This window comes from Curtobacterium sp. MCLR17_034 (genome assembly GCF_003234485.1).
Taxonomy (GTDB): domain Bacteria; phylum Actinomycetota; class Actinomycetes; order Actinomycetales; family Microbacteriaceae; genus Curtobacterium; species Curtobacterium flaccumfaciens.
This window is the reverse complement of the sequence record NZ_QKTH01000012.1, coordinates 54934-107228: the sequence shown is the minus strand read 5'-3', so window position 1 is coordinate 107228 and position 52295 is coordinate 54934. Positions and strand designations below refer to the sequence as shown.

General features: G+C 68.0%; 45 protein-coding genes and 1 rRNA gene (1 of these 46 running past the window's edge). 16 read left to right on the top strand and 30 right to left on the bottom strand.

Annotation, left to right across the window (positions count from 1 at the left end):
* From rrf to DEI98_RS12915, 4 genes are all read left to right on the top strand, one after another.
* Nucleotides 1-105: ribosomal RNA gene (gene rrf / locus DEI98_RS12930) — 5S ribosomal RNA — on the top strand; the annotation flags it as partial.
* A 127-nt stretch (nt 106-232) separates the two neighbouring features.
* Nucleotides 233-1363: an ROK family transcriptional regulator gene (locus tag DEI98_RS12925; protein WP_111100956.1), complete on the top strand. Its 1131-nt coding sequence runs from the start codon at nt 233-235 to the stop codon at nt 1361-1363.
* 104 nt (nt 1364-1467) lie between these two features.
* Complete coding sequence (locus tag DEI98_RS12920; RefSeq protein WP_111100955.1) at nt 1468-3483, top strand: beta-galactosidase; 2016 nt, start codon at nt 1468-1470, stop codon at nt 3481-3483.
* On the top strand, nt 3480-5639 hold the full coding sequence (locus DEI98_RS12915) for an alpha-galactosidase (protein ID WP_258370856.1): 2160 nt from the start codon (nt 3480-3482) through the stop codon (nt 5637-5639). Before DEI98_RS12920 ends, DEI98_RS12915 begins: the two co-directional genes overlap by 4 nt.
* Nucleotides 5640-5964: 325 nt before the next feature.
* On the opposite strand, the gene DEI98_RS12910 is transcribed toward DEI98_RS12915, so the two are convergent.
* Entirely contained in the window at nt 5965-8520 is a 2556-nt protein-coding gene (locus DEI98_RS12910; protein ID WP_111100954.1) for a glycoside hydrolase family 2 protein, read from the bottom strand.
* Between the two features lie 116 nt (nt 8521-8636).
* Between DEI98_RS12910 and DEI98_RS12905 the strand changes: the two genes are divergently transcribed.
* From DEI98_RS12905 to DEI98_RS12875, 8 genes are all read left to right on the top strand, one after another.
* Nucleotides 8637-10322 (top strand): ABC transporter substrate-binding protein, encoded by a 1686-nt coding sequence (locus DEI98_RS12905; RefSeq protein WP_111100953.1) that lies wholly within the window; start codon nt 8637-8639, stop codon nt 10320-10322.
* A 34-nt stretch (nt 10323-10356) separates the two neighbouring features.
* Nucleotides 10357-11346: an ABC transporter permease gene (locus DEI98_RS12900; protein WP_071247140.1), complete on the top strand. Its 990-nt coding sequence runs from the start codon at nt 10357-10359 to the stop codon at nt 11344-11346.
* 14 nt (nt 11347-11360) lie between these two features.
* Nucleotides 11361-12401: an ABC transporter permease gene (locus tag DEI98_RS18720; protein ID WP_111023919.1), complete on the top strand. Its 1041-nt coding sequence runs from the start codon at nt 11361-11363 to the stop codon at nt 12399-12401.
* Nucleotides 12398-13354 (top strand): ABC transporter ATP-binding protein, encoded by a 957-nt coding sequence (locus DEI98_RS18715; protein WP_051596654.1) that lies wholly within the window; start codon nt 12398-12400, stop codon nt 13352-13354. The genes DEI98_RS18720 and DEI98_RS18715 overlap by 4 nt, the downstream gene beginning before the upstream one ends.
* Nucleotides 13351-14244, top strand: coding sequence for an ABC transporter ATP-binding protein (locus tag DEI98_RS12890; protein WP_111100952.1), 894 nt, complete (start codon nt 13351-13353; stop codon nt 14242-14244). The genes DEI98_RS18715 and DEI98_RS12890 overlap by 4 nt, the downstream gene beginning before the upstream one ends.
* On the top strand, nt 14241-16379 hold the full coding sequence (locus DEI98_RS12885; RefSeq protein ID WP_111100951.1) for a glycoside hydrolase family 36 protein: 2139 nt from the start codon (nt 14241-14243) through the stop codon (nt 16377-16379). Before DEI98_RS12890 ends, DEI98_RS12885 begins: the two co-directional genes overlap by 4 nt.
* A gap of 264 nt (nt 16380-16643) precedes the next feature.
* Entirely contained in the window at nt 16644-16949 is a 306-nt protein-coding gene (locus tag DEI98_RS12880; protein WP_111100950.1) for a hypothetical protein, read from the top strand.
* Nucleotides 16907-18094 carry a hypothetical protein gene (locus tag DEI98_RS12875; RefSeq protein WP_111100949.1) on the top strand — a complete coding sequence of 396 codons (1188 nt, stop codon included), beginning with the start codon at nt 16907-16909 and terminating at the stop codon, nt 18092-18094. Before DEI98_RS12880 ends, DEI98_RS12875 begins: the two co-directional genes overlap by 43 nt.
* A 12-nt stretch (nt 18095-18106) precedes the next feature.
* Here the strand turns inward: DEI98_RS12875 and DEI98_RS12870 are convergent, their stop codons facing one another.
* The 5 genes from DEI98_RS12870 to DEI98_RS12850 form a co-directional block, all read right to left on the bottom strand.
* Nucleotides 18107-18739, bottom strand: coding sequence for a response regulator transcription factor (locus tag DEI98_RS12870; protein WP_111100948.1), 633 nt, complete (start codon nt 18737-18739; stop codon nt 18107-18109).
* A complete protein-coding gene (locus DEI98_RS12865) occupies nt 18736-19938 on the bottom strand; it encodes a sensor histidine kinase (protein WP_181438037.1) in 1203 nt (400 codons plus the stop codon). The genes DEI98_RS12870 and DEI98_RS12865 overlap by 4 nt, the downstream gene beginning before the upstream one ends.
* 29 nt (nt 19939-19967) lie before the next feature.
* On the bottom strand, nt 19968-20777 hold the full coding sequence (locus DEI98_RS12860) for an ABC transporter permease (RefSeq protein ID WP_111100946.1): 810 nt from the start codon (nt 20775-20777) through the stop codon (nt 19968-19970).
* Nucleotides 20774-21613 (bottom strand): ABC transporter ATP-binding protein, encoded by an 840-nt coding sequence (locus tag DEI98_RS12855; RefSeq protein ID WP_181438036.1) that lies wholly within the window; start codon nt 21611-21613, stop codon nt 20774-20776. Before DEI98_RS12855 ends, DEI98_RS12860 begins: the two co-directional genes overlap by 4 nt.
* 164 nt (nt 21614-21777) lie before the next feature.
* Complete coding sequence (locus tag DEI98_RS12850) at nt 21778-22350, bottom strand: hypothetical protein (protein ID WP_111100944.1); 573 nt, start codon at nt 22348-22350, stop codon at nt 21778-21780.
* A 138-nt stretch (nt 22351-22488) separates the two neighbouring features.
* Here DEI98_RS12850 and DEI98_RS12845 point away from each other — a divergent pair, with 138 nt between their 5' ends.
* Complete coding sequence (locus DEI98_RS12845) at nt 22489-23421, top strand: NADP-dependent oxidoreductase (protein ID WP_111100943.1); 933 nt, start codon at nt 22489-22491, stop codon at nt 23419-23421.
* Between the two features lie 1768 nt (nt 23422-25189).
* On the opposite strand, the gene DEI98_RS18415 is transcribed toward DEI98_RS12845, so the two are convergent.
* The 4 genes from DEI98_RS18415 to DEI98_RS12830 all read right to left on the bottom strand — a co-directional run bounded on the left by DEI98_RS18415 (nt 25190) and on the right by DEI98_RS12830 (nt 31355).
* Nucleotides 25190-26062 (bottom strand): hypothetical protein, encoded by an 873-nt coding sequence (locus DEI98_RS18415; RefSeq protein WP_146243522.1) that lies wholly within the window; start codon nt 26060-26062, stop codon nt 25190-25192.
* Nucleotides 26055-27416 carry a hypothetical protein gene (locus DEI98_RS18410; RefSeq protein ID WP_146243521.1) on the bottom strand — a complete coding sequence of 454 codons (1362 nt, stop codon included), beginning with the start codon at nt 27414-27416 and terminating at the stop codon, nt 26055-26057. Before DEI98_RS18410 ends, DEI98_RS18415 begins: the two co-directional genes overlap by 8 nt.
* Nucleotides 27417-27856: 440 nt before the next feature.
* Nucleotides 27857-28813, bottom strand: coding sequence for a PD-(D/E)XK motif protein (locus DEI98_RS12835; protein WP_181438035.1), 957 nt, complete (start codon nt 28811-28813; stop codon nt 27857-27859).
* Nucleotides 28794-31355 (bottom strand): Z1 domain-containing protein, encoded by a 2562-nt coding sequence (locus DEI98_RS12830; protein ID WP_111100940.1) that lies wholly within the window; start codon nt 31353-31355, stop codon nt 28794-28796. Before DEI98_RS12830 ends, DEI98_RS12835 begins: the two co-directional genes overlap by 20 nt.
* Nucleotides 31356-31796: 441 nt before the next feature.
* Here DEI98_RS12830 and DEI98_RS12825 point away from each other — a divergent pair, with 441 nt between their 5' ends.
* Nucleotides 31797-32882 carry a DNA cytosine methyltransferase gene (locus DEI98_RS12825; protein WP_258370855.1) on the top strand — a complete coding sequence of 362 codons (1086 nt, stop codon included), beginning with the start codon at nt 31797-31799 and terminating at the stop codon, nt 32880-32882.
* A gap of 38 nt (nt 32883-32920) precedes the next feature.
* Here the strand turns inward: DEI98_RS12825 and DEI98_RS12820 are convergent, their stop codons facing one another.
* The 15 genes from DEI98_RS12820 to DEI98_RS12755 all read right to left on the bottom strand — a co-directional run bounded on the left by DEI98_RS12820 (nt 32921) and on the right by DEI98_RS12755 (nt 45889).
* Nucleotides 32921-33763 (bottom strand): PTS transporter subunit EIIC, encoded by an 843-nt coding sequence (locus DEI98_RS12820; RefSeq protein WP_258370854.1) that lies wholly within the window; start codon nt 33761-33763, stop codon nt 32921-32923.
* Between the two features lie 76 nt (nt 33764-33839).
* A complete protein-coding gene (locus DEI98_RS12815) occupies nt 33840-34952 on the bottom strand; it encodes a hypothetical protein (protein ID WP_111100937.1) in 1113 nt (370 codons plus the stop codon).
* An 82-nt stretch (nt 34953-35034) separates the two neighbouring features.
* Nucleotides 35035-35523 (bottom strand): DNA mismatch endonuclease Vsr, encoded by a 489-nt coding sequence (gene vsr / locus DEI98_RS12810; protein ID WP_111100936.1) that lies wholly within the window; start codon nt 35521-35523, stop codon nt 35035-35037.
* Nucleotides 35524-35587: 64 nt separating this feature from the next.
* Nucleotides 35588-36613, bottom strand: coding sequence for a MupG family TIM beta-alpha barrel fold protein (locus tag DEI98_RS12805; protein WP_111100935.1), 1026 nt, complete (start codon nt 36611-36613; stop codon nt 35588-35590).
* A complete protein-coding gene (locus tag DEI98_RS12800; RefSeq protein ID WP_111100934.1) occupies nt 36613-38121 on the bottom strand; it encodes a PTS transporter subunit EIIC in 1509 nt (502 codons plus the stop codon). The genes DEI98_RS12805 and DEI98_RS12800 overlap by 1 nt, the downstream gene beginning before the upstream one ends.
* A 44-nt stretch (nt 38122-38165) precedes the next feature.
* Complete coding sequence (gene murQ / locus DEI98_RS12795) at nt 38166-39104, bottom strand: N-acetylmuramic acid 6-phosphate etherase (RefSeq protein ID WP_111100933.1); 939 nt, start codon at nt 39102-39104, stop codon at nt 38166-38168.
* A gap of 8 nt (nt 39105-39112) precedes the next feature.
* Nucleotides 39113-40009 (bottom strand): MurR/RpiR family transcriptional regulator, encoded by an 897-nt coding sequence (locus DEI98_RS12790; protein ID WP_181438034.1) that lies wholly within the window; start codon nt 40007-40009, stop codon nt 39113-39115.
* A 56-nt stretch (nt 40010-40065) separates the two neighbouring features.
* A complete protein-coding gene (locus tag DEI98_RS18405) occupies nt 40066-40653 on the bottom strand; it encodes a hypothetical protein (protein WP_146243520.1) in 588 nt (195 codons plus the stop codon).
* Nucleotides 40650-41942 carry a hypothetical protein gene (locus DEI98_RS12785; RefSeq protein ID WP_111100931.1) on the bottom strand — a complete coding sequence of 431 codons (1293 nt, stop codon included), beginning with the start codon at nt 41940-41942 and terminating at the stop codon, nt 40650-40652. Before DEI98_RS12785 ends, DEI98_RS18405 begins: the two co-directional genes overlap by 4 nt.
* Entirely contained in the window at nt 41942-42685 is a 744-nt protein-coding gene (locus tag DEI98_RS12780; protein WP_111100930.1) for an ATP-binding cassette domain-containing protein, read from the bottom strand. Before DEI98_RS12780 ends, DEI98_RS12785 begins: the two co-directional genes overlap by 1 nt.
* Before the next feature lie 87 nt (nt 42686-42772).
* A complete protein-coding gene (locus DEI98_RS12775) occupies nt 42773-43387 on the bottom strand; it encodes a hypothetical protein (protein WP_111100929.1) in 615 nt (204 codons plus the stop codon).
* On the bottom strand, nt 43384-43986 hold the full coding sequence (locus tag DEI98_RS12770) for a hypothetical protein (RefSeq protein ID WP_111100928.1): 603 nt from the start codon (nt 43984-43986) through the stop codon (nt 43384-43386). Before DEI98_RS12770 ends, DEI98_RS12775 begins: the two co-directional genes overlap by 4 nt.
* Nucleotides 43987-44089: 103 nt before the next feature.
* Nucleotides 44090-44569, bottom strand: coding sequence for a DUF4395 domain-containing protein (locus tag DEI98_RS12765; RefSeq protein WP_111100927.1), 480 nt, complete (start codon nt 44567-44569; stop codon nt 44090-44092).
* Nucleotides 44566-45045: a thioredoxin family protein gene (locus tag DEI98_RS12760; RefSeq protein WP_111100926.1), complete on the bottom strand. Its 480-nt coding sequence runs from the start codon at nt 45043-45045 to the stop codon at nt 44566-44568. The genes DEI98_RS12765 and DEI98_RS12760 overlap by 4 nt, the downstream gene beginning before the upstream one ends.
* A 91-nt stretch (nt 45046-45136) precedes the next feature.
* Nucleotides 45137-45889, bottom strand: a complete 753-nt coding sequence (locus DEI98_RS12755) for a hypothetical protein (RefSeq protein WP_111100925.1) — start codon at nt 45887-45889, stop codon at nt 45137-45139.
* 91 nt (nt 45890-45980) lie between these two features.
* Between DEI98_RS12755 and DEI98_RS12750 the strand changes: the two genes are divergently transcribed.
* On the top strand, nt 45981-46199 hold the full coding sequence (locus tag DEI98_RS12750) for a DUF1653 domain-containing protein (protein WP_258370832.1): 219 nt from the start codon (nt 45981-45983) through the stop codon (nt 46197-46199).
* Nucleotides 46200-46262: 63 nt separating this feature from the next.
* Here DEI98_RS12750 and DEI98_RS12745 read toward each other — a convergent pair whose 3' ends face one another.
* The 5 genes from DEI98_RS12745 to DEI98_RS18400 form a co-directional block, all read right to left on the bottom strand.
* Nucleotides 46263-46703, bottom strand: coding sequence for a hypothetical protein (locus tag DEI98_RS12745; RefSeq protein ID WP_146243519.1), 441 nt, complete (start codon nt 46701-46703; stop codon nt 46263-46265).
* A 257-nt stretch (nt 46704-46960) separates the two neighbouring features.
* Nucleotides 46961-48418: a hypothetical protein gene (locus DEI98_RS12740; RefSeq protein ID WP_146243518.1), complete on the bottom strand. Its 1458-nt coding sequence runs from the start codon at nt 48416-48418 to the stop codon at nt 46961-46963.
* The gene (locus DEI98_RS12735; RefSeq protein WP_146237741.1) at nt 48415-48675 is read right to left on the bottom strand and encodes a hypothetical protein; all 261 of its coding nucleotides are present in this window, start codon (nt 48673-48675) and stop codon (nt 48415-48417) included. Before DEI98_RS12735 ends, DEI98_RS12740 begins: the two co-directional genes overlap by 4 nt.
* Nucleotides 48662-49459, bottom strand: coding sequence for an ABC transporter ATP-binding protein (locus DEI98_RS12730; protein ID WP_258370838.1), 798 nt, complete (start codon nt 49457-49459; stop codon nt 48662-48664). Before DEI98_RS12730 ends, DEI98_RS12735 begins: the two co-directional genes overlap by 14 nt.
* A 2-nt stretch (nt 49460-49461) precedes the next feature.
* The gene (locus DEI98_RS18400; RefSeq protein WP_111233936.1) at nt 49462-49716 is read right to left on the bottom strand and encodes a hypothetical protein; all 255 of its coding nucleotides are present in this window, start codon (nt 49714-49716) and stop codon (nt 49462-49464) included.
* Between the two features lie 136 nt (nt 49717-49852).
* Here DEI98_RS18400 and DEI98_RS12725 point away from each other — a divergent pair, with 136 nt between their 5' ends.
* Nucleotides 49853-52295, top strand: the 5' portion of a protein-coding gene (locus DEI98_RS12725) for a TM0106 family RecB-like putative nuclease (protein ID WP_111100922.1). 1067 nt of this gene lie beyond the right edge of the window; only the first 2443 of its 3510 coding nucleotides appear in the window; it begins with the start codon at nt 49853-49855; its stop codon lies off the right edge, out of view.

Genomic DNA, 52295 nt, shown 5'->3' with positions numbered 1-52295 from the left:
AGCGAGAGGGAAACGCCCGGTCACATTCCGAACCCGGAAGCTAAGCCTCTCAGCGCCGATGGTACTGCAAGGGGGACCTTGTGGGAGAGTAGGACGCCGCCGGACTTAACGTAGAAGAACCAGGGAACCCCTGACCATTCGTGGTCAGGGGTTTTCTGCGTTCACGGCCCGTTCGGGGTCCTTGTCGACGGGGACCGGTCAGGCCGTAGGATCAGCCGACGACGGAGGAACGATGACCGAAGCCTGGCCGGCCCTGCCCGACGGCTCCCGACTGGCGCTGCGGGAGATCCTCATCCACGGGGTGCTCTCCCGCGCCGAGATCGCCCGGTCACTCGGGCTCTCGCGGGCGAGCCTCACCCGGGCCATGCGCATCCTCGTGTCACAGCGGCTCGTGGTCGAGGTCGGCACTGATGTGCGCGGCGCCACCGGTCGCCCGTCGGAGCTCCTGCAGGTGAGCAGTGGGCAGTGGGAGTTCCTCGGCGTCAAGCTCACGAAGGACCGCCTGTACGCCGCGGTCACGGACCTGGGCGGACGGGTCCTCGCCCTGCACGAAGAAGGTATCGACGACACAGCCGCCGAGTCGCTCGCCGAGCAGATCACGCTGGTACTCGACCGGCTCCGGGATGCACACCCGGCGGTCTGCGCGATCGGCGTCTCGCTGCCCGGTGACGTCATGGTGCGCGCGGGGGAGTCCGTCGTCGCGGCGTCGGTGTTCCTCGGGTGGCACGAGGTGCCGTTCGCCCGGATGCTCGAGGAGCGGACGGGCATCGCCACGTTCACCGCGAACGACGTCCATGCGCTCACTGCGAAGGAGCACTGGTTCGGTGCGGGTGCCGGTCGCGGGTCGATGGTGCTCGTGACGGTCGGTGAGGGCCTGGGCCTCGGGCTCATCGCGAACGGGCAGGTCTCCACCGGGGAGCACGGGCGACTGGGGCGCATCGGGCACCTTCCAGTCCTCGGGGGCGGTCCGGACTGTGGCCTCGGTCACGCCGGGTGCGCCTCGAGCTACCTGCCGAGTCCGGTCATCGTGCGGAACGCCGGCCACGCGGGGAAGACCTACGACCAGGTGGTCGAGCTCGCCCGGGACGGCGACGAGGGCGCCCTCGCAGCGTTCGAGGATGCCGGCCGCGCCCTCGGGGTCCTGCTCGCCACCGCGGTGCACATCGCGGACCCCTCGGCGATCGTGCTGACGGGCGACGGGCTGCCCGTGTACGACCTGGCGCGGGCGACCGTGGACGAGTCGATGCGGGCCGCCCTGGCGCCGTACACCGAGCCGGTCACGGTGGAGGTGCAGCCGTTCGAGTTCTCGGAGTGGGCACGTGCCGGGGCGGTCCTCGCCATCCGTCGGCTGCTGGGGGAGTAGTCGGCCACGGGTACTGCAGAGGTCTCGGCGCGTTAGTTACACACGTTGACAAACACGGACGCAGACGGGAGGCTTGCACGGTCCACACCATCGAAGGAGATGCCGTGACCGCAGCCCCCACCGTCCCGTGGCCGACCGACGGCCTGTCGTTCGGCGGCGACTACAGCCCCGAGCAGTGGCCCCGGGAGACCTGGCTCGAGGACGTTCGCCTGATGCGCGAGGCCGGGGTGAACCTGGTCACCGTCGGGGTGTTCTCGTGGGCACTGCTCGAGCGGTCGCCGGGGGACTTCACGTGGGAGTGGCTCGACGACGTCCTCGCTCTGCTGCACGAGCACGGCATCGCGGTGGACCTCGCGACGCCGACCGCTGCACCACCGAACTGGCTGCTGAGCGCACACCCGGAGATCCTCCCGGTGGACGCCACCGAGCGGCGGGAACGACCGGGTGGGCGACTCGGGTGGTGCCCGGCCTCCCAGCTGTTCCGGGAGCACGCGCTCCGCATCGTCGACGCGCTGGCCGAGCGGTACGGCCGACACCCGGCGGTGCGGCTCTGGCACGTGAGCAACGAGCTCGGCGGCGGCAACGGCCGGTGCTACTGCGAGGACTCGGCAGCGGACTTCCGGCACTGGCTCGTGGCGAAGTACGGCGACGTCGAGGCCGCGAACGACGCGTGGGGCACGGCCTTCTGGGGGCACACGTACACCTCGTTCGACGAGGTCTCGCCGCCACGGGGTGTGGGCGGGGCACCGAACCCCGGGCTCGCGCTGGACTTCGAGCGGTACTCCTCCGACGCGCTGCTCCGCCAGTACGACGCCGAGAAGGCCGTCATCGAGCAGCACTCGGACGTGCCGGTGACGACGAACTTCATGGTGGGCGCCGGGTCGCAGGTCGTCGACTACGCCGGGTGGGCCAAGCACGTGGCGATCGTCGCGAACGACCACTACACGCTCGTCGACGACGCCCGCCGCGAGCAGGACCTCGCGCTGGCCGGTGACCGGATGCGCGGGATGTCGGCTGACCGCCGCCCCTGGCTGCTGATGGAGCACTCGACGGGTGGCCCGAGCTGGCAGCAGCGCAACCGCGCCAAGGAACCGGCCGAGCTCGTCCGGAACGCCCTGGCGCACGTCGCGCACGGGTCCGACGGGGCGCTGTTCTTCCAGTGGCGGGCCTCCACCGCGGGCGCGGAGCAGTTCCACTCGGCGATGCTCCCGCACGCCGGCACCCGCACTCGCATCTGGCGCGAGGTCCTCGCCCTCGGCCGGGCGCTGCAGGACCTCGCACCTGTGCAGGGCACCCGCGTCGAGCCGGCCCGGGTCGCGATCGTCGTGGACGAGGCCTCCGGGTGGGCCGTGCAGTCGGGGCTCAAGCCGCATCGGGGCCTGCGCTACGGACGGGAGCTCCGCGCCTGGCACCGCGCGTTCCACGACCGGCAGGTGCTGACGGACGTGGTCCCCGCCGACGCCGACCTGGACGGCTACGACGTGGTCGTCGTGCCGACGATGCTCATCGTCGACGATGCGACCGCCGAGCGGCTGTCCGCCGTGGTGGACCGCGGGGCCACCCTGATCGTGACGTACCTGTCCGGCGTCGCCGACGAGACCGCGCGCATCCGCACCGGCGGGTACCCGGGCGCGTTCCGCCAGGTGCTGGGCGCCTGGAGCGAGGAGTTCACCCCGCTGCAGCGCGACGAACGCTGGACCCTCGACGACGGCGAGGTCGTCACCGACTGGGCCGAGGCGGTCGTGCTCGATGACGCCGAGTCCGTGCTCCGGTACACCGACGGCCCGCTCGCGGGCCGGGCCGCCGTCACGCGCCGCGCCGTCGGCGGCGGCGCCTGGTACGTGTCCGCGATGCTCGCGGACGACAGCATCCAACGGCTCGTGGACGGGGTGATCGCGGAGCGGGGGATCCTGCGGACGGTCACCGGGCCTCCCGGCCTGGAGGCGGTGCGTCGCGTCGGCGACGACGGTTCCGCCTTCCTGTTCCTCGTCAACCACCGCGCTGACGACGTCACGGTCGTCGCGTCCGGCACGGACCTGCTCGACGGGTCCGGCCATGGGCCGGACACCGTCGTGCCGGCCGGACGCGTCCGCGTGCTGCGCGAGGAGCGGGCCTCGTGACCGTCGTGGAGCGCGAGTCGACAGCCGTCGGTGCACGCGATCGACGTGTGTACGTGCTGCGATCAGCCGGGGTGTCGCTGGTGCTGGCGTCCGCGGCGGACGGGCTGCCCGAGGTGCTGCACTGGGGTCGGGACGTCGGGCCCGTCGCGCCGGACGACGCCGCCGACCTGCTGCTCGCACTCGGACGGCCGCTCGGACCGAGTGCGCTCGACGCGCGGTGGCCCCTCACGGTGCTGCCGACCGAGCGCGACGGGTGGGAGGGGCGACCGGGGATCGCGGGGCACGTGGACGGGATGCCGCTCGTGCCGCGTTGGCTCGACGTTGTGGTGATCGGTGACGACGAGCGGATCGTCGTGACCGCCGAGTCGGACTCGGTGGCGCTCCGGAGCGAGTTCGCGCTCGACTCCGCGGGGGTGCTGCGGGTGCGGCACACGGTGACGAACACCCACGCCGAGCCCGTGCACGTGCAGGCGCTCGAGGCGACGCTGCCCGTGGGGGAGCGGATCGCCGAGGTGCTCGACCTGGGCGGACGGTGGACCCGTGAGCGCACCCCGCAGCGCCGGGCGGCGACGGCCGGGAGCCACTCGCGGGAGAGTCGTCGCGGGCGGACGGGCCACGACTCGCCGACGCTGCTCGTGCTCGGGACGCCCGGGTTCTCGGACGCCGAGGGCGAGCTGTGGGCGGTGCACCTGGCCTGGAGCGCCGACTCCGTGTACCGGTACGACCAGCTCGCCGAGGCGCGACCGCTGCTCGGTGCCGGAGAACTGCTGCGTGCCGGCGAGGTCGTGCTCGGCGAGGGGGACTCGTTCGCTTCCCCCGACGCCGTGTTCGTGTGGAGCGACACCGGGATCGACGGGCTGTCCGACCGCCTGCACGACTCGTTGCGCAGCCGCCCGGGGCATCCGCGACGCCCCCGGCCCGTGGTGCTCAACACGTGGGAGGCCGTCTACTTCCGGCAGGAGCTCGAGCCCCTGGTGGCGCTGGCCGAGACCGCGGCGGACATCGGGGTCGAGCGGTTCGTGCTCGACGACGGGTGGTTCCTCGGCCGGCGGTCGGACTCGACCTCCCTCGGGGACTGGCGCGTCGACCCGACGGTGTGGCCGGACGGGCTGGCGCCGCTCGTCGACCGGGTGCGTGCGCTCGGCATGGAGTTCGGGCTGTGGTTCGAGCCCGAGATGGTCAGCCCGGTGTCCGAGCTGGCGGAGGCACACCCCGAGTGGATGCTGCAGCGCCCCGAGGACGACGTCCGCACGTGGCGGAACCAGTACGTGCTCGACATGGCGAACCCACTGGCCCAGCACCACGTGCTCGAGAGCATGTCCCGCGTGATCGGCGAGCACCACGTCGACTTCGTGAAGTGGGACCAGAACCGGGACATCGTGCACGCGGTGCACGCGGGACGCGCCGGCATCGACGCGCACACCCGCGGCGTGTACGCGTTGATGGACGAGCTGCGTGCGCGGCACCCGTGGCTCGAGATCGAGGCGTGCGCGAGCGGCGGTGCCCGGATCGACCTCGGCGTGCTCGAGCGCACCGACCGGGTGTGGCCGTCGGACTCGAACGACGCCTTCGAGCGACTGCCGATCCAGCGCTGGACCGAGGCATTGCTCCCGCTCGAGCTGATCGGCTCGCACGTCGGGCCGGAGATCTCGCACACCACGGGCCGGCACCTCGACCTGGACTTCCGGATGGCGGTGTCGTTGTTCGGCTCGGCCGGCATCGAGACCGACATCACGAAGCTGTCGCCCGAGGAGCTCGACCGGCTCCGGGCCTGGACGGCGCTGTACCGACGGGAGCGCGGGCTGCTGCACTCCGGGCGGCTGCGGCACCTGGACCTCGGGGACCCGGGGACGGTGGCGACGTCGGTCGTGGCCACCGACCGTTCGCGGGCGCTCGTGCGGGTGGCGCGGACGGAGACGGGGCCGAGGTCGTTGCCGGTGCCGCTCCGGGTGCGCGGACTCGACCGGTCGCGGCGCTACCGGCTCGCTCCGGTGTCCGGCCTCGCTGTGCCGCGTGGGCTCGACATGGTGCCGCCGGAGTGGCTCGTGCGCGGACACCTGGAGCTGACCGGCGCCGTGCTCGAGGACGTCGGCGCACGGCTCCCGCTGCTCGCACCCGCGACCGCGATCGTGCTGGAGCTCCGCGCGATCGACTGAGCGCCGTCAGCCGCGCTCCTTCGGCGGGGGAAGCGTTCCCTGACCGGCGACGTGACGGTTCTGGTTCGCGATCCTCGGGGATCGTGAACCAGAACCGTCACGCGTCGAGAGGAAATGTCCGTCCCGGGGTGCTCGGTGTGGGGTGTCGCGCGGTGAACGAGGCGCGGTGCTGCGGGTTGCGGTGCTGCGGGCTGCGGTGGTGCGGGTTCGGCGGAGGTGCACGGGCGTGCTCGGGTGACGGTTCCGGTTCGCGAACCCGGGGGATCGTGAACCGGAACCGTCAGCGGCGCGAGGGAACGTCGCCGTCCCCCCTAGGGCGCCCGAGTCAGGGCAGCAGCGAACCCGCGTGGCGGAGGACGAGCGGGTGGACGAGCTCCTGTGCAGCGATGCCCGGCGCACCCGTCACCGTGAAGGTCACCGACTCGCCGGGGAGCAGGGACACCAACCCGTCGTCGACGCGGGCGGCCGAATCGACGCGGTCGGGGAACAGCGAGACGTCGCGCGCGTACGCCGTGGCCGTCACGGTGACCGTTGCGCCGACCTCCGTCGCCGACACCACCGTGGACAGGGGCGAGGGCTCGAGTGCCTGGTCGACGACCTCGGCGAAGTCGTGCACGGTGTGGGTGCCGGCTCCCGTGACGACGAGGACCTCGGAACCGGGGTCGCCCGGTGCCGCGAGCGACGACGGCAGCGGCACCCGGTCGGCATCGGCGGGAGCGGCCGCGAGCATGAACGACGACGACTCGAGCACGGTGCCGTCGAAGGCCACGCGGGAGACCGTGACCTCGTCGGCGACCGGCGCCCCGGACGCGTTGACGAGGACGACGTCCAGACCTCCTTCGCCGTCGCCGTCACCGCCCTGGGCACCGGACGACGGCTGCACGGTGAGCAGCACGGGCTGGTAGGCCTGCCGGACGGCGTACCAGACGGGCTTCCGGATGCCGGCGTGGTCGACGAGGGCCCACGACACCACGGGCCAGTCGTCGTTGAGCTGCCAGACGACCATGCCGGTGTTGTCGGGCGTGCGGGAGCGGAACCACTCCATGCCGAAGCGGATCGCGTGCGCCTGGTTGAGCTGCGCGGCGAAGTGCCAGTCCTCGATGGAGGTCGGCTCGGGCAGGTGCCCCCGTATGCCGTCGGCGAGCTTCCGGTTGCCCTGGTCGGCCTTCTGGTGCACGAGCATCTCGTGGCCGTCCGGGTCGAGGGGCTCGTCGTGCACCACCGCGGTCAGGGTCGACCACGCCGGCGGACCTTGGAACCCGAACTCGGCGACGAACCGCGGCTCCCAGTCGGCGTAGGCGCGGTAGTCGAGGCGGTTCCAGACGTCCCAGATGTGCACGCTGCCGTTCCGCTGGTCGTTCGGCGTCAGGTACTCGTCGAACGAGAACGGGCTGCCCGGCGTGTACGGCCGGGTCGGGTCCAGCTCGGCGACGACCGACGGCAGCAGGGAACGGTAGTAGCCGTTGCCCCAGGTCCGGCCGACGAGCGACGGCCGCCAGCCCCACTCGGCGTAGGCGACGAGGTTCTCGTTGTTGCCGTTCCACACCACGAGTGACGGGTGCGGGCTGAGGCGGGTGACGGCCTCGCGGACCTCGGGCTCGACCTCGTCGGCGAGCCAGGGCTCCTCGGCGTAGGCGGCACAGGCGAACAGGAAGTCCTGCCACACCAGGACGCCGAGCTCGTCGCACCGGTCGTAGAGGTCGTCGGACTCGTAGATGCCGCCGCCCCAGATGCGGAGCAGGTTCATGTTCGCGTCGATCGCGTCCTGGATCCGGTCCGCGTAGCGCTCGGGCGTCATCTCGGTCAGGTAGGCGTGGTCGGGGATCCAGTTCGCCCCGCGCAACATGACCGGACGGCCGTTGACGCGGAGCAGGAACGGCGCGCCGCCGGCGTCGGCGGCGGTGTCGAGGGTGACCGTGCGGAAGCCGACGCGGCCGGTCCACACGTCGTCGCCAACCTCGACCCGGACGTCGTACAGCGGCTGGTCGCCCTCGCCGCGGGGCCACCAGACGGCGACGTCGGGGACCTCGAGGCGGACGGTCGCCGCGCCGTTGACGACGGGACGTGCGCCGACCACCCGGCCGCCGGTGTCGGAACCGGTGTGTCCTGCGGACGCGGGGTGCGGGGCCAGGGTGATCCGTGCCTCCAGGCCGGTGCCCGCGGAACCGTCCGCGGACGCGACGGGCGCGCTGCCGATGGCCTGCGAGAAGGAGCCGGTGGAGCCGGCGTGCTCGACGTCGACGTGGGCCGTCAGCACCCCGGTGGTGCCGTCGAGGTCGACGAGCGGGCGGACGGCCGCGATGCGGACGCCGCTCCAGGACTCGATGCCGATCGACTTCCAGATGCCGCTCGTGGCGACGTCGACGCCCCAGTCCCACCCGAAGTTCGACGCGTTCTTGCGGAGTGCGTTGTAGGGGTGGTGGTTGACGTGCGGCAGCTCGCCGCCGTGCAGGGCGGACAGGCGCTCGGCTGCGGGGACGGGCGCGTCGAACGTGACGACGAGCTCGTTCGTGCCCGGTCGGAGCAGGTGCCCGACGGGGAACCGGTACGAGCGGTGCTGGTTGGCGGTGGTCGCGACGACGATGCCGTTGAGCTCGATCGTGGCGAGGGTGTCGAGGCCCTCGGCGACGAGGTCGTGGCGGGTCTCGTCCGGCGCGGTCCACTCGAACGTGCGGCGGTAGCGCCAGACGGTGTCGCCGATCCACTGCGTGGCGGCCTCGCCGTCACCGTCGAACGGGTCGGGGATCCGGCCGGCCCGCAGCAGGTCGGTGTGCACGCAGCCGGGGACCTGTGCCTCGACCGGTTCGCGGTGCTCCGCCGACTGCTCGGGCCCGGTCACCGCCTCGAGGGTCCACGTGCCGTCCAGGGTGGTCCGCTCCATTGCGTCTCCTCATCGTTACGGGGCCGTGACCCGACCCCTTGACCGCCTTAGTTTACGCGTGTAACAATCACGCTCACAACGTGGACCCTGCGACGACGCAGACCGAGAGGACAACGATGTTCAACCCAACCCGTTCACGGCTCGCCATCGGCGGCGCCGTTCTCCTCGCAGCCGGCCTCGCGCTCAGCGGCTGCAGCTCCAGCGGCACCGCCAGCACGAACGACGCCGCTGCCTCGACCCTGGTGGCGTACACCGGCCAGTCCGGCGACTACCAGATCAACTTCAACCCGTGGTCGCCGTCCAACATCGGCGGCGTCGGCACGATCTACGAGTCGCTCTTCTTCATCACCAACGTCAACACGAAGGACCCGAAGCCACTGCTCGGCAAGTCCTACGAGTGGAACGACGACGGCACGCAGCTCACCATCACGCTGCGCGACGGAGCCACCTGGAGCGACGGCGAGCCCTTCACCTCGAAGGACGTCGTGTTCACGCTGGACATGCTCAAGAAGCAGAAGGCCCTGAACTCGATCGGCTACGACGGCACCGCGAAGGCCGACGGCGACGACAAGGTGGTCGTCTCGTTCGACAAGCCGTCGTTCGTGCTCGGCCCGAACCTGCTCGGCAAGACCTGGATCGTGCCCGAGCACCTGTGGAAGGACATCGACCCGACCACCGACGTCGTGCGCGAGCCCGTCGGCACCGGCCCGTACACGCTCGGCACCTTCAAGGCGCAGGCGTTCACCCTCGAGGCGAACAAGAAGTACTGGGACGGCGCCCCGGCCGTGAAGACCATCCGCTACCTGTCGCTCTCCGGCAACACCGCCGGCGCCGACGCACTGAAGCAGGGGTCGATCGACTGGCAGACCGGCCCGGTGCCGAACATGGACGACATCCCCGCGAACTACAACGGCTACGACGGCATCACCGTCGGCCAGAACCAGATGGCCCTGCTGACCTGCGCGAACACCGACCTGGGCTGCGCCGGCCCGCAGACCGACCCGGCCGTCCGCCACGCGATCGCCGATGCCATCAACCGCAAGCAGCTCAACTCGCTGGCGTTCGAGAACACCGCGAGCGAGATCTCGCCGACCTTCGCGCTCACCACGACGCAGAAGGACACCATCTCGAAGGACATCGAGCCCGCCGTGATGCCGGAGACCGCCGACACCGATGCGGCCGCCTCGACCCTCGAGGACGCCGGGTGGAAGAAGGGCTCCGACGGCATCTACGCCAAGGACGGCAAGAAGCTGTCCCTGACGGTCGAGGTCGTCACCGGGTGGACCGACTACATCACCGCGATCGACACGATGACGCAGCAGCTCAAGGCCGCGGGCATCGAGCTCAAGGCGCAGCAGTCGTCGTGGAACGAGTGGACCGACAAGAAGACCAAGGGCAACTTCGAGCTCGCGATCGACTCGCTCGGCCAGGGCCCGACGGCGAACCCGTACTACCTGTACAACAACTACTTCACGACGGCCAACACCGCGAAGGTCGGTGCAGCGGCCCCGATGAACATCTCGCGGTACAGCAACCCCGACGTGGACAAGGCCATCGCGAAGCTCGCAACGATCAACCCGGAGGACACCGCGGCGACCCAGCCCGAGCTCGACACGATCCAGGAGCACATCGTCGAGGACCTGCCCTACATCCCCGTGATGACCGGCGGCACGACGAGCGAGTTCCACGCGGCGAAGTTCACCGGTTGGCCGACGGACGACGACCTGTACGCGTTCCCGGCGGTCTGGGCGAGCCCGGACAACGCCGAGATCTTCAAGGCGCTCAAGCCGGCGAAGGGCTGACACCGATGGGATCGCGACCGAGGGGCACTCGACGATGACCTACTTTCTGCGCAAGATCGGTTTCTACGTCGTCGCACTGTGGGCGGCCCTGACGCTGAACTTCATCATCCCCAGGCTCCTGCCCGGCAACCCGGTGGACATCCTGCTCGCCAAGCTCCAGCAGCGCGGCGGGCAGGTGACCCCGGCGACCCGGGAGGCGTACGAGCTGCTCCTCGGTGGCGATTCCTCGGAGCCGCTCATCTCCCAGTACGGCCACTACCTGGTCAACGTGTTCCGCGGTGACCTCGGCGTGTCCGTCAGTTACTTCCCGGCACCCGTCACCGAGGTGATCGGCAGTTCGCTGCCGTGGACCATCGCCCTGGTCGGGATCGCCACCATCGTGGCCGCGATCATCGGCGTCGGCCTCGGGGCCTTCGTCGGGTGGCGGCCCGGCACCTGGCTCGACTCGTTCGTGCCGGCCACCACCCTGCTCGCCGCGGTGCCGTACTTCTGGCTCGCGCTGATCCTGGTGTACTTCTTCGCCACCGGGCTCCACCTGTTCCCGGCGCAGGGCGGCTACGACGTCATCCTGACGCCCGGGTTCAACTGGGACTTCATCGTCTCCGCAGTGCAGTACGGGGTGCTGCCGGCGGTGACGATCGTGCTCGCATCGCTCGGCGGCTGGCTGCTCGGCATGCGCAACATGATGGTGTCGACGCTGTCCGAGGACTACATCACCACCGCGCAGGCGAAGGGCCTGTCCGACGGCAAGATCCTGCGGAACTACGCCGCCCGGAACGCCGTCCTGCCGTCCGTCGCCGGGTTCGCGATCTCCCTCGGGTTCATCGTGTCCGGCTCCGTCGTCACCGAGCAGGTGTTCTCGTACCCGGGCATCGGGTCGAAGCTGCTGTCCGCCGTGACGAACAACGACTACGCGCTCATGCAGGGCATCTTCCTGTTCATCACCCTGGCGGTCCTCGGCGCGAACCTCGTCGTCGACCTGCTGTACGGACTGATCGACCCGCGCACGCGGGCCCGGAGCTAGGGGAGGAGACGACCATGACCAACATCCAGCAGGAGACCGAGCCCACCATCGGCGCACTGACCGAGGAGGCCGACAGCACCACGTCGATCGCCACCCGGCGCGCGTCGAAGGGTGGCATCCGTCGGTTCCTCCCCACCCTCACCCCGTGGCTCGTCACGGGCATCGCGCTCGTCGCCGGCGTCACGCTGTTCGGGGTGATCGGACCGCTGCTCGTCGGCGACCCGACCACCATCCGCGACACCGGGCTGCAGGGACCGAGCGGCTCGAACGTCCTCGGCACCACCCAGACCGGTCAGGACGTCCTGGCGCAGCTCGCCTTCGCCACCCGGGGCAGCCTGCAGATCGGGCTCATCGTCGGCGTCCTCGCCACGGTGCTGTCCGCGTTCTTCGGCATCCTCGGCGCCTACCTGGGCGGGATCATGGACGAGGCGTTCTCGCTGTTCTCGAACGTGTTCCTCGTCATCCCCGGCCTGCCGCTCGTCATCGTCATCTCCGGCCTGGTGCCGCGCGAGGCCCGCGGGCTCTGGACGATCGCCGTCGTCCTGGCGATCACGTCGTGGGCCGGGTCCGCCCGGGTGCTGCGGGCGCAGACGATGTCGATCCGCAACCGCGACTACGTGTCCGCCGCCCGCGTCGCCGGCGAACGGCCCTGGCGGGTCATCGCCGTCGAGATCCTGCCGAACCTGCTGCCGGTGCTCGCGTCGCAGTTCGTGTTCGCGGTGATCGCGGCGATCCTCGGGGAAGCGGGACTGTCGTTCCTCGGGCTCGGGGCGTCGAACTCGTCGACGCTCGGCACGATGCTCTTCTACGCGCAGAACGGCTTCGCGCTGGCGAACGGCGCCTGGTGGTGGTTCGTGCCGCCGGGCCTGCTCATCGCCCTGCTCGGCATGGGCCTGTCGCTGGTGAACTTCTCGATCGACGAGGTCATCAACCCGCGACTCGCGAACGTGCGTGCGCAGCGACGGCGCGACCGTCGTGCGAAGCGTGCGGCCCGCTCGGGAGGCCCGGCGCGCGTCGCCACCGCCGGTCACGACACGAAGGGGGTCGCCCGATGAGCGCCACCGACACCGCACGACCGGTCACCTCCGACGCCACGGGCGACGGCCGCCGGCCGGCCGTGCTGACCATCGACCACCTCGACGTCGTCTACGAGACCGAGCACCCCGTGCACGCCGTCAAGGACGTCTCGCTCACCCTGGCGCCCGGCGAGATCCTCGGGCTCGCGGGGGAGTCGGGCTGCGGCAAGACGACCCTGGCGTACGCCATCACCCGGCTGCACCGGCCGCCGGCGAAGGTCACGTCGGGCAGCATCACGTTCCACGACCGCGACGGCACCGACGTCGACCTGCTCGGCCTGCCGCACGAGCAGCTCCGGGCCGTGCGGTGGTCGAAGCTGTCGATGGTGTTCCAGGGAGCCATGAACGCGCTCAACCCGGTCACCACGATCCGCGCCCAGCTCGACGACGCCCTGGTCGAACACCGCAAGGGCCTGCCCCGCAAGGAACGACGGGCCATCGCCGAGGACGCCCTGCGCCGCGTCGGCGTCGACCCGTCCCGCATCACCGCGTACCCGCACGAACTGTCGGGCGGCATGCGGCAGCGCGTGATGATCGCGATGGCGATGCTGCTCGAACCGCAGATCATGATCATGGACGAGCCGACCACCGCGCTCGACGTCGTGGTGCAGCGGGAGATCCTGCGCGAGATCGTCCGACTTCGCGACGAGCTCGGGTTCGCCGTCGTGTTCATCACGCACGACCTGCCACTGCTGCTCGAGATCAGCGACCGGATCGCGATCATGCTCCGCGGCGAGGTCGTCGAGTGCGACCGAGCCAGCGTGATCCAGCACGACCCGCAGCACCCGTACACGCGGAAGCTGCTGCAGTCGTTCCCGAGCCTGTCCGGAGCCCGTGGCGCGTTCATCCGCACCGGGGTCGAGGACGGCGCCGAACCCGAGACCGACACCCGGGCCGTCGTGGTCCAGGCAGCACAGGAGACGGACCGATGACCAGTGTGACCGTCAGCCACCTCGGCAAGGACTTCCACACCCGCAAGGGGCTGAAGCGCACCACCCTGCGGGCCGTCGACGACGTGTCGTTCGACCTGCTGCCCGGCCGGACCGTCGCACTGGTGGGGGAGTCCGGCTCGGGCAAGTCCACCATCGCGCGGATGCTCGCCAAGCTCGAGACCCGGACGCGCGGCTCGATCGACGTGCGGCTCGAGGACGGCACCCCCGTCGAGGGCAGCATGTACCGGCGGCACGTGCAGATGGTGTTCCAGGACCCGTTCGCCTCGCTCAACCCGTTCCACTCGATCGAGCACCACATCGCCCGACCGCTGCAGCTGCACCACCGGGCCCGCGGCGCCGACGAGACCGCCGACAAGGTGCGGGAACTGCTCGGCCGGGTGAACCTCGACGAGGACTTCGCGTCGCGGCGGCCGCACGAGCTCTCCGGCGGGCAGCGGCAGCGCGTCGCCATCGCCCGCGCACTCGCCCCGGGCGCGCAGGTGCTCATCGCCGACGAACCCGTGTCGATGCTCGACGTCTCGATCCGCCTGAGCGTGCTCAACCTGCTCGGCCGACTGCAGCGCGAGGACCACCTCGCCGTGCTCTACATCACGCACGACCTGGCGACCGCGCGGCACTTCTCCGACGAGATCCTGGTGCTCTACCGCGGCCGGGTCGTCGAGCGGGGCCCGTCGGACGCCGTCATCCTCGACCCGCACCACGACTACACCCGGCTGCTCGCCGAGGCCGCCCCCGACCCGGAGCGCACCGAGCGCCGGATCACCGCGGGGCCGCCGCTCGACCGGACGAAGATCGACAACACCACCTGCTACGACCACACGGTCGGGGACTGGGTGTCGAGCGAGCCCGCACCGGTCGGGGCGCGATGAGCGACGGGTCGACGTTCGTCGACTGGGTCACCGACGGGTTCGCGGCACGGTTCCGGGTCGGTGCGGACCAGCCCGCGGCGCTCGTGTCGTTCGTGCCGGCCGGCGGAGCGTCGGCCGGCGGAGCGCTCGCCGGTGGCACGCTCGCTGACGGGCCGGACGACCCGCAACCGCTCGTCGAGCTGACGACGATCGGGCACGGTCGGTTCCCGGGCGGATTTCGGCACGTGGACTCCACGATCGGTGCGCGACTGCGCCCCGTGTCGCACCACGTGCACGACGACGGGACCGACCTGTGGTTCCGGATCCTGCAGACGGACGCGGCCACGGGCCTCCAGGCCGAGTCGGTGTTCCGGGCACGCGCCGGCGTGCCCGCGTTCCAGACGTGGACCGAGGTGTCGACCGAGCACGGTGAGCACGTCGTGGACTTCGTGTCCTCGTTCGCGACCGGGGCGTTCCTGACCGACTCGGGTGCCTCCGTCGACGAGCTCGCGCTCGTGCACGCCGACAACGACTGGGCAGCGGAGAGCCGGTGGCGGACCGATCCGCTGCGGTCGATCGGGCTCGCGGCGATCGACCGGGAGGCCCAGCACCACCCGCCCCGCAGCCGCGCCGTCGTGCAGAACCGCGGCTCGTGGTCGACGGGTGAGGCGCTGCCGATCGGGGTGCTGCGGGCGGAGGACGCTGTGTCGTTTCCGTACGCGCTCGTCTGGCAGGTCGAGCACAACGGGCCGTGGCTGTACGAGCTCGGCGAGACCCGTCGGCACGCGTACCTGCTGCTGAGCGGCCCCACGGACCAGGAACACCAGTGGACCACCGTCGTCACGCCGGAGCAGCCGTTCACCTCGGTGCCGGTCTCGGTCGGGATCGCCGGGTCGATCGACGACGCCTTCGGGGTGCTCACCCGGCAGCGTCGGGCGTTCCGGCACGTGCGGGAGGCCGACCGTGCCCTGCCCCTGGTGTTCAACGACTACATGAACACGCTCATGGGCGACCCGACCACCGAGAAGCTCCTGCCGCTGATCGACGCGGCCGCCGACGCCGGAGCGGACCTGTTCTGCATCGACGCCGGCTGGTACGCCGAGGGGCACTGGTGGGACACCGTCGGAGCGTGGGAGGAAGCGGCGTCGCGGTTCCCGACGGGGCTCGGGGCCGTCATCGACCACATCCGTGCGCGCGGCATGCAGGCCGGCCTCTGGCTCGAACCCGAGGTCATCGGCATCCACTCGCCGCTGGCTTCGACCCTGCCGTCGTCCGCGTTCGTCGAGCACCACGGGGTCCGGGTCGCGGAGCACGGGCGGCACCTGCTCGACCTGCGCTCGCCGGAGGCCCGCGCACACCTCGACTCGGTGGTCGACCGGCTCGTCGGAGAGCTCGGCGTGACGTTCTTCAAGATGGACAACAACACCATGGCGGGGCCGTTCGCCGGGATGCTCGACCACGAGCGGGCGCTGCTCGACTGGCTCGACGCGGTGCAGGAGCGGTACCCGGCACTGCTCATCGAGAACTGCGCCTCGGGAGCGATGCGCGCCGACTGGGCCATGCTGTCCCGCCTGCACATGCAGTCGACGTCGGACCAGCAGGACCCGGTGTTGTCCGCCACGATCGCCGCCGCCGCTCCCGCTGCGATGCTGCCCGAACAGGCGGGGAACTGGGCGTACCCGGCGCCGACGATGGACCCGGAGCTGTTCACGCTGTCGCTCGTGAACGGGGTGCTCGGGCGGATGTACCTGTCCGGGTACCTGAACGAGATGTCGTCGTCGCAGCGTGCGGTGGTCGGTGAGGCGATCGCTGCGCACCGGCAGATCCTGGACGTCGTCGAGGCGTCCGTCCCGGTCTGGCCCCTCGGGCTGCCCGCCTGGGAAGACCCCTGGACCGCACTCGGTCTGCACGCCGCCTCGGGCGACCTGTACCTGTCGGTGTGGTCGCTGCCCGGTGCGTCGGCGTCGGTGTCGTTGCCGCTGCCGGCGTTCGCCGGGCAGGCGGTGGTCGTCGAGCCGCTGTTCCCGACGGCACTCGGGTCGTGGTCCGTGGCGTGGGACGCCGCTTCGGGCTCGCTCGAGGTCGCGAACGGTGGATCGACCCCCACAGCGCGGGTGCTCCGCGTCCGGTCGCAGGAGGCGGACGCGGGGGCCTGAGCGGGCGCGCGTCGCGATGGCAGGGCGCGCGCTGGAGCGGACGGGAGGCACGGTGCGGGCAGGCACCGTGCCTCCCGTTCCGTCGGTGGTCGCGTCCACGGCGCGGGGGACGAGCGTTCGTGTCCGCGCGGTGACGGTTCTGGTTCAGGATCCTCGGGGATCGTGAACCAGAACCGTCACGAGCGCAGCAGGACGGGATTCCCGCTCGTGCACAGCGCCGTAGGATCAGAGCAGGGGAGCTGCGGAGAACCGGGGGAGTCGAGCGTGAGTGCACCGATCTGGCTGATCGCGATCGGCGGGGTGTTCGTCGTCCTCGGCGGACTGGCGTACGCCGGACTCTGGCGGTCGTGGATGCGACGCAGCACGCCGGCGATGCCCTTCGGCTTGTTCTGGCTCGGGCTGGCGCTGGCATGCGAGGGCGTCGCGGCATTCTGCTTCAACGGGCCTGTGGGGCTCGCCCTCGTCCTGATGGTGGCGTTCGTGCTGTGCGGCGTGCTCGGGATGTGGTTGCTGTTCGATGGTGCACGGTGGGCCACACCGCGGTGGTCGCGACGGGCGGCTCGCCGATGAGCTGGCACGTGCCGTGGGACCCTTGGCCCGACGTGCGCTGGGATGCGCTCGCCATCGTCGGCGGTCTCGTGCTCGAGGCACCCGAGGGCTGGACGGTCAGCGAAGTCGGATCCGGCGTCCGGCTCGAGCGAGAAGACGACGCGCTGTCCATCGACGTGCGGCGAATCTCCGGCGACCCGGCTGCCGAGATCATCCGCCGGGTCGAGGACCGACCGGACGCCCTGGTGCTCCAAGCCGCGGCGGACCACGTCCTCGTCGCCTTGCCCGAACCGGACGACGTCGTCATCCGCGATCTCCGGTTCCTCCGCGAACTGCGGGTCCGGATCGCGGTCGAGTGCTCCGCCCGTGACTGGCCTGGAGCCGGCGCGGTCGTCGACGGGCTGCTCGACTCGCGGTGGCGCCGTCCCCTCGACGAGCCGCCGGCCGGGAACGCAGCGCTCGCCGCAGCCGCCGGCCCGGGTCCGACCCTGCCGTGGCGCACTCCGGACGGGGTGCTCGACCAGCTCGTGCGGTTCCGCGACCGCGGCCTGGTGCCCGCAGCGGCGCGACGCTCGGGCCCCGGGGCCGCCGCGCGAGAGCTCGGATTCGTCGGGCGGTTCGGCGGCCTCACCGACAAGGGCGAAGAACTGGTCAGCCCGGTGGTCGATCACGATGCGCTGCTCGTCGTCGAGTCGAGCGACCCCGCGAGCGACGCTCCGCCACTGAGCTGGGCGTGCTGGATGCAGGGCCAGAAGTGCGTCGTGCGTGTCGGCCACGAGGACGGGTCGGAGTCGCTCGGTATCGTTCGTCCAGGCTCCCTCGTGGCACACCTGCTCCGGTGGCTCGACGTCGGCCCCGTCGACTCGGTCGGCTTCGACGAGCCGGTGACGATCACGACGGCGCAGTACGAGGACCGCTCCGGTCCGTGCCCCAGCGACGTCGAGTGGTTCCAGCGCGCCTGGGCCGCACCGCGGTGGCGGTCCGTGAACGGCTGGAGCCACCAGGCTGGGAAGGGCGTGCACGGGCTGCTCGTTCCGGGTGTGGGGGCGCTGACGAGGGAAGGCGGTGCTGAAACGATCACCCTGCGTCCGGAGCGCACCGCCGTGATCGTCCGGAGAGCCGTCGAGGGCGTCAACGCCTTCGCTGCGGTGACCAGCGGCACCTGACGACGGCGCGGTTCAGGGGAGCAGCTGGAGCTCCATCGCGCGGGTGACGGCGCGGGTGCGGTCGTTCACGCCGAGCTTCTCGAAGACGTGGCCGAGGTGCGTCTTCACCGTGGCCTCGCTGAGGAACAGCGCGCGGCCGATCGCCGGGTTGCTGTTGCCCTGGGCGACGAGGCGCAGGACATCGAGCTCGCGCGGGGTCAGCGACGGGCCGGCCGCGGCGGGGAGCGAACCCGTCGCGCGGCGGACGAGCGCTGCGGCCGCCGAGGGAGCCAGCGCGGTCTCGCCCCGTGCGGTCGCCCGGACGCCGGCGAGGATCTCGGACTCCGGGGCGGCCTTGAGCAGGTAGCCGGTGGCGCCGGCCTCGATGGCGGCGAGGATCTGGTCGTCGGACTCGTACGTGGTCAGGATCAGGACGCGGACGTTGGGTTCGGCGGCGAGGATCTCCGCCGTCGCCGCGTCGCCGTCGAGCACGGGCATCCGGAGGTCCATGAGCACGACGTCGGGGCGTTCGGCCAGTGCCACCGTCACCGCGGCGCGGCCGTCGCTGGCCTGGCCGACGACCTCGATGTCGTCGGCGTCCTGCAGCAGGGCCACGATGCCCGAGCGGACGATCGGGTGGTCGTCGGCGACCACGACGCGGATCACCGGGTCACCTCTGCCACGGGGTGACGATCGACGGCCGGGAGGCTCGGCTCGGGTCCGGTGGGCAGGCTCGCGTCGACGACGGTGCCGCCGCCCGGGGTGCTCGTGATCGTGCAGGCACCGCCAGAGAGCGCCAACCGTTCGTGGAGGCCCCGGAGACCGTGCCCGGCCGTCGGGGCGCCGGTGTCGAACCCGACGCCGTCGTCGGTCACACGGACGCCGACCCGTTCGGGCGCGTGCTGCAGGACGATGCGGACCGAGTCGGCGTCGGCGTGGGCACGGATGTTCGCGAGGGACTCCTGGACGACCCGGAGCAGCACGACCTGGGCGTCGCGGTCGAGCGGGCCGTCGGTCGCGTCGACGGCGACGGGCGTGCCGGTCTCGCGGGTGTAGCGCTCGGTCAGGCGGTGCAGGGCCCCGGCCAGACTGCCGCTCGTGGCACCGGCGACCCCGGCGGCGATGAGGGCGCGGGAGTCCTCGAGCGCCGCTCGTGCCGACTCCTCCAGGACCCCCAGCCGTTCGTCGAGCGCGGCACCGCGGTCGTTCGCCAGGTCCTTGCGGGCACGTTCGGTGAGCATGACGATGCCGGCGAGGTTCTGCGCGACGGTGTCGTGGATCTCGCGGGCCAGGCGCTCCCGTTCGCTCGCGACTCCGGCGCTGCGATGGGCGTCGGCGAGGGACTGCTGGGTGGCGCGGAGTTCGTCGAGGAGCTGGCGGCGCTCCTCGGACAGGCCGGCGACGCTCGAGATCCACACGCCCATCGCGCAGGCACCGATGACGCTGATGCCCTCGATGAGGACGGTGCTGACGAGGGCGTCCGGGCCGCCGGAGACCTGCAGGCCGATGCCGCTTGCGACGCCGACCGCGACCGAGAGCAGGACGGCGGTGCGGACCCGTTCGGACTGCACCCAGACGAGCGGGAACGCGATGCACTGCACGAACGCGGTGCTCGGCACGACGGCCGGCAGCACCAGGGCGGCGACGAGGACCAGCGGCAGGAAGGCCGCGGCGGCACGGGGGCTGTCGTAGCCGCGGTGCCCGAACACGGCGTAGGCGACGACGAGCACCACGACCGCGGCGTCCGCCGGCCAGCGGATCGACCACGGGGACCACCCGAACACGGTGATCACGGCGGTGAGGAGCATCGTGCCCGCGAAGAAGACGTGCAACCACCGGTTGCGCATCCACGTCTCGCCGTTCATGTGCCCAGCATCCCACCAGCGGGGCGCCATCAGGCGTCCTTGCGGTTCCACCGGAACGTCAGCAGGCAGGCCACCGTGCCCAGGACCAGCCACGCTGCCAACACGAGGGCTCCGAGGCCGAGGCGCCACGCGCCTCCCGGCTCACCCGACTCGAACGCACCGGGCAGGAAGACGGAACGCATGCCGGACGCCATCCAGCGCAGGGGGAAGACCGACGCGACGTCCTGCAACCAGGTGGGGAGCTGCGTGAAGGGCAGGTAGACGCCGGAGATGAACTGCAGCACCAGCACGATCGGGACGATGGTGGCGGTGGCGCGCCGGCCCTCGCGGGGGAGCGCCGAGACCGCGATGCCGAGGACGCAGCTGGTGGCGATGCCGAGGACCATCACGCCGGCGAAGACACCCCAGCTGCTCGCGTCGGTCGGCAGGTCGACGCCGAACACCAGGCTCGCGATCGCCAGCAGCAGGGCGGTCTGCACGAGCGTGGTGACGAGGACCATGCCGATCTTGCCGACGAAGTACGACAGGACGGGCAGGGGTGTGCCGCCGAGGCGCTTCAGCGTGCCGTCGCTACGCTCGCCCGCGATGTCGACGCCGAGGGACTGCGTGCCGGAGAGCAGGATGCCCGTCGCGACCAGGCCGGGAAGGTAGTAGGTGGCGTAGTCGACGCTGACGAGTCGTCCGCTGCTTCCGACGGCGCGGATCGGGTCGGCGTCGGCGAAGGCGACCGAGAACAACGCCAGCATGATGATCGGGAACAGGAACGTGAAGAACACCGCGTCCGGGGCGCGGAAGTAGGTGCGGATCTCGTACGAGATGCGGCTGGTTGCTGTCTTCACTGCTGTCCCACCATGTCGAGGTAGACGTCCTCGAGGGACGGACGGATGACTTCGAGGTCGTGCATGGGCGTCGTGCTGCTGCGGATGAGCGCCGTCGGGTCGGTCGTGCGCTCGTCGTGGTGTCCGCCGTCGTCGTCACGCCAGCGGACCCGGGGCGTGCGGGCCTCGGCGCCGCCGATCTCGTCGATGGGTGCGAGGTCGAGGAGCTTCCCGTCGGCGATGACCGCGGCCCGGTCGGCGAGCTGGGCGGCTTCGTCGAGGTAGTGCGTGGTGAGCAGGATCGTCGTGCCCTCGTGCTGCACCTGGCGCAGGAGGTCCCAGAACTGTCGGCGGGCCTCGGGGTCGAAGCCCGTGGTCGGTTCGTCGAGGAACAGGACCTCGGGGCGGCCGATGATGCCGAGGGCGACGTCGACGCGGCGGCGCTGGCCTCCGGACAGTCGACTGATGCGGGTGTTGCGCTGCGTCTCGAGCCCCGTCGCGGTGAGGAGCTCCTCGACGCTGCGGTGCTTCGGGTAGAGCGTCGCGAAGTGGTTCAGCTGCTCGGCGACGGTGACGTTCGGGGACTCCGCGCTGGTCTGCAGGACGATGCCGATGCGTGCGTTGTGGCTGCGGCTCGTCCGTGCGGGGTCGTGGCCGAGGACGCGGACCTCGCCGGCGGTGCGGGAGCGGTACCCCTCGAGGATCTCGACCGTCGTGGACTTGCCGGCACCGTTGGGGCCGAGGAGGGCGAAGGTCTCGCCCCGTTCGATCGTGAAGGAGACGTCGTCCACGGCACGTTTGCCGGTGGCGTACTGCTTGCCGAGGTGCTGGACCTCGATGGCGGGGGACTCGGGCATGGGTCCAGCTTCGCCGCCGGGTGGCCGTGGGGGATCGGCCGGGGCGGTGGTCTCGGCATCGTCCGATCGGGGGATGGTGCCGGCGGGGGAGGTGGTTCGGTTTCCGGCCGGTGACGGTTCTGGTTCGCGATCGTCGGGGATCGTGAACCGGAACCGTCACCGTCTCAGTACTGCGGGCGGATCCAGTCCGTCGGTTGCACGAAGCGGGCGCGCGGCAGGACCTCGTCCGGCTCGGCGGTCCGCACGCTCGTGATGATCGTGTCCTCGCCGTACTCCGACAAGCGGCGGGCGATGCCGTCGCGTTCGTCGATCACCAGTGTCGCGCGGGTCGCCGGGTTCTCGCGGTGTTCGAAGGTCACCAGGATCGAGTGTTCGCCGATGTGCTGGACCAGGATCGGGTGGAAGCTCTCGGGGCCGCGGCCCCATCGGAGCATCAGGTCGGGCACGGCCATCCGGACGACGGGATCGGAGACCATGCTCCGGGCGAACGAGATCTCGTCCGGACCGTCGTCGGGGTCGTGCAGCACGCCCTCGCGGTAGGAGACCGGCTTGGCCCGCTGGCGCACGAGAGTCCAGGTCTGCGCGGCCTCGTCGATGTCGACGCGGAACTGCCAGTACTTCTGCCGGGACTCCTGGTGAACGCCCTCGAGGACGTACCGGGCGGGTCGACGGAGGGCGGCGAGCTCCTCGGCGATCGCTGGACCGTCGGACCGGGTGAGGAGTTCGTCGAGACGCACGGTGCCAGCATGGCGCACCGTGTGCCGTGGACCGCGCCCCTGACGGGCGGGAGGCGCGGGGCGGGGTGGTGCCGGGCCTCCAGGCCGTGGGGTGGTCGCGTCAGGTTGCGTCAAGCAACGTGCGCGTAGACCGGGAGGATGCAGGTCGTCGGAGTCGAACAGTTCGGAGGGCCCGAGGCCCTCGCCATCCACGAGGTGCCGGAGCCGCACGCCGGTGCGGGATCCGTGCGGATCCGGGTGCAGGCGTTCGCCGTGAACCCAACCGACACGGGGGTGCGCGCCGGGCAGCGGGACAACTCGCAGGCCTCGCCGCCGTACGTGCCGGGGATGGACGCCGCAGGCGTTATCGACGAGGTCGGGCCCGACGTCACCGGATGGCAGGTCGGCGACGAGGTCATGGCGATGGCGCTGCCGCTCAGTGCCCATGGTGGTGCCTACGTGCAGGAACTCGTCGCGCCGGTGGGGTCGTTCACGCGGATTCCTCGCGGGACGTCGATCGAGGCTGCGGCGACCGTGCCCATGAACGGGCTGACGGCGTTGCAGATCCTGTCGCACGCCTCCCTCGCGCCGGGGCAGACGCTCGCCGTGACCGGGGCTGCTGGGCTGCTCGGGAACTACGTGGTGCAGCTGGCGAAGGCCGCCGGGCTGACCGTGATCGCGGATGCTGCTCCGGCGGACGAAGCGCTGGTGCGGTCGCTCGGGCCGGACCACATCGTGCCTCGTGGTGATGGGTTTGCTGCCGCGGTGCGCGAGCTCGTGCCGGAGGGGGTCGATGCGCTCGCCGATGCTGCGGTGCAGCGTGGGGTCGTCGTCGATGCTGTTCGAGACGGGGGAGTGTTCTTCGACGTGCGTGGGTGGCAGGGCGACGGGGCTCGCGGAATCGAGTTCGTGCAGGTGATGGTGTTCTCGGAGTACCGGTCGTTCGACAAGCTCGAGCAGCTGCGGCACGCGGTGGAGAGTGGGACGTTGACGCCGCGGGTCGCTGAGGTGCTGCCGGCTACGCGGGCTGGGGAGGCACATGAGCGGTTGGAGGCTGGGGGGACGCGAGGGCGGTTCGTGCTTCGCTGGTAGAAGCTGGCCGGTCCACGAGACAAATCAAACTAGACCGTGCCCGGGGCCGAAGCCACTGGCGCCGAAGGCAGCGTCCACGAGGATTCGGATGCCGCCTACTGCTTCGCAGATTGTCTGGTTCCGTCAAACCGGAGCCCACCAACAAGCCGATGGCGACGCTGTCACAACCTCCGCCCCGTCGGCCCTTCCTGGTGACACCGTCGCGCCGAGAGCAACCTGCAACTGCGCGGGCTATCCTGCAGATTCGAAGCATGCTTTGAGCCCCCACTGCTCGTCGGGAGTGCGACTGGCGCTCTGAGAAGGCAAGAACCTGCGGAAGTGAAAGCGGTCATAGCGTTGGACCCGGCACACCCCCACCCGGCGGAACGGGGTGCTGCGGCTGAAGAGTGCTACCGGGTGCTCGTCCCTGTGGGCTCGAGGCTCTTCACCAACACTTCAATTCCGTGCATGCCCGGTTCTCCGCACGCGAGGGCATAACGCGGCACGGCCTACACCCCTCGGAGCTAACTCCCCCGCACTCCCGCCCGGACAAGTGGGCAATCGAGCTCTGCGCTGCGGTGAGGATCTTTCAACCATTGCTTGAGGCGTAATGTCCAAAGAGGTCAGCATGCGGCTCACCCGTCACAGGCTATTGACAGTTAACGATTTTACGAAGTCGACCTGAGTTACACGGTTGAGTTCCGAGATTCTCCCCGTCACCGTTCCAAAAAACCATACTCATTGGCTATTGAGGGCGAGCCGAATCGGTCTATGAGATCGACGCTTCCCATGATGGCTTGACATCGCGGTCGAGGTAGAGGTGAGTGGACGGAGGAACAATGCGTACGGCCGCGTAGCGCGAACCTATTGAATCCGCCCTGCGTGCCTCACGCGGACTGCATCTGCCTTCGGAATGCCAGATTCGTACAGCTACCAATCCAAGGGGCACATCTAGTCGCTGAAGCGTTCGAAATGCGAGCATAATCGTTAGCGATCCACTCCCCGCGGCGTCCAAGTTAACTCTCAGGGTGGTATTCTTTCAGGCTGCAGAATATCGCTCGCTGGCGCACCCCGTCTCAGGCCTGGAGAGCACGAAAGCTGTCCGCAACGATCTCCTCACAGAATGAATTAAGGTCACCTTCATCGAGGGAACGTGCATCGATGAATGCCAAGCGACGCCTTAGCCTCGCTGTTGCATCGCGGATCAGAGAGCGACGTGCAACCGTCTCAAACGAAGAACGCTTAACGACGGACGCCGCAAGTGCTCTTACTAGCCTCGGATCGCCCCCGATGGTTCGCCGCTCAAGGAGTTGATTCAAGTCACTCTCGGAGAGCTCCCGTAACAACTCACTTCCCGTCCCAAAGACGACGGCCTGCCACCACAAGCGGCTCCACGTGTGCCGAGTGAGGTCGCTCGCTATCCAACGCTCGCGGTTCTGCTGGCCGAATCGCCAAAGGGTCACGTCCGGCAAGAGCACGCAAGCTAGCCACGTCCATCCACCGCGAGAACCTGCCTCGACCCAAGTAAGATCTAGGGCCCCCTTCAGTGCATCGGCGGCCTGCCGGTCAAAGGAGATTCGAGAAGAAGCACTCGCCTGATTGGGGAGACCGAAGTCTCTTGCGATCGAGAGCACCCCTTCGCGAAGCACTTCCATATCATGTTCTGTCGCCCGGCGTCCACCGACGGGAGCGAACAGCTGTTTACGATGGCTCAAAGCGGGGGTGATAGGAAGCGGGGAAGTTAGCATCTCGACCGCGACCGGATCTGGAAGTCGAGGAAGGAGAAGAGTCATACAAATCTCCTGCCGAATCCGTTCGCGCGAGCAAGACTGGAGAGGCGAGAACGACGATGGGTCAAATCTTCTTCAAGGGATGCAGGTAGGACTCCCTGGGAGGACGCCATCTGCACATAACGAAAGTAGACATTCCCGATCGAGTCGGGTGCGAAACTGGCGAGATCATTATTGACGGCCGCAACAAGCGCCAGCTCCAGCATGGCTTCAGCAACTTCGAACTCGACGGTTGTGATGAGAGCCTGTTGAGCGACGGTCGGCTTCTTGGCTGCAATGGCCTTCAGTAGTTCTTTATCGCGCTCATTTATTAGTAGGAGGAAGGTTCCGAGGAACGGCAAGTCTAATTCTTCCGAAGTCTGCAAATGCCAGCTGGCAAAAGGTCCGATTGACGTGCCGGCAAAGTCAACGACGCTGGTTGGGAACATAGATGCATCACCGGCGAGGCGAAGCACATGAACGTGCTCAGCGAGTATCGAGCCAGCTTTGACGACGATGCCAGGACGCGGATCACTATTCCTTGCCGCAAGAGAAACGGTTGTCCGGATCTTTAGCGCCCCTCCGATCCGCTCTCCAGGGAGAGTCACGTGCATCGTCTGGTGGGCACTTGCCAAGCAGGTTTGGAGAACTTCGGTCATGCCCGTATCGGTTGACGTGCACGAGACCGTGAGCTTCAACTTCACGTTACTGGAGAGACCGGAGTCGGCAAGCATCCCTTGAATATCGAGATCGATTGTCTGCAAGAGAACAATGTCGGACTGGGGATCCCAGCCCTCGACCCAATCCTCAAGCGGGACGCCGTTGTCGGAAAACCAACCCTTAAAATTGATCCGAGGCGTTGTCGGAACCGCGTACGGTCTCACATCAGCCATCTGTGTTCACCTCGCGAAGGAGCAGTCGCACAACAACGTCGGAGACAAAGGACCCGACGAGGAACACGGTCTCTGGAGTGGACTCTTCAATCTTAAGTTCGCTGGTCGAGCTCAATTGTCTCCCATCGAGCGTCTCCCAACCTAGGATAGAAGGAACACCCTCGCCGGCAGGTGGTTCCGACTCGCGCGTTCCGCCTTCCAAGACCACACGAATTTCGCCGCGCAGTGTGTAGTCCCCTTCCCGGTGGGCAACTTCAACTACTCCGTACACGGCGGGCCGCCCTTCCTTGAAAAGAACCGACGGGTTGCCCACGATCTGAGATGAAGGGTAAGCGCCGCCACTCCTTGAGCTGCCGCCATGAGCAGAGTTGCCACTTCTCGGCACGACCGGGGTGGGGGTAGCTCCGATGGAAGCCACCGTTGGAACAAGTGAGGCCAAACGCGCCGCAAGCGCACCAAGTCCTTGAACAGACTCGCTTGCAATCGGAGTCTTCTCGTAGAGCGCTCGTAGACGCGCTGCGACCCAATGTCTTGCTCCGCGAACGACAAGTAGGTCATTCCTAGCGAGCCCTTGCTCAACCCAAGAATCATGTGTCGGTGGTTCCGCGTTGGCGAAGTGCTGGTCGGCCTCGCGAGTTGCTCGAAACACTGCCCCGAAGCAGAAACCTGGATCTATCTCCACTGAACTCTCTAAGTAGTCCACTACGAGTTCTGTTGCGCGCATGCGGGCCACATGGTGTGGTGCCCCGAAGAACGGCTTAGCAATGTCGGCCACCGATCCGCCATCAGGAGTCGAAGGTGCAAGAGTGGACGCAAATTGACCGGTCGGAAGGGAACCTCTACCATAAGCCTCGCCTCCTCCGCTTGCAATGGACTGCAAGGAAGAGACAAAAACCTTTAGGTGGGGAATTGCACTGGGGTTCGGGATACTAAGGCTTCGGCCGTCGAGATAGACGTTGAAGCTCATCGCGGGATCTGGCCCAACCATCTTTGGCCAGAGGTTCCAGAGGATAGCTGAAATAAGATGAGAGGCAGCTTCCTCCGCGCTGCGGTCTCGGGTTTCGCCCTCCACGGTCACGGTGCCGAAATCAGGGAGGACAACGACCACGTCGGTTCCGGTTTCGTGCTCGAGAAAGCCGGGGAAGCCCAATTGACCGGCGATGGAAACGGCGTCGTCATCTACAATCGGGTCCGGGATGCCGTCGTCAGATAGTGCACCGTACCAATGGCGGCCAGTGAACCGATGCAACCCCGAGTAGTATGCTGGGCCGAGCGCAGCCCCCATCAGTCGTCTTTCAAAACCATTTGAAGTGCGGATTCGGGAGTCGACGATGATGGTCGACGCCTGACTCACCCGATAGAAGATACCCTTCCCAAAGCCGTAGGTACCTCCACCATATTGGGAGTCCCTGGGCTCGCCGACGTTACGCAAGAATTGGACGAAATCGTTGCCGTCACCGTCTTTCGGCCGTTCGCTCGCACGGACTGGGCCTCGTAAGCCGTAGGTACCTCGGTCGGATATTCGCATCACCCAGTTTTCACTCTTCAACTCGAGACCGCTCGTGCTTCCCGGGGGAAGGCCTACGGATTGCCAAGCGGCAGCGAGGTCGCCGAGCTGACTGATGTGGATCCCAAAGCTCACCGTTTCGCCGGCGCGGGCATCCCAGCTGTTCTGGGCTGCCTCTCGTACCAAGATAGTCAGCTCGTCAAGTCCTGGACGCCCTAGCTGGTTGAGGATTCCACCAGCTGTTGCTGACCCCTCGGGGGCGAAAGGTTGTGACCACCACCTGGTGTTCATGCTTCGGACCGCAGATATTGCTCTAGAGCTGGGCGACTGAGTGAAGTTGACGATGGTCGGAGCATCTCGACGTCGACATCATAGTGAACGCCATGTATCCCCGGAGGAACCTTCGACGTGGTGAGGCGAGTCGTCTCGGCAACGACAGGAACAAGCAAAGCGGACTCCACGATGTACTTGGGCCCCGGGCTCATGCCCGAAGACCACCCTGCTCGCGCAAGAAGGGCATCGAACCCTTGGTCGCCGAAAGAGTCGCGCAGACGGTTGCTAATCGTCGCAAGTGATTCGCCGCTTGGGCCCTCCGAGACCGTCAATATGATCAAGTCGAGGCCATTACGGTCAATTTCTAGTTGCCTCAGACCATGTATTCGCACACTCGATCCATTTGGGCCCGTCGTTTTGACCTCTATGCAACGTCTAGGAAGCTCGAAGTCGTGTGGCTGGCCCAGAGGGCCAGTCCAGATATCGAAATGAGTCGCGCTCTCAACCCCTTGCATCAGGTTTTCAAGGACAAATAGTTCGCCGAAGAGCCCTATGCGGCGTTCTGCTGTCAGGGATCGAGAGAGAGCCATTTTGAGAAGCGAGCGCCAATCAACTAGCGCTGCATGCACCGCATGGGCGCGAATCGCTCGGCTCTCTTCTTCCTTGAGCACTGCACAAATCAGCGTGTCGAACTCGTCCGAGAGGGATGGGTCCGTCATGGCGATGTCAAGATATGTACTTGTTTGGCCGTTGAAGGAAAGAGTTCGTGAATGTTCAGACAGTAGGCCGTTGACAATATATACCGGCGCGTCGGTATCCTGTTCAACGAGCAGATGGCGGTATCCGCTAGCGTCGACTGCGAGTCTTGTTCCGTCGAATGCGCCTTCTAACGGGTAGGAGTTGAACATCAAGCTGTTCGGCCTCGAGAGCACACTCCAGATCGCGCGCAGGTCAACTGGCTGAAGGTGCATCTGATTCCTCCTCAGTGTCGTCCTCATAGGCCTCGTCGGAAGTCGGCTCCAAGGCTGAAAGGTCAACGGCGACGTAGGGGGCTTGGATCCGAGTTTTAGCTAGCGCTTCACCGGGGAAAACAAGTCCTAGCCCAATAACGTTTCGTGGTGCACCGAGCGGTTCGCGGTCCTTCGGATTCAACGGCGGGCTAACCTTGTCGATGACGTAGAGCACCAGCAAACCGCGCTCTCGATTGACTGGGTCGTCGTTGCGTTTCTTCATCAGCTCAGGTTCCGATAAAGCCTGGGCCTCTTTTGTGCTGATGCCAAGGTCGAGCGCCCGGTCTTGCTTGCTCATCAGCGTCTTGATGTCGGCCCGGCTTTTCCGAGCGTCGCGCAGTTTAGAACGGACAACTGTGGATACCCGGAGGCCGCTCAACTCTTCCTCAACGCCGTCGCCCTGGACGATGGCGACCGACCAGGTGCTAAGGGCTCGGCTTTCCGTTAGGTTCTGGTGTCGGATGTATTTGCTGATAAGGATTGGGTCAAGGTCAGGAGAGTCGGCGTGCACGCGGTACTGTTCCAGGAACTTCAGTACCAGTCTGGCCGGTACGTCTCGTATCAACACCCGTTTAGCATCGGCATCCGATGTGCCAAACTCTAGTGCCGCGCTAACAAGTTGACGTGTGGCGGCCTCGTTCATTTCCAGGCCTGCATGATCTTCCACGTCGAAGAAACGCGTCTGTAGTCTCCGCCCTGCGTACGAGATGAAGTGCGGTTGCGCGGCACCCATCTTCGCGGTTATTCGAAGCGCGGGGTGTGTTCGAATGCGAACGGCAAGATCGGTGGGGGTGAGGCCGAGCTTTTGGTATCCGTCGATATCGGATCGCATATCGGCTTCGACGGCTGCCAAATGCCTGAATGCGAGGCGTAGGGGCTCAGTCATCCAGATGCGCGGCAGATCTTCGTAGCCGGAGCGATACCCGAACCATCGCCCCATCTGAAGCAGCGTGTCGTAAGCGGATGCTGACCGAACGAAGAAGCTTACGACGAGTCCCTCGAGGGTGAGCCCGCGAGATAGTGTATTTCCCCCAACGGCAATTGCTACGACTGGATCATCGCCGTATACGAGGCGCTCAGTGCTGCGGTAATTGTCGAGAATGACGCGGTTCGCGGCAATTACCTGGGGAATTTGCTTCAGAACGTCGTCGAAGATGGGTCGGTCTGCACCATCTGCTAGTGGGACCGCACCTATCTCCCGATCCCACAATGTTGAGGCTCGAAGGCGGATCTCCGAACCTTCTTCGGCTATCGCTTTCGCTACCTCCTCCGCAAATGCCTCGAGCGGCTCACGATAGGCCTCTTGCACGTCTATCTTCAATGAAGTGTGGACCAGCATAGTGCTGTGTCCATGGTCGCCCCGGAGTCTGCGAATCGCCGTGGCCAACCAAAACCAAATGAGCGCGTCTTGGAGATCATCGGTGAGAACTGGGACAAATCCTGCAGCGGACGCCCCAGTTGGCCGTAGAAGGTCAACGTCATCATCCTTCACCACTCGAACCATGTCGTACCCGTCGACTCCATCCTCGTGATCCTCCCCTTCCACCGCGTCTCGGCCGAATATCCGCTCTGGGCCAAAGTACCCGTCGGGACGAGGGAGGTTAAGAATGAAATCGCGCGGATATAGGTCTTCGGAGGCGGGATCGATAAAGACGTTTGCGAAGGGCGTGGCCGTGTATCCAATGTAGGAGACCTTCGGACCAATTTTTAGCAAGTCGTTGATCAGCGGATTGATCGTCTTCGTCGCAACTGACGCTTGATCGGCTTCATCATCAATGATGAGGATTGCCTTGTCTGCGAGCGCCTGTTGCGCCGGTTTCGACGTGAGCCATTTCTTGAGCCGGCGAAGGACTGCAGCGTTTTTCTTGACGACGGCCACCACAGTTGTCTCGGGAGAGAATATTGCTAGCGGCCCGCCAGCAGGCGGGTGGAAATCGCGAGTTTCGTCCGTCAGCATGAGCCATTTATCGGGCAGTAGCGCTTCAAGCTTTTCATCCACGCGCATTTGTGTTTGTTTGCGGAGCCCATTGTGGATGCCAGAAAGTACGATAATGAGGCGATATTCCTCATCCGCCATTTTTGCAATGACGGAGATGAAGTTTGTAGTTTTCCCGGACTGCACATAGCCGACCACGAGCCCTCGAGACTTGAAGGATGGGTCGGTCGGCCTCGGTGTGTGCGCCACCACTATGTTCGAGGCGTTTTCGACTGACCGAATGCGACCCTCGTCCCAGCCGTCGGCGAGGAAGTCGGCTCGAACAGGAGGCCAGTAGACGGCGCTGTCGGATGGCCCGGGGTACCAGGGCACCATGCCAGCTGCAATGATCGCGGGCCCGCCAGCAGCAACCTTCGCCACGTCGGCCTCGTAACGGAGGGTGAGGGCTTCGACGGAGTCTTCGCCGAGGAGTTTGAATCGTGTGCGGGCGGCATCGATGTCGAACCGCTTCGCCCAGTCGGCGAAGACGGGATAGAACTCAGTCAGCTCGTCAGAGGGCATGGTCATGAGCGTCAACCTACTTGAGATTCGCTCGGTCTCGCAGTCCCTCGTTCGGTTGGCGTGCGTCGCTCGCGGGCGGATCAGCTGCCTGCGCTTGCCTCGTCGAGGGATTTAGCGGCTGAGGTGAGGCTTTCACTCTGAAACGGCCAGCGTCCGAGCGAGAGCTTCTCGCTCACGTTGTGGCGGCCGCCCCTTGGAGGAGCGCTTCGTTTAGCGGTCTGGATCGGTTCGGGCGGTCCGATGCGCTAGGCCATGAGGGCGCGGCGGGCCAGTAGTCAGCTGACGGCGCCGTCTCCTCGTCGCCTCGTCGCAGCCGTACGAGGCCAGACCTCTCGGTCGGGTCGGACCGTGAACTGAGGCCGAACGAAGTTGACAGGGGCCCACTTCGAGAGCGTTGCGCGGCGCGCCGGCCTCGGCTTTGTCGGCAGTGCGACCTAGTATCAACCCGTGCCAAAGCTTGAGCTCGTCGACCTGTTTGCGGGGTGCGGTGGGATGACTAGGGGGTTCGTCGAGACCGGCCGCTACTCACCTGTAGCGGCTGTCGAGATTGACCCTATGGCCGCGAAAACATACGCTGCTAACTTCGGCAATCACGTCTTCAGCGGCGACATTCGAGATTGGCTTAAGGGGCCGCTGCCCGAGAGTGCCGACGTAGTGATCGGCGGTCCGCCGTGCCAGGGGTTTTCTGCACTCGGCAAGCAGAATCCCCTCGATCCTCGGAATGTTCTCTGGCGCGAGTATGTGCATGCGCTTGAGCTGCTTCGGCCGAAAGCGTTCGTGATCGAAAACGTTCCGCAATTCTTGCGATCTCCGCAGTTTGCAGACTTGCTTCATGAGGTGCGTCCGGGGGGTGGCCTCGCGGACTACGAGATCGAGCCGTTCGTTCTGAACGCAGCTGACTATGGGGTGCCCCAGGCCCGTCGGCGAGTCATCGTCATCGGGCGTAGGAGAGGTTTGCCCGCCCTCGGTCAGCCGCGCGCAACGGCGGAGCGGACTACGGTCGCTGACGCGTTCCGAGGACTTTCCAGGAAGGTCGTGGACACGGATTTGCCAGCCGACAGGGCGCTGAGTAGGGGCCCGTATCGAACTGACGAGCTGCATCTGACGAGAAACCCGACTGATGTCTCGATGCGCCGCTATAAGGCGATCCCGCCAGGCGGCAACCGAAACAATCTGCCTGACGAACTTTCTACCCCCGGTTGGCGTAAGCATAGGACAGGGGCCGGTGATGTCATGGGGAGGCTTCGGCTGGACCGGCCGTCGGTAACTATCCGCACGGAATTCTTCAAGCCGGAGAAAGGGCGCTATCTTCATCCCACGGAGCACCGGCCGATCACGCACCTAGAGGCAGCTCGTATCCAGGGTTTCCCCGATGATTTTCGGTGGTACGGGAGTAAGACGGAGATCGCGAAGCAGATTGGGAACGCGGTTCCGGTCGGCCTTGCTCGAGCGATTGCCGCGCATCTTCTTACGTGGCTGGACCTTGAAATGTTTGACTTGAAGGAAGGGGTCCCTCCCCGGCTGGCAAGTTAGCCAGAGCGGGCCATCGGACTTGCCGGGGCCGCATCGTCCTACAAGTCTGTGCTCAGCGCGTCGATCGGGCCCCGGGTCCCCGACTGTGCCTCCAGGTCAGCTCGCACCGACGCGGATACCCCGAACAACAATGTCGCCACGAACCCGACGACGTACGCCACCACGAGCCCCGACCCGTACCCGAGTAGCGCCCACCCGTAGCCGGACGAGCCGTTCAGCAGCGGGATGAGCGACAGGTCCGAGGCTCCGATGGCGATCGCCCCGACGGAGTGCCCGAGCTGGTCGAACAGCCCGACGACCCCGCCGCCGAAGGCCCCACCGATGCAGGCGGTGATGAACGGCCGACCGAGGGGGAGTGTCACGCCGTAGATCAGGGGCTCACCGACACCGAGGAACCCAGTCGGCAGCGCACCCCGAATGGTCCGCACCAGTGAAGCGTTCGACCGGAACCGCACCCACAACGCGATGCAGGCACCGATCTGCCCGGCACCACCCATCGCCAGCACGGGCAGCAGCACGGTCCACCCGGTCTGGTCGATCAGCGTGGTGTGGATCGGGATGAGTCCCTGGTGCATGCCGGTCATGACGAGCGGCAGGAAGAGTCCTCGGAGCACGAAGCCGGCGAAGCCGCCACCGTTCGCGAGCAGCCAGGTCGCAGCGGTCCCGATCGCGACGGAGACGACTCCGGCGACGGACATCAGGATCCCCAGCGTCACAGACCCGGCGACGAGCACGGTCACCGTCGGCACGACGATGAGCGCGATGACGTCGGGCGTGACCCGGCGCATGAAGCGCTCGACGTAGGCGGCGAGGATGCCGCCGGCCAGCGCACCGAGCACACCGCCCTGGTCGGGAGCCAGGGGCTCGCCGAACACAGTCACGTTCGCGACACCGAGGCTATGACGGCGAGGATTCGGTCGATCGCGTCTGTCGTTGTCGCTCGAGCCAGGGGCGGAACTACGCGTGTTGATCGCCGTAGCGCTCCCGCAGCTCTTCGAGAACCACGGTCTCGAGTCTGTGGACGGAGCCGTCGATCTCCGCGGTCTTCACCGCCACGTCGATGAGATCTGCAAGATCACCGGTCTCTCCGTCGAGGCGTCGCCAGACGTCTTCGACATCAAGGTCGATGACGTTCGCGAACTGGTCATCGGTCAAGTCGTGCTGATCGTGCAGCTGCTCGACCAGCTTCCGCATGAAGAGCGCTTCGTCGTCGGTGATCTTCCCGTCCGCGAGCACCGTCATCCACGCGACCCACAACATCGAACGAGGGTGGTCACTCTTGGAGACGGCTGTGGTCGCTGTCTCGTCAACGCGGGCATCGTTCCGGAACACCGCGCGAGCGTGCTTGCCGGCGACGACGGTGGAGTAGTAGTTGATCGCTACCGACAACGGGACGCCGACGATCGGGATCCCGATCTTGATGACGTTCCGTTGCAGGAGGAACTTCCCGACGACGGGGAGCCCGCGAGCTGCCGCGAGCACGCCCTTCGAGTAGAAGGCCTTGATCAGCGGTCGGACCAGCGCGGGGACCGCCTTGACGACGCCCTCGCTCACAGCCTGTGCTCCGCGGATGGTGAAGGCAACCCGGATCAGCTTCCACAGATCATCCGGGTCGTCGACGTCGATCGGGACCCCGTAGAGGACAGCGATGTCGTAAGCGAGGTGCAACTGCAGGCGTGCGATGTACGCGACGTCGACGAGCAAGGTGACGCCCGCCGCCGGAAGCGTCAATGGTGAAGCGCCGCCCAACGTGCCGAGCGTGGCGACCATGGCGGCGGTGTAGGCGCCGGCCGAGATACCACCTTCGATCGCCGCGTAGCGAGCCGCCATCTTGATCCGCTGATCGACGATCGCGTCTGCGGGGACGCCCTTGTACCGCTCCTGGAAGTAGGCCGCATCGACTTTCTGCGTGTACGCGCCCAGTGCGTTGCTCAAGAGCTTCGAAAACCAGTTCCCCGACTTGATGTCGTCCCCGGTGAGGCTCCTGACGAAGTCCTTGAGTTCCTCGCGCTCGTGCTCGACCGCGGCGCGCTCTTCTTCTGTGGCGTCGATCTGGGCGGACTTCGTCATCGCGGTCTCCTGCGGAGGGTCGGGTTGGGACGGGGCCCTCCTCGGCAATACTGACGCATGCTCGTCCTCGAGGGGAACTGGATCAGCGTGTCGAGTCTGGTTGGCCCTCGATAAGAGTCATGTCTCTCGCTGGTCTGATGGGCGCTGCTGGGACGATCGCGGCCCATCTGTCGAGTTCGATCTCGACCAGGTGCGCAGCGTCCTCGGGATCGTCATGTTCCCAGACGCGGAGTACCCGCCAGCCCTCGGCGACCAAGATCGCTTCGTTCTGCGCATCGCGCTGACGGTTGGCCAGCAGCTTCCGGCGCCAAAGGTCGGCATTGGCCTTCGGGAGGTGAGCGTGCTCCTCGCAGTAGTGCCAGAAGCAGCCATCGATGAACACCGCGACCTTGGCGCGAGGGAAGACGAGGTCAGGCCGTACCCGACAACGCACGCTCACCCGCCGGTCGACGAAGAAGCGCCGCCCACGTCGGTGCAGTTCGCGGCGAACAGCCAACTCGGGCGCCGTGTCGCGACGACCGAATCGGGCCATGTGTCGTCGCCGCGCGTCATCCGCTTCCCAGTGCTCCATTGCCGGAATCTTGGTCGAAGGAAGGCGCCTCTCGGGGCGGGCGCGAGGACCAGTGGAATCGGAGTCAGCCGAGGACGATTGTGAGCGACTGGTCTCCCAACGCCGCCAAGGGCATGGTGAGTGCTCCGAGGATGGCGACACGATCGTCAGCAGGCAAGTCCCGCAGCGTGATCGCCACCTCCCCGCAGTACCTTCCCGCCGACGCCAACTGCACGGTGACGGAACCCGCCGGCCTCGACTGCCCACCCACCTCAGGCAGCGGCAAACCGACGAACCGCTCCCGCGAGTGCTCCAGCCGGATCATGGCCTCAGCCGCATCCGGCCGGTTCCGATCGGGGACCGCCAGCGCCTCGATGACCGCCGGGTGAACACCCGGAGCGGCTGTCCCGTCGAGCACGACGACGTCATCGAGCACGAACGACCCCAAGCGCGACCACGAGTGATCGGTCAGCGCCGGGTCCCCGACGTACACATCGTCCACGCCAGCATCGACGAGCGCCACAGCCTGGAACAACGGCGGCATGTTCCGGTGTTCCTCGACGGTCGGCAGCCCCTCGCCGAGCGGCCCACGCCGCACGGAGTCGCCGGCGATGAACGCCCCGACCCGCCAGCCGAACTGCCGAGCAACGGCGACCGAGGAGACCACCGAGGACAACGCCAGCCCGGTCCACTCCCGCGGGTAGAAGTTGTGGATCAGCTCGACGTCCAGGTCAGCGAACGGCGCCAGGTCGGCGGCCCGCAGCGCGCTCGCGTTGAGGGCGATCGGCAGAACGGCAGCGATCGAGCGGATCTGAGGAACCGAGAACCCGAAGTCGATCCGGACCCGCGCCACTCCGATCGACCGCAAGAACTCCCACGGCGAATCACCGAGCAGCCGAGCGGTGTTGGGGGAGACGTCGGCGACGACCGACAGCCCCGAGGACGCAGCAGCCGACACGATCGCGGTCGCAGCGGCCAGGGCACCCGAGGGCGAGTCCTCCGGGATGTGCAACGAGGTGAACGCGAGCGTCGCACCCGCTGCCGCGGCGCCCTCGAAGGTCGGACCAGCCGGCGGACCGTGCGCCAGGTACGCGCTCGCGCCCAACCGCATCAGCGCGCAGCTCCCACGGAGTCAGCTGGCGTGACCTGCACGTCGAGCGGGGCGTCCGGAGCGACGGGGTCGCCTGACGGCGCGGACGACTGCGCCTCCAGATCAGCCCGCACCGAGGCGGACACCCCGAACAGCAGGGTCGCCAGGAACCCCACGACGTAGGCGACGAGGAGCCCCGATCCGTAGCCGAGCAGTGCCCACCCGTAGCCAGAGGACCCGTCCAGCAGGGGGAGGAGCGACAGGTCCGAGGCGCCGATGGCGATCGCTCCGACGGAGTGTCCGAGCTGGTCGAACAGTCCGACGACCCCACCGCCGAACGCTCCGCCGATGCAGGCGGTGATGAACGGCCGACCGAGGGGGAGTGTCACGCCGTAGATCAGGGGCTCGCCGACACCGAGGAACCCGGCCGGCAGTGCACCGCGGATGGTCCGCACCAGCGACGCGTTCGACCGGAACCGCACCCACAGCGCGATGCACGCACCGATCTGCCCTGCACCACCCATCGCCAGCACGGGCAGCAGCACGGTCCATCCGGTCTGGTCGATCAGGGTGGTGTGGATCGGGATGAGTCCCTGGTGCATGCCGGTCATGACGAGCGGCAGGAAGAGGCCTCCGAGCACGAAGCCGGCGAAGGCTCCACCGTTCGCGAGCAGCCAGGTCGCAGCAGTACCGATCGCGACCGAGACGACACCGGCGACGGACATCAGGACCCCCAGCGTCACTGAACCGGCAACGAGCACGGTCACGGTCGGAACGACGATGAGCGCGATCACGTCGGGAGTCACGCGCCGCATGAAGCGCTCGACGTACGCGGCGAGGACGCCACCGGCCAGCGCACCGAGCACACCGCCCTGCCCGGGAGCCAGGGTCTCGCCGAACACGGTGACGTTCGCGACGCCGGCCGCGACGATGATGCCGCCGACCGCACCACCGAGGATGGGCGTGCCGCCGAACTCCTTCGCGGCGTTCATCCCGACGAACACGGCGAGCAGCGACAGGAAGCCGGACGAGAGCACCCCGAGGAACGGCGTCACGCCGGGCACCCACCCCAGGTTCGTCAGGATGCCGTTGATCCCGGCGATGAGCCCGCAGGCGATCAGCGCGGGGATGAGCGGGATGAAGATCGCGGAGATCTTCCGGATCGCGCGCATCGTGCGGCCGTCGGAACGGGACCGCGCGGTCGCCTTGATGGACGCACCGCGAGCAGCGAGCTCCTCGGGCGACGCACCAGGCCCACCAGCCGCAGCCGGCGGGGCGGTCGCGCGCAGGGCCTCCAGTCCGTCTGCCACGCGGTCGACCAGACCCGGGCCGAGCACGATCTGCAGGTTCGAGCCGGCCGCGATGGCGGCCATGACGCCGTCGGTGGCCTTGAGGTCCTCGAGCGCGACGGAGGAGTCGGACACGACCTCGACCCGCAGGCGGGTCATGCAGTTCTCGACGTCGGCGATGTTCGCGGAACCGCCGACGGCGTCGAGGATCTGCTGGGCGAGTTGCTGGGCATCGGGCATTGCTGTGCTCCTCGGGGGAAAGGAAACGGAAAAGGGAACGGGGTCTACAGCACGGCGCGCAACGAGCCAGCAGCAGCATCGAGGCGCTCACGGGCCGAAGCAGCGGAGGCGCCGGTCAGGATCACGGCGATGGCGGTCTTCACCTCGCCGTCCGAGGCATCGAGCGCTGCCTGGACCTCGGCGGGGGGAGCGCCGGTGACGTCCTGCACGAGCGAGAACGCCCGGGCGACGAGCTTCGCGTTCGTCGCCCGCACATCGACCATGCGGTTGCCGTACGTCTTGTGGCTGCGCACCATCGCGAGCGTGGTGAGCATGTTGAGCACGAGCTTCTGCGCGGTCCCCGCCTTCAGGCGGGTCGAGCCGGCGATGAACTCGGGGCCGACGACGACGTCGATGGCGATGTCGGCCTCCCGCCCCGCGGCCGAGTCCGGGTTGCACGCGACGGAGACCGACAGGGCGGAGCGGCGCCGGGCCTCCAGGATGGCTGCGATCACGTAGGGCGTCCTGCCGGACGCGCTGATCCCGACGACCACGTCGTCGGCCGTCAGGCCGAGCGCGTCGAGGTCGCGGACGGCGGCTGCTTCGTCGTCCTCCGCGCCCTCCACCGCGGTGGTCAGGGCGGGGCCGCCGCCGGCGATCACGCCGACCACCTGGCTCGGGTCCGTACCGAAGGTGGGCGGGCACTCGCTGGCGTCGAGGACGCCGAGCCGGCCCGGCGTGCCAGCGCCGACGTAGAGGAGTCGGCCGCCACGCGCGAAGGCTGCGGCGATCGAGTCTGCCGCCAAGGCGATGGCCGGGAGGCACGGCTCCAGTGCCGCAGGCACGCTGCGGTCTCCGGCGTTCATGCGCTGGGCAGCTTCCAGCGTGGAGATCGTGTCGATGTCGTCCAGCGAGTGGTCGGTCGCCTCGGTGGTGAGGGCCGCGAGTTCGTCGCGGAGGGCGTCGTGGGTTTCGGCGTCGTGGGTTTCGTGCGTCTGGTTCATGGTGGTGCTCAGTTCCGGTGGTGGGTGCGGACGGCGTCGCGGCTGCGCGCGAGGAGCGGCTGGGAGCGCTCGTCGGTGCGCTGCGCGACGACGATGAACAGGGTGTCGACGATGGCGAGCTGGCTCATCCGGCTGCCCATGGCCGCGGGACGCAGGGCGCTCTCGGCACCGGCGACACCGAGCAGGACGTGGTCGGCGGTGGTGGCGAGCGGGGCGGAGGCGTGGCCGGTGATCGCGACGATCGTGGCGTGCTGGGTGCGGGCGGCGTGGGCGACCTCGAGGGTCTCGACGGTGGAGCCCGAGTGGCTGACCAGCACCAGCACGTCGTGCTCGCCGATCACGCTCGCCAGGGTCAGGGCGTTGTGCGGGTCGTCGGCGATCGAGCTCACGATGCCGATGCGTTCGAGCTTGAGGTGCAGGTCTCGGGCGACGATGCCGCTCGCGCCGACCCCGTACAGGACGACGCGGCGGGCGTTGGCGAGTTTTCGTGCTGATTCGTCGAGTGCGTGCGGGTCGAGCGCGGCGCGGGTGTCGGCCATCACCGCGCGGACGTCCTCGGTGACCTTCGCGATGACGGTGGCGACGTCGTCGTCGACCGCGACGCCGGCGTGGATCTCGGTGGATTCACGCTCGTGGATCCCGCGTTCGACGGCCCGGGTCATGCTGCGCTGCAGGGCGGCGAAGTTCGCGAAGCCCAGGTGCTGGGCGAACCGGGAGACCGTGGCGGGGGAGACCCCGGCTCGGCCGGCGAGGTCGGTGGCGTTCGTGGTGGCCGCGGCTGCCGGGTCGTCGAGGACGGCGTCGGCGATGGCGCGCATGCTCGACGGCATGCTCGCCGACTGGGTGCGGACGAGGGCGAAGGCGTCGGCGCGCTCGGATCGCTCGGGCCGCTCGGTGATCGTCATCCCGCCATGAAAGCGTCTTTCGCAGGTGAGCGCCAGTGCTGAAAGTAAATTGCGTGTTACGTCGTTGCGCCCGACCTGTGTGCCAGCGGACTGACGATGGCGGCGATCACCACGGGGAGGACGAACGCCCACGACGCCGGGTCGGTGTTCGTCGACACGACTCCGGCCCATCCGGCTGGGTGGCCGGGACTCCCGCGACCGAACAGTGCTGCGACGAACAGGTAGAGCACGCCCGGCACAGACTGGAACCGGTCGCCGAGCACGGCGCGACTGACCAGTGCGAGTGCGCAGAACGCGATCGTGTTCCGGACGGTCGCGACCGCGGCCTCGGGTTCGGCGCCGACCGCGAGCCCGATGCTCGCGGTGACGGTCACCAAGGTGACCACCGCGATGACGGTGGTCAGCTCGAGCAGGTCCGTCCGCCGAGTGGGCGCTGGGAACGGTGCGCGGGTGACCGAAGCGCTCGTCGCGATGGCGATCACCAGCGGGAGCACGGCCGCGACGGGGATCAGTGCGAACGGTGCGCCGCCGCCGAACGAGGGGAAGAGCATGCCGATCGGGCCGAGCGCGATCGAGAGCACCGTCAGGGCGGTCGTGAGTCCGAGCAACGGCAGGGTGCGGTGGGCACGCAGCCACCAGATCACGAGGACGGCACCGGGATGTGGCCGACCGAGCAATCCGTCAGGCGGTCGATCGTCGCGGTGACCCACGTGGCCTGAGCGGGGGCCGGAGCACGACGGAGGGCTCGCAGAACGTCGGGGTCGTCCAGCTCGAGGGCGGGTTCCACCTGGTCGGCGTTCACGATGCCCTCGGCAGCGACGTCGATGAGCCATCGGTTGGCGACAGCGGCATCGTTGCGGCGTTCGGCGTCGTCCTCCTCGGCGCCGCAGTACGCCACCTTGGCGTCGCCGAGCAAGGAGGTGGTGATGCTGTGGAGCACGTCCGCGTCGGTCATCCGGACCTGGACGATCATGTTCAGGACGTCGGGCGACGACGGTGCGTTGCTCGCCCGGATGGTCGACGGCACCGTGATGCCCGAGCGGCCGAGGTTCTCCACGGCCTTCCGGATCACCGACTGCGAGTCGTCGGCGGTGCGTTGCTCCGGGAAGAGGCAGATCGTCGGCGCCGCGCCGCTGCAGATCGCTTGCGTTTGCGGGCGGTCGACGATCGGTGCCGCACCGAGGCCGGAGCCGGCGGTCAGCGCGACGAGGGTGATCACGGCGAACGAGCTCGCGCCTGTCGGGACACCGAACCGGTGGACGCTGTTGCCGCTCGAGCGTCGAGCGACCGCGATGACGAGCAAGCTGCAACCGGCGAGCACACTGAACGCCGTCGCGATGATCGGTGCCCGGACGTCGAGCGCGGTCTCGACCGAGCAGCAGTCCGCCATCACGAGACCGGCGAGGTACCGGAGTGGGAAGTAGTCCACGGACCAGGTGAAGCCGAGCCAGCTGTACGAGACGAGCAGGCTCAGTGGGATGGACGCCACCGGCGGAAGCCACCGCCCCAGTGCGAACCCGATGCAGCTGTGGAAGAACAGGATCCCCGCGAATGCCAGGCCGACGAGGGGCGACGGGCCACCGGGAGCGCCCCAGGTGTCCCGACTCATGAGTGCGACCGCGACGAGCTGGAGCAACAGACCGGCAGCCAGTGGTGTCCACAGGTGATCGGTGACGACTGCTGCACTGGGTCGGCTGCTGGACTCGATCACGGGCGCAGCCAGACGGAAGCGCTTCCCTTCCCAGGCGCCGGCCGTGGCCGCCACTCCGCACGAGAACACCAGGTAGATCGCGGAGCCGGCCATCGCCGCGGGCCAGTAGCCGGCGACGGTCGTCTCAGCCGCGAACTGCACGCTGTACGCGACGACGCCGAGCAGCCCAGGAACGAGGAGCCACACTGCTGCTCGGCTGCGCCACGGGATGATCGGGCGCATCAGTCGTCCTCGCTCGTGAACCGCGCGTACGAAGCGGTGATCGCCTCGGCGGGCGAGAGTCCTGTGGACGGCTCGGTGAACGCCCCGACCGAACCAGCGAACGGCACCCGGCCGTCGACGAGGACGGTCACGTGGTCGTAGGTCGCGGCGACGTCCTCGGTCTGGTGCGTCGAGACGACGACGGACACTTCCGTCGGCAGGTTCTGGATCACCCGAGCGAACCGCGCGCGCTGTGCCAGATCGAGTCCGGCCGTCGGTTCGTCGAGCAGGATCCACTGTGCGCCGGACACCAGCGCGCCGGCAATGCCGAGCCGCCGGATCTGGCCGCCCGACAACGACGACGCTCGTGCGTCGGCTCGGGTGGCGAGATCGACGGTGGCCAGGGCGGCCGTCGAGCGATCCCAGGCGTCGGCGCGCGACAAGCCCTTCAACCAGCCGCAGTACGCGACGTGCTCCCGGGCGGTCAAGCCGGGGGAGGCACCGCTTCGTTGCGGGAGCCACGCGACGCCGCGGCGGTACCGTCGGCGGCTTCCGCGTGCGCCCGGTTCCCCCAGTCCTTCGATGTTGATCGTCCCGGTGCGGGGGCGGAGCGTGTCAGCGACGAGTCCGAGCAGGGTCGATTTGCCAGCGCCGTTCGGCCCGAGCAGGACGCTTGCTCCGGTCGGGAACACTGTCGACAACTCCGAGAGCACCGCGTGGTCCCGCCGGTACCCAAAAGTGAGTTCGTCGATCTGTATGCCCATTGCACCCCCTTGAAACCTCGTACTGGTGTTTCACCGTACAGGGCAAAGGGGCACCGCAGGAGCACGAGGTGCGGCAGGCCTACTGAGTCAGCGCTGGCGGGCGGCTGCGTCGGTGGCCGCCTGCACGTAGCGTCGGCAGTTTCGGGACTGGTGGATGAAGAGCGGCGTGAAGACGATGGCCACAACGAGGAGCGTGCCGCAGAGGATCCGACTGAAGACGGCGGAGAAGGGGTCGTCGCCGACGAGGTTCGGGAGCTGCGGACCAACGATGCCGAGGCAGAGCAGCAGGAACTGGCCGAGGGCGATCGGCTGGTAGGCGCCGCGGAGACGGGCGAGGTCGAATGCCCGTCGTGCGAGGTCAGAATCGGCCGGTTCGATCGGGGCTTGCTTCGCGATGGCCTGCGCGAGGGTCTTCCGGCTGAAGCGCGAGAGCCCTTCGATAGTCGCCTGCATCTGCGGAGTGAGCCGGAGGGTGGTGGCGATGAGCGAGAACGCCCCGGCGAGTCCTCCGACCGCCACCGTGCACCCGACCACCACGATGGGCCATCCCGGGCCTCGGCGCGCGTCACCGAGCAGGATGACGACCACGACGCCCACCATGAGGCCGACGATTCCGCCGGCCAGGATGATCCAAGCCGTCCGGCGCCAGGCGCGGCTGGTGATCGCCTCGGGTGTCTCTGGCGTCTCCGTCGCGGTGGTCATACGACGGAGACCGGAGTGTCGGTGCGGCGTTCGTTGTCGGCCGTCGTGGCTTCCGCGTACCGCCGAGCTCGGCGGCCTCGGGTGACCAGCAACGGCGCGACGAACACCACTTCGATGACGAAGAGCGCCAGGACGATCCGGCTGAAGACCACATCGCCGCCATCGCTGACGACGCGAGCGAATTGAGGAGCAGCGACCATTGCGAAGAGCAGGAACCCCTGCCCCAGGAAGATCCCGTTGAACATCGCAGTCCCGCGGGCGAGGGTGAGTGCGCGGTGCTGCAGCTCCGGGCCCGCGTCGTCCGCAAGCGGAACACCCGAGCGGATGGCGCTCTTGATGACCTTGCGACGGTCTCTCGTCAGGTCCTCGGTCGCCTGCGTGATGATCGACGACGCGCGCGCACTGGCGGGGAGCAACGAGAGCATCCCGGCCAGGCCGACCAGCACGGCGACGCACGTGAAGATCGCCAGGGCGACGGTCCAACCGTCCTCGTCCCGCGAGGTTGCCCAACCTGCCACTGCCCCTGCGACCGCGGCGATCGACACGCCCAGGGCGGTGCGACGCCAGGCACGCCGGATGATTCGTTCGTCTTCCCCCACCCGCTCACCCTACGGGTCGGGGCACAGCCGCGTTCTGGAGCCGAGCGCCCGTCGGACGCTGGCGGTGTTGTCGAGGTGAGGCGGGCCTCCAGGCCGGACGCTGTCAGGCGACGCCGCGCCGCGGGCGGAAGACTCCCGCACGCACCAGCCACACGTAGAGCAGGCAGCCGATGCACACGTCGAAGACAGCGTTGAGGAACGCGGCGACCAGGGCGACTGCGGCACCGATCGGGGCGGCGTACGGCACGCCGAGCAGTGCGAGGAGTAGGGCGACCGCGGTCACGAACAGGCCGACCTGCTGGGCGAAGGTCGGGGGTTCCGGGGCCTCGAGTTCGGCGGGCGGGGCGAGGCGTGGACGGACGACCCGTCGGAAGAGTGCGCCGTAGGGGTGTCGGCGGATGCCGGCGATGCCTCCGACGGCGAACAGCGCGACGATGACCGCGAGCAGCACGATGCCGGCGACCCACGTCTCAGGGATCAGCGTGAGGACGATCGTCACGGCGAGGAGCACCGTGGTGATGGCGGCGCCGAAGCGTGGGGAGCGCGGGTCGATGCCGCGGTCGGTGTCGTTCGTGGTGGTCATCGGGACTCCTGGGTGCCGGTCGTGTCTGCGGTGCCTGCGGTTCCTGCGGTCAGGACGGTGTCGAGGGCTGCGGCGAGCTCGGGTGGGCGGGGTGGGCCTCCGAAGCGGGTGCGGACCGAGCGGTCGGCGTCGAGCAGCAGGACAGTCGGGGTCTGCATCACGTCGAAACGCCGGGCGAGCTCGGGGTGTTCGACGAGGTCCACCTCGATGCGGCGAACGCCCTCGTGCTGGTCCGCGACGACGGCGAGCTGGCGCCGGGTGGCCGGGCACCGCGCACAGGTCGGCGTGGAGAACTGGACGAACGTGGCGGCGGTGCCGTAGTCGGTGTCGAGCGCGAGACCGTCTGCGTCCTGCCTCGTCGACGAGGCGGTGCCCGTCGATCGGGCTCGACCGGTCCGGTGGCGGAGCAGGAGACCGAGGACCGTCGCGAGCGCGATGACCCCGACGAGCACGGCCACTGCGGTTCCGAAGGTCACACGGTGACGGTACGCGCAGCCGACGAACTGCTGTCGAACGTGACCGGATGTGACGCCGAGGTGTGCGAGTCGTGCCGGGCTTGGCAGGGGCTCAGTCCTCGGGGAGCGTGCGGACCCACTGCTCGAACGCGGCGGCGTCGTCGTCGCTGAAGACGGCGGAAGGCCGCGACTCGTCCTTCGCCGAGTGCAGGAACAGCGTGCCGTCGGCCATCCCCGGCGTCGCGTCGCTAAGGATGGACGACTTCGCCGCGACGCCCTTCCTGGTGAGGAAGGTCAGCTGTTCACCGTTCGTCGATTCTGCGATCGCCGCTTCACCGTCGAAGAACGAGGCGAGCTCCATCACCAGGAACGCGGTGGTCCCGTCCTGCGTGGTGAGGGCGACGGCCGGCTTCGTCCGACTCTTGCCGAAGGGGTGCTCGACGGCAGTGGCCGTGACTCCCGAGCCGGTCCACGGTCGCACCTCGGTCAGGGGGAGTCTGGCGGCGACCCGCGCCGCGGGTCGTCTCGGCGTGAGGACGGCCTGGAACAGCAACGTCCCGATCACGACCGCGAGGAACCAGGCGTACGGCGAGAACGTCTTCGTCGCGATGAGGACGAGGAAGCCGCCGAGGAACCCCGCCCAGACCAGGTTCGGCCACCACCTCGACTCCTGACGCAGGCCGAGCGGCCACAGCACGGCGCCGTACACGAGTCCGACGACCGTGGGGACCCAGAAGGCCGAGGGGCGGACGGCGCCGGCGTGGAAGTGCAGCCAGACGTCGACCCCCGCCATGACGACCGCCATGCCGACGAAGAAGACGCGCTGTGCGCGACGGTCCCGCTCGCGCGTGCTCAGTGCGGTCATGTCGTTCCCCCGTGGTGCTCGTTCCCCGTGCTGCTCAGTCAAGCAGAACGCGCTGTCATGGTCCCACCGCTCGGGCCGTACCCTCGGTCGGGTGACTGACGACGTGACCGCGGGCCGCTACCGGCACTTCAAGGGCAACGATTACGAGGTGCTGCTCGTCGCTCGTGACGTGGAAACCGAGGAGCCCGTGGTCGTGTACCAGGCGCTGTACGGCGAACGCGGGCACTGGGTGCGCTCGCTCGCCGAGTTCACGGCACACGTGACACGTGACGGGTACGACGGCCCGCGGTTCGTACCCTTGACCGACTGATCGCGGAGGCCGGACTGTTTGCCGGCCCGCTGAGAGCGCTCATGTCCGGCGGTTGGCGAGGGTTCACTGTCGGCTGGACTGTTCTCGGCGCACGGGGAACTTTGACGAGCGGGCAGACCTGACGGCGTCGCGCAGATTGGCGCCGTCCCCGACCGGGAAAAGCAGGGTGCCAAGGTGACCTACCCCGATCGAGGCGAGAACGACCACCTCGATGACGTGTGTCGCGAAGATCATCGCGGCGGCGCAACACGACGCAACCAGGAGCGGCCCGCTCACCGCGACGACGGCCTCGCGGAGAGGTGGCAAGGAGTTGCGCACAACGTGGGCGAAACCGAGCCTCGCGACGACATGGACGTGCGACCGTTGCGCCGACAGCAGGCCAATGGCGAGGAGATGACCGAGTTCATGGCAGAGATTTGAGACGAGAAACGCGAGCACCGCCAGCAACGGTCCGTACGTCGCTCCGCTGCCGAGAAGCGTCGCCATTGCGAGTGCGGTCGTCACCGTCAAAGGAAGTGCCGCAGAACCGACGACTGCCAGGACGAGGCGCACGTACACCGAGAATCTCTTCGCATCGCCAGAATCCACAAGCGCTCCCGCAGTGAAGGCCGTTCTCCATCGGCTCTCGCCTCCAGCGATGAATCCGTGGTCGATCGCTGCGCGACGCCTCGCGTTCGTGTCGGTCCGGAGCGACAGTGCGAACTCTTCACATCGAACGGCAGGGCCCTCCGGACTACAGCACGGCGGCAGCAGTCGGGAGATCATCGGGACGAGGTCAGTCGGATGCACGTGGTCACCGACCCTGCTACCAGCAGGCAGATACAGCAGATACTTCCGAGCACCTTCAATGGTCCAGCGAGCTGATCCAGATAGGAGATGAGGGAGCTGCATCCCAGGTACAGCACGGTCGTCAGCATCAGGCCGACGCTGCCTGACATGGGCTGTGTGTCGCTCCACGGGACGAGGGCGCCAGCGAGTGCCGCTGACAGGAAGAGCAGCGTCGCACGGAAGACCATCCCCGGGAGCTCGTCGAATTGGACGACGCCCAGGAGGAGGGCTGCGCCGCTCAAGCCTGTCCAGGCAAGGGCAGCGGCGACGATGTGCGCCACTGCAACGGGCGCGAACCACCACGTGCGGCGACGACCGAGCGCGGTGCCGGTCCAAGCCCATGGCAGGACGCGCCCCGGGCCGAAGAGGACGAGAGCACATCCCGCCGAAGGAACCGCCATGGCCAAGCCGTCGCGTACCTCTGCTGGAACGTTCGGCGGGAGCGCCCACGCCGTTGTCGCCAACAAGCAGATTGCGCCAGCAATCGCTAGGGAAGTCTGCGGCGCACGAATCATCACCAGGAGCTGAGAGAGGAAAGGCCCCTGCGGTCCACGGAGTATCCGATCGGCAGGGAGAAGCGCGAACGCGGACGGGACCGCCTTTGAAGTCGAGATCTTGCTGACTGCCCACACGAACACAATCGTCACGACGAAGTAGCTCACGAAGACCGGCCACGCCAGATCAGGCCTCCGGCTGGTCGCGACATCGCTGATCAGCCTTGGGAGGGACAATGCGGGCGCGTCATCGGTAGCCAAACCCGAGGGCGCGATGACGCCGGGGCCGAAAGCGACGAGCGCAGCGCCGATCGTCACTGCGCCACTGATCGTCGACGAGACGGCGAAGGGTGTTCGGAGCCAAGACTGCATCAAGCTCCCTACTGCGTGCAGCAGGCCTTGGGCGAGCGCTTCAACGAGAGCGACGCCCGCGAGAAGCGCGACCACGTATCGCGTCGCCTCGCTGAGGTCGAGAACACGACCTGCCACGAGCATCGCCGGGACGCACAGCGCCGTCGAGCCGATTGTGGTGAGCACGGTCAGTGGAAGCGATCTGCCGATTGCTCGAGCGCTGTTCGTCACCGGTAGGAGGCACAGAAGGTGGTCGAGGGCCGAGCCCGCTGGGGCAGTGAGCGCGAGGACGACCGTCACCAGCGCCGCGCTCAGCAAAGCACCACTCGCCGCGGTCTCCACCATGAACGCTGCGATCGGTGCCGGCACTTGGCCGCTCAACGTCGAGACTGCCGTCAACCCGAGGGCAAGTCCGAGTGCAAGGATGCCTGCAACTGTGAACGCAGCGCAGAGGAGGACTCGCCGACGTGAGACGTTGAAGGCTCCAGCGAGTTCTGACATCCAGACCAACGCGGTGGCGCGCGCGACCGTGATGGTCTGACTCACGGGTGGGGGCGAGCGCGAAGGCGCAGGGCGGCGTAGCCGACCGTGATGAGAACGACCGTCACGAGAAGCCCCAACCCGTTCGGCGTGAACTCCACCGATGGCAGCCCGTTCTCCGTGCCGACTGTGGCCGAGAACACGAACGGAATCTCAGCGGGTGTCCCACTGACGGCTGAGGTGGCGATCGTGGCAGCGATGGCAAGGAAAGTGATAGCGATGCCGAGCACGAGCCCGATGAACGTCACGCTAGCGGTCTTCATGAATTTCCTTTTCGTCGGGGGTGAACAGGGCACGGAGCCGGTCGGCGCGGGTAGCCATCGACGAAGCGCTGCTGATCCGCGCGGAGAAGCACTGGCCGACCGAGCCATGGCTGGAAACGATCTCCCGGGTGCGACCTGAAGCAACAATTGCTCCGTTGTGCAGCATGGTTATGGCCTCACAATGCGTCTCGGCGCGCAACAGGTCGTGCGTCGCCATGAGGACCGCTCCGCCTGCCGCGGTGAACAAGGAGAGGCATTCTTGGAGGACTTGCGCTGTGTCCGGGTCCAACCCCCTGAACGGTTCGTCGAGGATGAGGAGCGAGGGACTGTGCGCGAGCGCACACACCAATTGAAGCTTTCGCTTCATGCCGTGGGAGTACGAGGAGATCGGCTTTGAGAGTGCGTTTCGTACCTGGAGGACACGTGCGAGGGACATTGCTCGGGACGAGTCATCGCGGCGACGGAGTGAATCATGCAGGCGCAGGTACTCGCGGCCCGTCAAAGACTGGGGAAGCGGGAGGTCATCGGGTGCGAAACCGAACCGCATCCGAGCGACGGCTTGGCTGACCGTCACGCCATGGTGAAGGACTGATCCGCGGTCCGGGTCGATGATGCCCGTGATCACATGCAAGGCTGTACTCTTCCCGGAGCCGTTCGAGCCGAGGAGCCCGTGAATGCTTCCGGGGACGATGGTCATCGAGAAGTCGACCAGTGCAGGGCGCCCGCTGTACGACTTGTCGACTCCGATCACCTCCAGGACAGGATTCACGGGCTCCTCGTGCATGTTCACTTTCGGCAGTACACCTTCCATGTGCCGCCGGCACTGAAGGACGGCATGTCCATTGCCGGGTACATGCCCTTGTTCTGGCAGGTGATCCACCACGCGGTGATGAGGCCGACCGCGAGCAACAGCGCGATCGCGATGAGCACGAGCACAACGACTCGGTCCTGTTTGAGAGCGAGCCGATCACGGATCGATTCGACTCTGTCGGTGATCGCCGATTGTGAATAGAGCGCTCCGTTGAGCACGAGGTTCGACATGAACCATCCCCTTTCTGGTCGAGCGTTAACGTATCACCGACGGAATCTAGTATGTCAAGAGCGAATTCGAGGAACCCGTCCCGTTGTCTGACGCCACCCCTAGGCTTTCAGCGCACCGGAGAGCAAGGGGGAGCGCATGCAGATCGGCGTCGACGGGCACGTGCTGCTCAGCCCGAGTGACCTGAGCACGTGGTCGGCCTGCGAGTGGGCGTTCCTCCGCCGCCTCGACGCCAAGCTCGGCCGCGGGGAGGCCCTGCCGGACGTGCACGACGACATGCTCGAGCGCACGGCTCGGCTGGGGGACCAGCACGAGCTCGACTACCTCGAGATCCTCAAACAGACCCACGCCGTCGTCGAGTTCGACCGTCCCGCACCGCCGGACTACGCACGCGCCGCAGCCGAAGCGCGACAGGCCTTCGCCGACGGGGCCGACGTGCTGTACCAGCCGACGTTCCACGCAGCGCCGACGGCAGACGCCCCCGGGTTCATCGGCTTCGCGGACTTCATCATCCGCAACGACCGCGGCGAGTACGAGGTCTACGACACCAAGCTCGCCCGCCACGCCAAGATCAGCGCCCTGCTGCAGCTCGCCGCGTACGCCGAGCAGATGCAGGCGCACGGCATCCCGACCGGGCAGCAGGTGCACCTGGTGCTCGGCGACCGGACGACCACCACGCACGACCTCGCCGACATCGCGCCGGTGTACCGCACGCAGCGCGCCGAACTGCAGCGTGTGATCGCCGAGCGCATCGCCGCCGACGAGTCGCTGCGGTGGGGCGACCCGCGCTACTCGAGCTGTGGCCGATGCGCCGTCTGCTCCACACAGGTCGCCGAGCACCGCGACCTCGTCCTCGTCGCGGGCATGCGCCTCGACCAACGGGCGAAGCTGATCAAGCACGAGGTGCGGACGATCGACGACCTGGCGACCCGCACCCGGACAGTACCGGGCTTGTCCCGCGCGACGCAGGATCGGCTGGTACGGCAGGCGAGCCTCCAGATCGAGTCGGAAGACGCCCGACGGACGGGCGCCGACGGGCCGGGCCAACCCGTCAAGCCGCGCTTCGAGGTCCTCGACGCCCGTGCGCTCGACGCGATCCCGGCACCCGACCCGGGCGACGTCTTCTTCGACTTCGAGGGCGACCCGCTGCACACCGAGGACGGCGTGCACTGGGGCCTCGACTACCTGTTCGGCCTGGTCGACGACCGCGCCGAGTTCACCGCGTTCTGGGCGCACACCATCCGCGACGAACGAGGTGCGCTGGAGCAGTTCCTCGCGTTCATCGAGGCCCGGCGGCAGCAGTACCCGGGCATGCACATCTACCACTACGCGGCCTACGAGCGGACGCACCTGCTGTCGCTCGCCGCCCGGCACGGGGTGGGTGAAGAGGCCGTCGACGACCTGCTGCGCGCCGGCGTCCTGGTCGACCTGTACCCGATCGTCCGCAAGGCCCTGGTCGTCGGCAGCCACAGCTACTCGATCAAGAAACTCGAACCGCTGTACATGGGCTCGGACCTGCGCGAGAGCGACGTCACGAACGCCGCGGACAGCATCACCGCCTACGTCGACGCGATCGAGGAGCTCCGGAACGGCGACGCCGGCGAGGGGCAGCGGATGCTCGACCAGGTCGCCGACTACAACGCCTACGACTGCCGCTCGACCCTGCGCCTGCGCGACTGGCTCCGCTCGCTGCGCACCGACGACCCCGATGCGGCCGACCCCGCGCTCGAGCTCGAGGTCCCGCCGATCCCCGTCGAGCGCGAGCCCAATCCGGTGTACGTCGCGCTCGCCGCGCAGCTCGAGGACGTCGACGCCCTCGACCGCACCCCTGACCAGACCGCGTTGGCGCTCGCCGCAGCCGCGATCGACTACCACCGCCGCGAGGCCAAGACCTTCTGGCAGGACCACTTCGACCGCCTGCGGAACCCGGTCGACGACTGGGCCGACACGCGTGACGTCCTGGTCGTGGAGCGGGCGTCCGTCGAGCGCGACTGGGACACGCTGCCGCGCGCCCGCTCGCAGTCGCGGGAACTCCGGTTGTCGGGGACGCTCGCGCCCGGCTCGCGGCTCCGGCCTGGAGGCACGCCCCACCTGGTCTACGACGACCCGCTTCCGCCATCGGTCGCCTCACCGGGCCCCGGGTCGAAGGGCGCGTCGTCGCGCGCCGTGATCGTGGACGTCTGGGACAACGGCGATGCCGTCGAGGTCCTTGTGAAAGAGGGACTGCCCGTCGGTGGCGAACCGCACCACGAGTTCCCGGTGGCCCTCGCCCCGTCGGCACCGCCCCGCGCGAAGCCGCAGCCCGAGGCGATCGCGTGGTGGGGCCAGGCTGTGCTCGACGAGCTGCCGGCGATGCTGCCCGACCCGGCGCTCGACCTGCTGCGTCGGGTGCCCCCGCGTGGCCCGATCGTCCCGGTGCAGGGCGACGACACGGTGTCGGCCGTCGTGTCGACCCTGCTCGGCCTCGACCGGTCGTACCTGGCGATCCAGGGCCCTCCCGGCACGGGCAAGACCTACGTCGGCTCGAACGTCGTCGCCCGGCTCGTCCGCGAGTACGGCTGGCGCGTCGGGGTCGTCGGCC

What these genes read in the sequence shown, in the direction of transcription:
- DEI98_RS12925 (WP_111100956.1), top strand. Translation starts at nt 233, where the DNA reads ATGACCGAAGCCTGGCCGGCCCTGCCCGACGGCTCCCGACTGGCGCTG.
- DEI98_RS12910 (WP_111100954.1), bottom strand. Translation starts at nt 8,520, where the DNA reads ATGGAGCGGACCACCCTGGACGGCACGTGGACCCTCGAGGCGGTGACC.
- DEI98_RS12905 (WP_111100953.1), top strand. Translation starts at nt 8,637, where the DNA reads ATGTTCAACCCAACCCGTTCACGGCTCGCCATCGGCGGCGCCGTTCTC.
- DEI98_RS12900 (WP_071247140.1), top strand. Translation starts at nt 10,357, where the DNA reads ATGACCTACTTTCTGCGCAAGATCGGTTTCTACGTCGTCGCACTGTGG.
- DEI98_RS18720 (WP_111023919.1), top strand. Translation starts at nt 11,361, where the DNA reads ATGACCAACATCCAGCAGGAGACCGAGCCCACCATCGGCGCACTGACC.
- DEI98_RS18715 (WP_051596654.1), top strand. Translation starts at nt 12,398, where the DNA reads ATGAGCGCCACCGACACCGCACGACCGGTCACCTCCGACGCCACGGGC.
- DEI98_RS12890 (WP_111100952.1), top strand. Translation starts at nt 13,351, where the DNA reads ATGACCAGTGTGACCGTCAGCCACCTCGGCAAGGACTTCCACACCCGC.
- DEI98_RS12885 (WP_111100951.1), top strand. Translation starts at nt 14,241, where the DNA reads ATGAGCGACGGGTCGACGTTCGTCGACTGGGTCACCGACGGGTTCGCG.
- DEI98_RS12865 (WP_181438037.1), bottom strand. Translation starts at nt 19,938, where the DNA reads ATGAACGGCGAGACGTGGATGCGCAACCGGTGGTTGCACGTCTTCTTC.
- DEI98_RS12855 (WP_181438036.1), bottom strand. Translation starts at nt 21,613, where the DNA reads ATGCCCGAGTCCCCCGCCATCGAGGTCCAGCACCTCGGCAAGCAGTAC.
- DEI98_RS12845 (WP_111100943.1), top strand. Translation starts at nt 22,489, where the DNA reads ATGCAGGTCGTCGGAGTCGAACAGTTCGGAGGGCCCGAGGCCCTCGCC.
- DEI98_RS18415 (WP_146243522.1), bottom strand. Translation starts at nt 26,062, where the DNA reads ATGGCTGATGTGAGACCGTACGCGGTTCCGACAACGCCTCGGATCAAT.
- DEI98_RS12835 (WP_181438035.1), bottom strand. Translation starts at nt 28,813, where the DNA reads ATGCACCTTCAGCCAGTTGACCTGCGCGCGATCTGGAGTGTGCTCTCG.
- DEI98_RS12830 (WP_111100940.1), bottom strand. Translation starts at nt 31,355, where the DNA reads ATGACCATGCCCTCTGACGAGCTGACTGAGTTCTATCCCGTCTTCGCC.
- DEI98_RS12815 (WP_111100937.1), bottom strand. Translation starts at nt 34,952, where the DNA reads ATGACGAAGTCCGCCCAGATCGACGCCACAGAAGAAGAGCGCGCCGCG.
- vsr (WP_111100936.1), bottom strand. Translation starts at nt 35,523, where the DNA reads ATGGAGCACTGGGAAGCGGATGACGCGCGGCGACGACACATGGCCCGA.
- DEI98_RS12805 (WP_111100935.1), bottom strand. Translation starts at nt 36,613, where the DNA reads ATGCGGTTGGGCGCGAGCGCGTACCTGGCGCACGGTCCGCCGGCTGGT.
- DEI98_RS12800 (WP_111100934.1), bottom strand. Translation starts at nt 38,121, where the DNA reads ATGCCCGATGCCCAGCAACTCGCCCAGCAGATCCTCGACGCCGTCGGC.
- murQ (WP_111100933.1), bottom strand. Translation starts at nt 39,104, where the DNA reads ATGAACCAGACGCACGAAACCCACGACGCCGAAACCCACGACGCCCTC.
- DEI98_RS12790 (WP_181438034.1), bottom strand. Translation starts at nt 40,009, where the DNA reads ATGACGATCACCGAGCGGCCCGAGCGATCCGAGCGCGCCGACGCCTTC.
- DEI98_RS12785 (WP_111100931.1), bottom strand. Translation starts at nt 41,942, where the DNA reads ATGCGCCCGATCATCCCGTGGCGCAGCCGAGCAGCAGTGTGGCTCCTC.
- DEI98_RS12780 (WP_111100930.1), bottom strand. Translation starts at nt 42,685, where the DNA reads ATGGGCATACAGATCGACGAACTCACTTTTGGGTACCGGCGGGACCAC.
- DEI98_RS12775 (WP_111100929.1), bottom strand. Translation starts at nt 43,387, where the DNA reads ATGACCACCGCGACGGAGACGCCAGAGACACCCGAGGCGATCACCAGC.
- DEI98_RS12765 (WP_111100927.1), bottom strand. Translation starts at nt 44,569, where the DNA reads ATGACCACCACGAACGACACCGACCGCGGCATCGACCCGCGCTCCCCA.
- DEI98_RS12755 (WP_111100925.1), bottom strand. Translation starts at nt 45,889, where the DNA reads ATGACCGCACTGAGCACGCGCGAGCGGGACCGTCGCGCACAGCGCGTC.
- DEI98_RS12735 (WP_146237741.1), bottom strand. Translation starts at nt 48,675, where the DNA reads ATGAAGACCGCTAGCGTGACGTTCATCGGGCTCGTGCTCGGCATCGCT.
- DEI98_RS12730 (WP_258370838.1), bottom strand. Translation starts at nt 49,459, where the DNA reads ATGCACGAGGAGCCCGTGAATCCTGTCCTGGAGGTGATCGGAGTCGAC.
- DEI98_RS18400 (WP_111233936.1), bottom strand. Translation starts at nt 49,716, where the DNA reads ATGTCGAACCTCGTGCTCAACGGAGCGCTCTATTCACAATCGGCGATC.